We start from the raw sequence: 50919 nt of genomic DNA, 5'->3' as shown, positions 1-50919 counted from the left end.
ATGCTATGTATTGACAATATGAAAGTGCTTGAATTATACGCACATTCCGAATCGCTTGGAAAAGCGATATTTTTATTGCTCAAACATCTCAAATTCATCCATATTTGTATGATGGTTGGAGGTATTGCTATTGAAATTAATTCCCGTGACCTTACGTGACTTTCCGTATTTACAGCCTGTTGAGTGGACGTTCAAGAAAAAGGGGTATCGAGGGAAGGTTACATTTCGCCGTGATACCCAAACCTACGTTTTTGAGATTGAATCTCCAAAAAAGTATCGGTCCTTGGATGACGGGAAAGTATTTGGATCACTTGAGGAAGCGAGAAAAGCGGCAGAATCTAAAATTGACATGTTCGATACCGTATTTGGTCGGTTACTAGCTTTGAAGTAGGAGGCCCTGTTGCAAGGGCTTTTTGTTTTGTACACGTAATGTGAAAGGAGGCTTATTCGATGGGGATTTTGTTTGAAATCAACAGTAATGTTCAACGATTGCTTTCTGAGCGAGCCAGATTAAAGCGAGAGTTACGTACATGCCCTCCCGAACAAGTGGCCATTCTACGGGAAAAGTTAGATGAAATCAATAAGCAGTTACTCAACCTGAAGGAGAGCCTTCCATGCTAGGACGCACACATATGACTGTTGCGGTTGCTGCGTACTGCTCGTACAATCTACCGCATCAATGGGATGAATTGCCGCTATGGGTAATGGGACTAGGCACGGTCATTTTTACATCGTTACTTCCTGATATAACGGAGCCAAGAAGTCGAATGGGTGGGATGTTGATGCCCTTCATACCTTCCTGGCTCCGTCCCTTTGTTTTCTTGGTGGTAGGAGGGATGCTGGTTTATTACGGATGGGAAAAGTACGAACTGTTATTCATGGTCATTGGGGTTCTTCTGCTTTTACTGGTGCTTGTAAAAAACCGGGAAAGCCCCACACATGGCTTTGTGGGAATCGGAGTCGTTGTCGCATTTGCTTGGTTGTATCAACCTAACTTGTGGAAACCGGCCCTGATTGGGTACGGTTCTCATCTCGCCTTGGATTTCATTTCTGAAAAGATTGCGCTGTTTTCGCCGTTGAGCTCAAGACGCTTCGGTGTAACGTTTTTTCAGACTGGTTCAACCGCAGAGCGGCTGATAGTCCAATGGGGGGCGATTTTCTACACAGCTTGGATTACTATTCAGTCATATCTCTCTATCTAGGAGTGCTGCATTTGAATGCCTGGTATCCAAACGGTACCGGGCTTTTTTCTATTTGTGAGGGGCGCTGCAATCTATGCGTGAAAGGAGGAAGGATGTTTCCGCGCAGCTAGCCTCGACATTTTTTATTGTAGACAAAACGAAGGGAGAATTCGTATGAGCTGGACTGTCCGATCAGTCAAGATTCTGATGCTCGTTGCCATTTTGTTCTCGTCACTGTTTGTCCCAATTCATCAGGCTCAAGTAGCCTATGCAAAGGTAGACGGCAAACCACATTTTGATCCATTTGGACTGGCCGAAGGAAATCCCGAAACTGATTTTAGCCAGTTGATTAACAAAATTTTTAACTGGGTGATCGGGATATCACTGTCTGCGTCGGTCATTTCCGGTGGATTGTTGGCGTTTTTTCTTAACTTCATAGCCTTGGGGCAAAACGCCAGACAGACCGCAAAATCATGGGGATTTGGCATCATCATCGGATTGCTGTTGATTGCCAGCCTGGTTACCTTAGCCAAGGTCATCTACAACATGCTGCAGACGTAGTAAGGGCGGAGTGAGTACCATGCGTGCACGAGTACCGAAAGGGATAAAGAATGACATCCCGCTTTTCGTCTTGTCCAACACACAATGGATCATTTGTATTGTTTCATTTACCGGGTTGCTTGTCTCCATATCCATTGAATTTTACGAGATTGTCCCCTTGTTTCCCATAGCAGGGGGATATCTCATGTTTCGAAAAATCAAAGGGGAATCTCCGTGGATCGTGTGGTGGCGCCGGTTCTTATTTCGGTTGAGACCGAAAAGAGTGATTCGAAGGGAAAGGAGAGGATACATTGGACTCCAGAAAGAGCATTAGTTGGCCGGAGTATCTGGAACTGGAAGATGTTCAGGATGGACTTGTGATCCTTTCAGATGGCCGTTATCGAAAGTATTTGGAGATTTTCCCGATACCCTTAACGCATTGCTCGGAAAAAGAATTACGGAATGTCTACTTGGGGTGGCAGGATTTCTTACGGACATTGGAGATTGAGATTGCATTGTATATCCAAAGTCGCCAAGTTGACCTGGAAGAAGTGATGAAAAGACAAAGAGAAAATCGGATCAATTTTGTCCGTACCTATAACGCTTCCGGTTCAATGACGGAGGCGTTTTTGATGGAGCAAGAACACTTCAATCGGGAGTTACTTGCATCGAGGAACCTACCGGTTCGCCGTAATTTTCTTGTATTTCCGTTAGATGACCCAACTCGATCACCGGAAAAAGCCAACGACTTTCTCAACGATCGCATTGAAGAGTCTTTGGGTCGTATCCAACGATTTGTACGACGGTACAAACGTCTGGAAACTCCGGACGTATACGATATTCTTCACGCCTGGTGCAATAAGAAACAGTCCAAGTACATCTCGGGTAATGATCTCTACGAAAAAGGATTTCACAGCTTGTTTGTAAGAGGGGTGCCCGCGTTTGCTTAACCTGAAAACAAAGATCAAGTTGATCTGGTCGGCCAAGAAGGAGAAGGATGATGAATATCGTCCGATCCATGATTTTATTGAAGTGTTGGCTCCAAATTCTGCTGATCTCTCACCAGCTACGTACATTCAGGTAGGTGAGAGGTACATCCAATCGTTTTTTGTAGACGGATGGCCGTCTGAAATTGACTTTGGATATCTTCACCCGCTTGTGAGTTTCCCAGGGGATATTGACTTCATCCAATATATCGCCCCTGTTGATAAAGACAAGATTTTGTCTTGGCTAACGAACCGCATTGAAGGAATTGAATCCAAACTCATTGATCGCGCCAAGCAAGCGTCCAGCCGTGGCGTACTCTCCAAACAAGAGGAGCTGGCCATGCTCCAGCAATTGCGGTCTGATATTGATAACAATCGAGATCGCATTATCTACTTCGATAACTTCATCATTCTGGCTGCCAACAACAAGGAAGAGCTAGAAAAAAAGGCAGACCGCCTTATGTCAAAGTTTGGAGGGACCAAGGATTGCCTCAAGCCGGCTGATTATGAGCATGACCTGATGTTCAAAGCGGTCAGTCCTCTGGCCATCAAGAGAAAAGAAGCGTGGAAGGAGATGAATTTGGCAGCGGGGACCAACCTGTATCCCTTTACCGTATCGGATTGGCCGCATGAGGATGGCCCAATATTGGGACTAAATTATGACGTTGGTTCTCCTGTCCTTTTCGATGGGTTTAACAAGGAGCACGTGAATAACTTTGGAATCTCTTTGATCGGTGTTTCGGGAACAGGGAAGACCGCCATGCTTCAAAAGATCATTGCTGGGGAAGTTCCTTACGGCGTTTACCATGCAGTGATTGACCAGGAAGGAGACCTGAAAAAAACCATTGAAACCTTGGGAGGTGTCTACCTGCCGATTAGCCGTTACTCCGATTTGCGGTTTAACCCGGCAGACATCGAGGTAGAACAGCACAAAGAGCGTGGCTTGATTGTGGATCTACAGGGGAAAATCGAGGATATGGTCAACCTGTCAGCAGCGATGGCGGGGTTAACGGACAGTGCTGATCATAAGGTAATTGCAGCATATATGGACCGAGCGTGGCGCAGGGCGTATGAAAAGTGTGGGATTACGGAAGATCCACGAAGTTTGTATCATGATGCTTACTTTGATCCTCAGAATGGACAATTCGTCACCAAGCAAAAAAAGAAACCGCCGCAATTTGGGAACTTTTATCATGAGTTTTGTTCGCTCGCGGAAGGAATCAACGAATTACAAGGAACCGTACTTACCCTTGAACGCTTTACCGATAAGGGAACCCTTGGGATCTTTGACTGTCAAACTAATGTGGAACTCGGAAAGGCCCCTTGTGCGGGATTCGGTTTGAGGGATCTTCACAATTCGGAGTTATTACCGATTGCAAACATTGTGGTTCTTTCTTATCTGGAGAACCGCTTTTTGAAAAAGCGCGATCTGGACGATGGCTCGTTGTTCCGCGTCGATGCGGATGAGTGCCAAGAACTCTTCAAAAACCTGTATTCTGCCAAGGCACTGGAAACCTATTTCCGGCGGTTCCGCAAGAGAAAGGGAGGGCCGATTGCGGCAACCCAGAACTTCCAAAAGTTTTATGAGAATGAACACGGCAGAGCTGTCATTCAGAATAGCGACACGAAAATTATCTTTGCTCAACACGAAGGCGATCTGCAGAGATGTGCCGAGCTGTTCAAACTAACCGAAGGGGAACTGGAATTTTTGGGGATGGGATTAGCTCACCACGTGATCATTAAGCAGCCGAAATACAGTGTGCGTGTGGTGACGCAGTTTTCTCCCTGGGAACAAGAGATTTTCTTCCCAGAGCATGGGGGGTGAGCAAGCATTGTGGAGACGTGTCGTAATCCTCACCGTGGCCATCGTCATGCTTACCGGAGTTGGTCTGACAACATTCGGTGTGTATAAGGCGGATGCAGGTAAGGGTGGGGTTGTCGGAAGTTGGATAGGGAAACTGTTCAAAGACGGGTGGTTTGGAAAAATTACGGATAAGGCAGCGAAAGCGGGGGAAAAAGCGAAGAAAGTGTATGACAAGGCAAAATGGGGAGCGATCATCACCGGTATTGGTGTTTCAGCGTATGATATTGCCTTTAATGACGCCAACTTCCTGGGCAGCAGTGTTGGATTTGTCGTTCAGAGGGTAGCGGCATGGTTAGAACTATTGATTCCGCCGCCGGAGCGGCAAATCTTTAACTTTGAAATTGTGAAGAGCGAAGACGGTACGGAAGAGGTTCAATTTAAAGACAAGGATCGTTTTGCCTACTATCGGTTTGACGAAAATACGTGGCAGACCATTAAATACATCTACTACTACATGATGGGGATCTTTTGGGCGGGTGCTGTCATTATCGTTGGATATCAGGCAAACTACCTGATGTTCCCGAGCGGTGTTCAGGATCGCATTACTGCCCGAAGTATTATCTCCACCATGGTCCTTTCAGCATTGGCGATCCTGTTTATTCCCTTTCTCGTGGGGATCTATTCCGATATCGCCATGCTATTTGTTGCCCTGTTTGCCAATCTGGTTGATCCGGAAATTGTCGTGCAGGGATTATTGAATTACACCATTGATGACAAGTTAACAGAAGCCATGTTGAAATTGATCGCCCTGGCTCAGCACGGGATGATCTTTTTTATTTACTTCATGCAGAAGATTGTCATCATGGGGTTATTGGTGCTGTTCCCGATCATTGCGATGCTGCAAAACTTTCCGTCCAAACGTCATCTGTTTGGTTTGTGGAATCGGGAAATGCTGACCAACCTGTTCACGCAGCCGGTTCATGCCTTGCTGTACTGTTTTGCCTTCAATCTCATGCAGGATGCACCTGATGTGGAGAAGATTGCTTACTCGGCTGTCTTATTGCTTGCGATCATTCCATCAGGAGCTTTTGTACGGGAAGTTTTTCAGGGGGGCGGATTTGCCCATGAGGGAGCTGGTTGGTTACGGAAGATGGCCTATCTGACTCTTTCAGGTCTTGGAATTGCGGGTGTAATGAACACAGGAAAATTAGCCATGCAAAGCTTTCAAGGGATACGTGACGCTTATCAACAAAGCGGATTGGCTCAACCTGGAGAAAGCTTTACGCAATCCATTGGACATTTCTTGCGGCGTGGATTCCAGTTTAGTGCAGGGGCATTTGGAGGATTGGCTGGAATGGCAATGGCAGGTGCGCCCGGTATGATCGCAGGAACGAAAGTGGGTTCCAGACTTTCCGGATATGCGGCCAACCAACTCACCGCGGCAGCGTCGTCACCTGAAGTACGAAAGGGTCTCCACAGCGTAGCATCTCGGCTTCCGTTTTTGGACCGTGATTATCATCGCCAAAAGGCGGCAGCCTACCAGCAGATGATGGAATTACCACAGAAGTGGGCAGAGGTCCGTCAGCAAGAAGAGGAGGCGGCGTTTGCTCTCCGCCAAGCTGACAGCCAGATTAGCCCGGTTTTTGCAGCGAAGCAAGATCACCTGCAGGCCAAACGTAACCTCGACGCCGTGTATCAACAAATGGAGCCGGAAGAACGCGTAAAAGCGAGAAATCTGTTACAACAACATGAAGAGGCGTATCACCGTTCGCGGCCGCAGTTGATTTATGCAAACCAGACAATTCAGGATGCCAAGCGAACGTATGAGAGGGCGTTGGCCGATTACCAAGCCATCAAACCAAACACTCCGGAAAAGAACATGGCTCGCCAGCAGGTAGAACAAGCCTTCAAGCAGTTACAGCAAGCGAAACAGGCTGTGAATCCTGTGTATCGTAGTCAAGATGTTCAAACACTTACAAAAGCCGGTTATCGCCCGGGTTCTTCCCTTGCACAATATTTGGAAGCTGGCTATCAAGTGAACCAGGCTGCACAGAGAGTACAGCGAGCAGAATCTCATGCAGGTGCACGATACGAGGATCTGGAACGAACCTATCAAGGAGCAGCGGAAAACTATCAACAAGCTATGGCTAGAAGGATGAACGTAGAGGGGCAGAAAATGCATCTTGAAAAAGTTACCGGAAAGGTGATTCCTTTGCCGCCTTCCGGACCATCCGTTCCGGTGAGGAAGTACCGTATTGAACCGGTATTTACCCCGGCACCACAACAAGCCGCTTTCCGGGCCGTATCACAAGGGAGTCGTTCACCCCAAAGTTCATCAGGTACGGCATTTCGGCCGACCTTTCAACAAACGTTTAAACCCGTTGAACCCGCATGGTTCGCTGATCCGGTTACTGAAAAACAAGCCTACACACTAGAAAAATTGGGGGTTCCAGCAAACACAGTAAAGAACAAGGGGGAGGCACACTTGATTATCAGCAGTTTCAAAAAAGGTGAAGATGGATCGGAACTCCAAAGGAGATTCCGTAACCAATGATGGAACGATTGAAAAAGGTGGGCCTGCTCATGGCCCGCCTTCTTTTTCGTTATGTCAAACGAATGGCACTCTCTCTCATTTTGAGCATGATTCCACTGATTGTCATTGTGCTTCTCGTGATGTTAACCCTAGATTCGATGTTCAATCTTACAGGGGGAATGCTGAACTTCACCGGAAGAGATGACTTTGTTCCTAAAATCGGTTTGGAAATAAAAGCGGCGTACGAAAAGAAAGCAGACACATGGAAAGAAGGTTTGACAGAAGAAGAAATTGCCCAGGTCTACCAGTACGATCATCAGTTGTCATGGGGCATTCTGGCTGCGATCGACAAACTAGCCTACAACTTCGATGATCTTTCGCAAATGGAAAAGTATTTGAACCAAACCTACGAGCTGGTTAAGCCGGAATTTCGTTTTCGAAAGGCTTGTGACGGCCGAATTCTGCTTGATTTTGCTCATACCTATATCGGGACCTATCAGTATCATTACCAAACCGTTTATGAGAAGCAGCCGGACGGCACCCAAAAATGTCGTGAGGTGTTGGCCCACGTAGACACGGACTTTTCGTATGAAAAACTGAAACAGTCTCTTCGACACTATGGTTTGGAAGATAACCAGAATGTTGACATCGTTATTTTTCAAGCCTATGGGTTTGATCGGGACTTAAAAGATCCCCGTGTGAAGTACCTGCTGCCGCCGGAAATGCAACAAGTGATTGCCCGATCACCAATTGGTTCTGCCCCCAGAAATGAGCGGGGAGAAATCGACTTGTATGCTCTCCTGCCGGAACGAACGCCAAAAGAGTTTATTGAATCCATGCATGCAAAAGTTCAAGTCTACGACAATTCGTGGCGTATCAATAAAGGCAGGACACCGCTTGGTACACTTCCCCGAAGAGGAAGCGAATCACGATTCGGAACGATAGCGGTTGCAAAAGATAACCCGTACGGTCTTCAACTCGGCATGAAAGTATATATTCCGAGGTACGGTTACGCCATTGTGGAGGAATTCTCAGATAACATCAATGATGACATCCTAACGGATCGTTTCGTCGATAAGGTGGCCAAATTTTTATTTTTGTCCTATGATCTCCTCACTTCCTGGTTAGACGACATCACCAATCGAACCAAAAAAGAGGAAGTCGTTTATCTTTTCATGGGTGGAGAAGAGACAGATGAGGAGAGGTTGGTTAAGGCTCAAGCTTCCCTGAGTAGTGCGTACACGGTTTATTATCAATCGATCCCCATCTATATTCTCAACCCGGACTTTCAAATTGAGCCTCCAAACTTTGAAGTGAGGGGAAAGACATTTTGGGATGGCAGTACGTGGCCCATTACAAGTTGTTTTTGTTACCGAGAACTCTATGGTAAACGAGAATTCCACGATGGGGTCGACTGGGGCGTTCCCGAATATATTCCAGTCCTGGCGATTAACTCAGGGATCGTGCAGATTGCGAAACACTCGGACTCGGCCGGAAATTATGTAGCGTTAAAATTGGATACACAAGTTCACGAAAATAATCGTACGCAGGACATCGTTGTTCGTTATCTTCACTTAAGCAAGTACGTGGTATCTCCTGGACAGAGGGTACAGCAGGGGGAAGTGATTGGGTATGTTGGCAGTACAGGGAGAAGTACTGGTGCTCACCTACACATGGATGTCACCATTGGAGGAAAACGTCGAGACCCACTCAAGTGGATCGACTTCATAAAAGCAGACGGTCTTTTGGATGTTTACGGGGAACAACCCAGTTTCGAAGGGGGCGAGATTTCCAATCCGGATACAGAAAAGATGGAGTATGTGGGCGAATTTGAGATCACTGCGTACACGGCCGGCAAAGAGTCAACCGGAAAGGAGCCTGGAGACCCCGGGTATGGGATCACAGCTTCTGGGAAACCTGTGCGTCCCGATCATACGATCGCTGCCGATTGGACGGTAATTCCAGCAGGTAGCATTGTGAAGATCGAAGGATTGGAGCCCTACTACGTGGTCGAAGATGTGGGCAGTGACATCAAGGGAAATCGAATTGATATCTATATGCCCGAGCTAGAAGATGCCTTGCAATTTGGAAGACAAAAACGTCGGGTTTGGATCATGAAACACTAGGAGGGACGTATGAAAAAGTGGGGATGGTGTCTCATTATTGTTTGGTTGTTGGTTAGTTCGGTCGCTTATGCCGAACAAGGGCAGCAGCCCCAAAATGACGTGGCCAATCGCATTTTATCTGGATTGGAGGAAAGTCAAAAAGGGACGTTTATCATTAAGGAGTCGTCCTCTTTAGAAAATGATGCGTTCCTTGATTGGTTGGAGAAAAAAACAGAAGTGATTCGATCATGGTTAACAGAACTGTCTTTGAAACTATCCGTGAAGTTTCTCTTAATGGTGGGACCGTTTCTCATATTGGGATCGGTGCTGCTGTTTTTTTTAGGGCTAAAAAAAATACTGGCATGGATTTGGTCCTTTATAGCCTTTGTCGCACTAGGATTGTTCTTAACAATCCATGGCGTCCCATTATTACGCAAATTCATTGAATTCCTCCAGTGAGGTGATGGCCTTGAGAATTGTTTTTGCCACAGGGGACGAAGCGCTGGATGATTATGTGAGCAAGAAGGATGGCATTTTGGAAGTCGGCAGGGCATTGTATGCGGAACAGCTTGCCACCATGGTTCCTGCATTGAAACCAGACGTTGTATTGTTTACGGAAACCATTCCAATATCCCGTTTTGATCAAAAAGCGGGACATGTGGGGGCGGAGGCAAACATTCTTAAAATCATGGAGTCAATTGTCGAAGAAGGGATTCGTGTTGTCATGATCCTCAATGAACGCCCGCCAGGTCATCCTTTTTTGGAAAGACTGATTGGATTGGGAATCTATGATTTGATCATAGGGGATACCATCAAGGTGGATCAGGTAATTGCCGCTCTTCACCACCCTGGAACTCGGAAACAGGTGAAACACCTCCTTCGTCAGGAAGAGGAGCTTACTTCTGAGGATACCTACCGGGCAAAAGAGATTAAGCTAGTAACGACGGAAGAAGAAAAGCAGGAGGGTTCTCGGCAAATTAGTCAACGAGTCTATCGGATTGCCAAGTCCATGACGGACGTAAGTGAAAAGCTGCGAAAGAAATGGGAAACACGCGGGAAGGAAAACGCACCAGCTCCTGAAACTACAACAATGGTTCAGCAATCGGTCGTAGGGGTTCACAAGAAAGAACCCGAAACGACTCCGGAAAAGGTTATCGTGCTGTATTCACCTGAAGCGACTGGAAAAACATATGTCGGTGTGAATATGGCCATTGCCGCAGCCAAAAGATTGCGAGTTCCTGTTTTGTACAAGGATTGTACAACAACATGCAAGACGAAACTTTGGTTTAACGCACCAATGTTCCCGTTTACGCTATCCGACATCCCCCTTACAGTCGCAGGGAGGGATGCTAAACCTTCCGCAAAGGTTGGTGTACTAATTGTGGAAGCCGCCAAAAAGGATGATATCCCACCAGGGGCAGTTGTGTACGTAGTCGTAGACTCTGATTATGCCCGGCAAGTGATCATTAGTAAGTCGCTGGATGGAATCCAACCTGCCGGCTTGATTTGGAATATGGCCAATGAAAAAGCTTGTTACCCTCAAGACATGATTCCACTTCTCCATGTGTTGACGCTTCCCTATGATCGTAAGGCCTATTGGGACATTGTAAACGGCATCCCCCGAGCGTTTTCAGATGAGGCGCTATGCGATCGATTGGTAAAGATCATTCAAATGGACCCACTCCATCAGTACATGAGAAGTGGTATCGGATGAGGATGCACGACATGCGTGTATGGCAGAAACGGGACTATCGTTTGTTCTATGGGATGATGGCAACCGCTGTCATCTGTTTTCTTTCTCACTTTTATGTAGGGAAGTTTCTTTTGTACCTGGCAGCACCTCTGTATGTTGGCGCCATCGTTTTTGTTTTTTACGGGATTGGCAAACGCGACGCGCTCAAGAAAGGATACTATCGTGAAGCGAAGCGGATTGGCCTGGAGAGAACGTTTTTGATCCCCTATAACGAGTCCGACGACGAAATCTGGTTTGAACTTCATTTGATGGAACCAGTTGAAAAGCAAAAAAGTACACCTGTTCGGGTATTGAGGCAGTACACCCGTGATTTGCAACGGTTGTACGACTTCGCCAAAACGTATCCGAAAAAAAGGGTGGTATTCGTCGGAACGACCCATCAAACGTTAACGGTTGCAGCGATGAATGCAGCCAAACGGCTAGGTCTTGCTTACGAGGTAGCGCCAATCATACATGACAAATCAGCTCCGATGACAAAAAGAGAGTGGAGAGGTGTACTACGGAAGATGTATGGCGACGAACAAAAGATACGAGCACCGGCGAAAGGGGAGTGGCGCACGTTAATTGTTCGTGTTGAAAATCCATGAGACAACAAACGAAAGGAAGGTAATTATGCTCGCGACTCAAACAACACGCATTTTTTCTTCAGTTCCCCTAAAGAATCAAGACGCAACGGTTGTTTCACCCGATCAACTCCTGTCCCATGTGCAAGAAACTCCAAATGCCATCGTGTATCTCCTCTGGCCAGAAGATAAGGTTCTGCTGCCCCTTCTGAGGGATCATGCAACGGTGTATGTCCTTGGGAATCTCAAGAGCGAACAATATGTCGAAGAAATGAAGGAAGCATTGCGGAATGGTGCCCATGACTTTCTGGATCGTATGGATCACATTTCCACCGCTATACATGAAACAAATAAAACAGAAACGGATACGAAGCCTGTTGAACACGTCATTCGCTTGGTACCCAGGACAAGACCATCTTCTTCGGTTCCCCGGAGCAAAGAACAGTCAATGTTTTCGGAATCGATTGACCATGAAGAGCAGCAAAGGAAGGAAGAAAAACAAGAGTTCCATCCTCCGATAGACAAGCAACCCGAGACTGTATCCGTCAACTTTACACGTCTGGATGAACTTCACATCCGACCCATCGGGGGGCGACAGATGTTCGTGGTTACCTCTACAAAGGGGGGAATCGGAAAAACGACTGTTGCCATGAACGTGGCCCGGCTGTTGCATGATTATGCAAACGGTCGGGTCATTCTTGTTGACTTGATGCACCCACACGGCAATGTAGCAACTCGAATGCGGATCAAGACGGAAGTAAATCTGAAAACGTGGGAGCCGTACTTCGAAAACAACGCGCTTGTAACAGATCAAGTAATTCTCACCAAACTGGTGGTCAAGCATCCTAACGGCCTGTATGTGCTGCCAGGTGTGAATGTGGGACAATCTTGCTCTCCCGAATTTGTCGGCTACATTTTGACCCATCTCAGCCGGACTTTCGACTACGTGGTGATTGATATCGGGCCAGAGCGGCAAGACCTTCTCAGTGTGGCGATGTCGATGGCGAACAGAACCATGTTGGTCGTTGACTACGATTTGGCAACTATCAAGGATTCACAGGAATATCTGGATTTTTGGAGCAGACGGCAACAATCCCTGGAAAAAGTCAATGTGTTGGTCAATTTTGAGCCGATGAAAAAAGATCGGAATACCCTTACGAGGGAAAAGTGCAAAGCATACTTTAACGGGTTGTCCATCATCGGTTTTTTGCCGGAGGCGTCCGGCATGCGGGCCATTCACAATGAGGGTAAGGTGCTGGTACAAGAAGATAAATCCCATCCCTTTTCTGTTGCTCTTATCGGAGTGATAGAATCGCTCGTATCAGGATTCGTGGTGAAAGAAAAACGCGGATTTTTTGCAAGACTGTTTGGAGGGAAAAAATGATGAAAAAGAAAAAGTGGTTAGCAATTGTAGTGGCGCTTTCCCTAGTGGGAAGCGCCCACTCTTTTGCGTCCGCGGAAAAAAAGGCTACGATATCAATTCCGGAAGGGACGAGCGCTTATAAAATCGTGGACAAGGAGGGGAATTTTGTAGATTTGGAGTTTACGTACAAAGAGGATCAAATTACTGTGGTGGTTACGGTTCCTGAAACCAAAATCGATCCCAAAATCATAACGGTTCCTCTCAATAAAAGAGAAAAGACGGACGAAGACAGTACTGGAGAAAAGGATGATTCTACGTTTAGCGTACCGATGGATTCAGTAAACCATTGGGCCAGAAACGACATCCTGCTTATGAATCAACTTGGTTTACTGAAAGGCTATCCAGATGGAACTATTAAACCTGAAAGAACCATCACGAGAGCGGAATATGCTGCGCTCTTGGAGCGTGTGTTAAAAATGACATCATCAGTTCCTCAGCCAGTGGACACAGCGGTCTTTATGGACGTAAAGCCAAGTGACTGGTTTTTCGGTCCGGTTTCTTCTCTTGTAGTCCGAAAAAACATTAATCCGGTCATATATTCGGAAGGATTTTTCTTCCCTAATGAGGCGATCCCACGCGAAGAGATTGCCAACTGGACAGCCATAGATGTTCCAGAAACCTCTTTGCAGCAAGTTATGTTCAAAGACGAGAATGCCATAAAGTATCCAACAGACGTGAAGAAAGTGGCTGCTGCAGGGCTATTGAAGGGCTTTCCAGATGGAACCTTTCGCCCCTCCGGTAACACCACGCGGGCCGAAGCCGCTACCATAATAGTCCGTTTTCTGAAAATGAAAGGAATTATCTATGAACAAAACGAGCAGGAAATCTAGATAAAGGGGAGTGGGACAATGGAAATCAAATATTTGGAAGGAGAGGAAGACATTGAATAAGGCATCAAAAACTTTACTGGCGCTTTTATTTGTATTCGCACTTTTTACAAATAATAGCTATTTACAGAAGGTTTCTGCAGCTACACAATCAAGGACATTTCCAGAAAGCACCTCACAGTCACAGACAGCAACGTGGACGATACCAAACTTAAAGTCTGTAAATAGCGTTTCTGTGAATACAGGTACAGTAACATATACTATAAGTGGTGATACAATTACTTTTACATTAAAAAACGGTTCAATTTCGAGAAGTGTTCAAACAGGAGGATCACCTGCCGATAGCAAGTCAATCTCAAACTACAGTCCAGGGACCCGATACTTTTATACTAACCACAATAGTGCTTCCTCAGGTTCATGCTCATATACAACGGCCCCAAGCTCAATTAGTTATGGACCTGATAGTGGAGGTTATTCGGGTACTCTTTCCAAGACTGAGGGTATCCATAATTATGCTGGTACTTGCACGAAAGCAGACGGTTCCCAACAAACTCAATATTATGCTAACTACTCTTACTCGGGAACAGTAACGAAACCTGATACACGTACCTACACTTATTATTATCAATACACTGTTACTTTAAATTACACTGATAATTCAGTTCCAGTTATTAATATTACATCACCTGCGAATAATCAAACATTATCGGAAGTGTCTGGCCACAATAAGCTGTCAATTTCCGGTACTGTCCAAGATACTGACGTAGGTGATAGCCTCACGGTGAAATATCAAATTGACAGCAAAGCTGTACAGACTCTCCAGACTCTTACAGCGACCGGAAGTAGCCAGAACATCAATAATTACGATATTTTAGTTGATGGTTCAATTTCCGAGGGAAGCCACGTTGTGAAGGTGTGGGTTGAAGACGATAAAGGCGGAATTAGCAGTATTGGATCAAGAAATTTTGTGGTGGACAAAACCCCTCCAGCAGCACCAACTTTTTCGGAAGATCCAATCGGACAAGCAATCTCCAAAACAATCACGATTAACTTTCCGTCCGATGCAAATATAAAAGAGTACAAGATTGACAATGGAAACTGGACGACCTATACCACACCGCTCACGCTGACAAAAAATGCAAACATCTACGCAAGAGCTATCGATATAGCGGGTAACGAGAGTGTTGCCTCACATTTCGTTACGTCGATAGGCCCGCCCAATCCGATTGTGAATGTTTTAGAGCTGTCTGAAGACAGCGTAAGAGTAACAGACACCCAAACGTACCCTGAACTTGTAGAACGTCAGTTTAGCATTCTAAAAGGTGGTCAGATTATCCAAAGTTCAAGCTGGATTGACGAAGCAGAATATACCTTCAATGGGCTTGATCCTAACACTATATATGATGTTAAAGTCGATGTCAGATTCAAATGAGGAGTGTGGTTATTGTGAAAAAAGTACGTCAGATGGCAATTCTAACGCTGTTAGGTTGCTTTTCTTTTGCTCAACTTTCGTTCGCTGCAAGTGCGGTTTCTACGACGACTGTTAACGTGGTAACTTTGGCAAAGACTCCATCTAACTTGACATTGGACACGGAGGCAGCGACAGATACGTCGCTGCCTTTGCTTTGGGATGCGAATGGAAACCCTTCAAATACAGGGTATACTCTCGAAATGTCTGAGGATCAAACCGACTGGACGGTTGTGCAGGACAAGGGCATTGACGATATGGAAGAAACGGTTACAGGATTGGCGGGAAACAAGATGCACTACTTTCGGGTTTCCTCGTACAACCAGGATTCACCTCCGGGAACAAACGGGGAGTACCTGACCGGTCAATTCTTGACAAAACCTGCAAAACCGCCAGCACCAACTGGAAGTGTCGATGGCCAAACCATCACGGTCAACTGGGGGAACGAGCCTGGTACGACGACCAAACTGTTTGACGGCAAAGATCAGCAACTCACGATCGATGACGGAGACACAAACAAAACATTGGCCGACTTAACACCGGATACCGCATATGAGTTTTACATTGTTCATTCCAATACGACAGGCGATTCAGTGCCATCAGATAAAGTGAAGATCTGGACGGATGCCAAAGATCCAGCTAATTTGCGAGTGACTGACAGCACAGAAACGTCTTTGGCAATTGCGATTGATGCAAACGGGAATCCGTCTACGACTCAATACAAATATCGTATCACCACAATAGATGGTACGGCCATTGATGAAAGTGACTGGACTACAGACCTTACCTACAACTTTAGCTCTTTGTCGCCCGGAAGGTATAAGGTATACGCAAAAGCCCGAAATAACACACAAAACCCGAATGTGAAGGAAACGGCCGAGATCGAGCTGGTGACGGGCACTGTACCGGCTGCACCTTCAGTAGAGACTGTTCCGACAGAAGACTCGATCACAGTAACTCTTACACCGAATTCGGATTCGACGAATGTTGAGTTCCGAATTGTCCTGCAGGATGAAAACGGTCAAGAAGTCGCGGTTACCGACTGGGCTCAACAAGGTACGGGATGGGCCGCCTTCGAGCTGACGTACACTTTTACCGGTTTGCAGCCTAATCGAAATTACAAGGTGCTCGGAGAAGCGCGATACGCAGAGTAAGGGGGAACGAAGATGCAGCAGTCATGGAAAACAGTCGGGCTGGCGCTTGTCATCTTAACCGGCCAACCTGTTCAGGTAATGGTAGCGGCCAATCCGTCAGCTGTATCAGAGCACGAGGAATGGACCTTGGCAACTGTACCCACTTTGTCTGTAACAGGTGTATCTGGAAATACGCACACCGTTCAAATTGAAACGAATAACCCATTGGGAACGGAAATGAAAATTGAGAAGTCGGGAGACCCCGACTTCTCTGTTTTTGATGTCGTGCAGGATTGGACGCCGCACAATGACAGAGATACGTTTACGCTTGATCTGCAAGATGCGGAAACCGTGTACGTCCGTATCAAAGCACGAAATGGTAAAGGGATTGAGACTTTATACTCGGAGACCCTTACACTCATTCAGGCACCAGCCATGCCCACCTTGGCTTCTCAAGAAAGTACCGATCGGAAAGTCACTCTAATTGTAAACCCTGTGCAAGGGGCACATGTGTACAAGGTGAAACGCTCCGACTGGGATGAGCCCAAAGTGTTTACAGATTTAACATTTACAGATGATACAGTTTTACCAGGAAGACCGTACACGTACGAGTTTTGGGCCGAAAATAGTGTCATGAGCAACAAAAATACGATCACCATTTGGACCAAGCCGGCGCCGCCGATCTTGAAAGTCCAAAACGTGACCGCAACGAGCATTACGTTAAAAGTTAATCTCAATAGGAATCCGGATGATGTTTTGATCGAGGCTAAACGTGAAGGAGGAAACCCTGTCGTAAATGGAACTTTGATCGAAGAAACCGGACTTAAGGAGAATACGGAGTACACCTATGAAGTCCGGGTTGAGTCTTCCAATCACGAGTATTCCGAATGGGTTTCCAAAACATTCCGGACAGGAACGATGCCAGTCACTTCTGACCCCGATCAGGAATTTGACAAAGCTGCGGAGGACATCTTCTCCGAGGTTGTATACCAGGTGGACGCTGACGATAAAGGCGCATGGGTCGATGTCTCCGTGACAAACACCCGAGGAATGGATGTTCGTGGGACGATCAACGGGGTTACCCAACTCTTAAGTGCCACGCCCGTTCGATATGGAGACCTTGAGTGGAACAAGGAATACCTTCTAACGGTCGTGGTGAGCGACGGCACCAGAATGAGGGAAAAGCAGTATCCGATTAAAACTCCGGAGAAAGGGACAACAGAAGAAGAGGCATTCCGTAAAGAAGCAGCACAGTTTATCCAATCGATCAATCTGGTCGCCGATGGTCAGCTCAATTCCGGAAAAGCCTGGATCGACGTTGAGGTACCACAAACAAACTTCGCCGTGACAGCAACCATCGAAGGGTTTTCTCAAGAGATCACAAAAAAAGCACGCTTTGAAAATCTGGATGACAACACTGTCTATGTCGTTTCGTTCGAGGTACGTAACGGCAAATACTCGTATCGTGCACAACGGGAGATTACAACCCCAAACCGAACAGCTCCGGAGGTGGTAAACATCTCGAAGAGCGGAAACCATTTGCAGATTGAAGTTCTCACTCATTCAGAATTGAAGAATTGATCGACAGTAGCCCTCGTCGTAAGAATGACGAGGGCTTTTTACTTGGGGTAAACAAATTGCATATTTTCGTATAGGTGTAAATCAATATCCATTAAATATTTTCTTGATTTAATATACTCGACAAAATGAAAAACGTCACAAGGTTTGATAAAGGAGCAGGTAATGTGACAAAATTTAAGTAAGCTTGACAAAGTCGAAAGAAAAATTAAACCAACTCAATGATGTAGGAAGAATCTATATTTTGTGCAAAAAGCTTTAAAACACTAAATAAACCGCAAGATATTGTGGTTAGAAAACGTATGTTTGATAGAAATGATTGACCGGTTTTAAACATATCCCTTACAATTGTGTATAACAAAATAACCCAATGATTGGGGCTCACTGGGTTATTGGTGGCGGTAGAAAGGATAAGCCTACATAAAATGAGCAGGAAAATTTTCCGCCAATGGTCATTCATCTTCATTGTATATATTCTATATGACCATGAATATTCCTGCTCCCTGTTCATAAAAATTATGGGAGTGTGGCAAAAATGAAAAAATCTACTTACAGAGAAATTCTTCGTAATGATGCAAGATACCGATACAACTACAATCCGTTACGCGTAATTCTCAGCGAAAGCCTAATGATTGTTAAGGGTTACGTATCTGAGCAAGAAAAGCGAGAGATCCAAGCGATTTTGGATCAAGAATTAACTGAAGACTTTAAATTGGGTGGACATGCTGACTATGATCATCTTTTGGATCAGGTGAATGATTATCCTGACTTTGAGACACAACGGCAAGAGGATGTAAAACTCTGTTCGCTGTTTATAGACCTTCGCAACTTCACCAAACGGGCGCTGTTTATTGATGATCCTGGAGTTGAAACACTGGAAGAGATTGCAAGCCTAAAACAACAAGCGATTTCTACTTGGATTAAGCTTGCAAGGTTTTATCAGGGGCATATACACTCCATTACCGGTGACGGAATCATGGTACTATTGGGCGGGGAACAAGACTATGATAAGGACGAATGGACGGTAGGTGCACGTGCGTTTTTACTTGCTTTGCGAATCCTTGAAAGTGCGGATCATTTAAATGAACAACTCAAGCAAACACTAAAAGATAAGGGGAAAGAAGCTCATATACAAGCAGATAATCTATTAGACATCAAGGTTGGAATTGAGTATTCTCCAAAGACGTTAATGAACCCGCAAGGCGTGATTGTCAATGTAAACAATCAGAAAAAGCCAATCGGAGAAGTAAAGGCTACTTCATTTGAGATCGACTTTTCCGCTAAGCTGTTAGGCTATTATAATAAAGCAAAAGGAGAATTAGACGGCTCCCCTAAATATGGAAGAGTCCTCTTGTTTGGTGATAAATACAAAGAGTTAATGGATTTTAAGGAGGATGTAAAGGTTAATAAAATCGCAACATACGAGAAGACGATGTACAACGTTAAAAAATGTTACAACGCCCATTATATTGATTGTAAAGACTACAAAGATAAAGTCATTAACGTTGAAGATGTCGCAAGTATATGTAATGTGTATGACGCTTCAGAAGCGGCAAAAATGGCAAGTATTAGTATTATGCGGGGAGAAGAGAAGGTTCAACATGGATAAACAACGACAAATGGCAGAAGCTGAGTTATTACAACTCGGCTTCTCTTTTATCAACGAAAATACACTGTCTGGTCGGGTTCCACAAGACGGGGATGTTCATGGTGTATATATACAGGTCGAAATTTCGCTTACCGGTTTTCCGATTAAACAACCAGAGGTAAGGCTCAACTCCATTAATGACGATAGTGAACTGTATAAAAGTGTTCCAAAAACGTGGAGACACTTGGATGAATTTATTTTTTCATCCGACCCTAAAAGTACCAAATTTTATATCTGCTCCATGCATAACTGGAGCGCTAGGTCAGATCGTGGTGGAAAGTTTATTTATGAGCGAATATTAAGCTGGCTTCAGTCCAATGTAACTAACAATTGGAATGTGGATGAAGATCTACCAACCTGGAGAATCATCCCTCAGTTTAGCAATGCGATTATGTACCTTCCTGATTATTTTTTACAGGAGCTAAGGAAGGAAGAGGCGAAGACTTTTTTTTCGATGACAGCTTTTCATACACCATATGTTTTTACTTCTGGAGGAGAAGCATCTGGTAAAAAGGAAGGGAATTCCTATCCAATTAATGAGATTAGTTTTCAAAAACGAATATATTACTTTTTTCCAGAGTCTCCTAAAGAACATCCGTTTACCCATTTGATGAAAGCTAAATTGGGAGACGCATTCATCTCATCAAAGTTACTTCTTGTGCGATTACCTGGAAATTACTTATTTAAGACGCTCTATCAGCTTCTTAAAACTATTCAACAAAACACGGACCTAAATAAAATTTTGGAAAAGTCACAAAATATGCCGGTTATCGTTATGTATAGAGGAGATAAAGGTCGCGATGAGGCTGTGGCTTTTCTTGCCAGCAAAGAGTACATTGAAGGGAAAGAGGATTTTCAGATCCATTTAATGAAACTGGAGAGTATGCCCAAAAGACCAATGGCGATAGATATGACAGTTGGGCTACTTGGCGTAGGTTCCCTCGGAAGTCAGGTTGCAAGGCTTCTTTCGCAAAAAGAGACCAGGAGAGTTGTGATGAGTGACCCTGACGTACTTTCCATGGAGAACATCGGTCGTCATGAATTGTCTCCATTTTATCTCGGTCATTTAAAGTCTAGGGGCTTGGCATTTGAATTAAATACTAAAACCTTGAGTAACAATTTTTTTTACATGAATGAGGACGAAAAAGTTATTGGAATATCGGACATCCTGGTCATAACCGTTGGGGATCGGCAGGCATTTGACAAGCTTGCATTTCGTAAACTTCTCGGTCATTCAAAACCAATTATTTGGGCATGGTCTTCCCCCAATAATATCCTACAAGAAATTGTGATCACCACATCAGTGACAGGTTGCCTTAACTGTTATTATGCATTAACAGAAAGTGATAAAGAGCTAGCCACCTTTCAAAAAATTGCTTTGGAAGAGATAAAGGCAGCTACATCAATAGAATTTGATATCTGCGGGAATCCACATACGATCTCACAAATGGAGAAAATGGATTTTTTAGCTACCCAAATCGTATCAATCCTTTCTTATTACAGCAGACATGGGCGATTTCCATTTGACTTTGTCAACTATTATTGGGGAACAGATGAAATCATTCCAAGAGCAAAGGTCGGCTACGTACAATGTCATCCAGCCTGTACTTGTAAGGGGGATAGATAAATATAGATGGAACGAAAAGTGTATTTAAAATCTAATTCCTATGAAAAAATGAAACAATTAACAGCAGCCTATCCGGATGTAGAAAATGGTGGCTTACTTTTTGGGAGAATGAATCCTTCGTGGATAAAAATTCTTGATGTGTCCGACGCAGGTGAAAAAGCAATTCGCACAAAAACGGGTGTTGTTTTTGAAGCGAATTATTTGCAGCAATATACACAAGAGAGATTACGAGAGGATTTATTTGTCATAGGCACATGGCATTCACATCCAGCCCCTTTTGGTTTAGAGCCCTCATTTGTCGATAAAAAAACCATGACGCAGTTACTTCGTTTATTTTCGAAACCGTATCTTCCTGTTTACTTCATAGTTAAGTTGGAGGAAGGCGAGTTTTTGGCAAACGCTTATACCATTAACGATCAAAATACCATAATGAAAGAAGCTTACATTGTTTTATAAAAGAAAGCAGGAGGTTAAAATGGAAGAAAAGGATTTACATAAGTTTCGCTTTGATTTACTGACAAAAGCGATAGAAGATACACAACACACCGTTCGCTTCACGGACGGAAAAGCGGGGGCAGTTATTACTTTTTGGGGAATTGTCCTAACAAGCATATTGCGGACAAATGAAAGTTGGTATCCCTGGTTGAAAGCAGTTGATGGTTTTCTTGATCGCTTTTTTGTGTACAGTTGCATCTTCTTCCTGTTGTTTTTCTTTGTTAGAAGTATTTGGATTGCATTAAAAGTAATAACACCGAAGATAAATCCACTAGCCCAAATTGACTGTACGGGTTACGAACCTAAAGGGCTATTTTACCTTCATCAGTTGGATAACAGCATAACAGGTAAACATTTATTTCATGATCGTGCACTTCCTAAGTTAACGATGACTACAGCTGACTATATGGAAAAACTAAAGGATACTAAGGCAGAGGATATCTTATGTGAGCTTGCCATAGAGCTACAGAAGGTATCATTTATTCGAAATGTGAAAGTAGCTCGAGTAAACGATGCGATAAATTCCGTCAAGTTATTTTTGGTTGTATTCGGGGTTTTATTTTTATACGGTTTCTGTGATACATTTTTCAGATAACAAGCGGAGGTGGTTCCTATTCAATTGAACGTAGAACTGTTTATCGTCCTGTACATTTTTCATAAAATCGCCGATTACTTGTTTCAGACAGACGGACAAGCTAGGCTCAAATCGGAGAACTGGGGCTACCTTATTCGACATTGTGCAATTTATACCGCTACGGTTCTAGGTGCAGCATATCTATTCCTTGGATACTTTAGTTGGGGAGCCATTTTTCTGGTTTTTTTCAGTCACCTTGTCATTGATAAAAGGGATTTTCTTTATTGGTGGGCTATGTATGTAAAAGGTATTAAGCAGCCAGATCATCCATCGACTGGTAATGTAATGCTTGAACTCGACCAAGCATTTCATTATGTTGTCCTTTTTATCGTTAGTCTTACTTAGTTCAGTTTATGCGAGATTCTTTGCATTCATAAGGCAAAAACCCAAATACGTTCCTGACTTAATGACAGGGGCTTTATCTTTGAACAGGGTTGAAAGAAAAATGCTTGCTCCCATTCACAGGATATGGTAATATAAGTATTGACAATAAGTAAGCGCCTAAATTTTGATCTCCTATAAATTCTCAGGTACTTGCAACTCAAGACGATTACCACAGAAGGAAAGATCTCAGTAACAGGATTGGCTACATGAGGGCTTATTAGCTTCAAGGGGGATCTGCTTTTTTTCTCCAGTGATTTGTGGTATCCTAATAACAACACAGCGGTGGGACGTTGCCCGTCTTGAACAATAACCAAGGCGTGGCTCACATTGTGGGGGAGTAGGTTACCATGTTGCCAAGCCCAAGGGTGATCTACTGTCATTCTTCAGGGTTTTGTGGTATCTTAAAAACAACAGCATTTGTGCACACTAAAAAAGACCAACAGCGCGGCAACGCTGTCGGTCTTACACAATAGCCGCCCTCAAAGGCGTCGGCTCATATTCTGGGAAAGTAGATCACCATGCTGCCAAGCTCAAGGGTGATCTACTTTTTTCTTCCGATGTTCAGCAGTGTTACGACCAAAGCGATCAACGCAACAACAAATGTTCCAAACTGGATCATCAGATTCATTGCGTCGTGTGCTGACATCATGGATCTCACCCCCTTCCCTGATGGGGTAGAGAGTGAGCCGACCACCCTTGAGGAGCCGATTCTATTGTGCAAACCATTATACCATGGATTGGTAGATTCAGCCTCAGTCTCTCCGAGACTGGGGCTTTTGCTTTTTTATAGAAGTAATTTATGACAACTTTCAAAGGGGGGAGCGATTATGAAATAATGGGAATTGTTAGGGGGAAATCGAAAATTTAATTTTTCATGAGGTGATAATGTATGAAAAAGATTCGATTTGCTCAGTATCTCCTTGGAGCAGCTCTTATGACCGCTGCCATCAGTCCGGTCACTGTACTGGCAGACAGTAAGGATATCCAGGTGAAAGTGGACGACGTCTCTGTCCAGTTCCCAGATGCAAAGCCTTTCATCGATCCGTCTACCAGTCGGACAATGATCCCGATTCGTTTTGTTAGTGAGAAGCTGGGCGCCTCAGTCGAGTGGGATGGGGCGAAACAAACGGTTACTATGACCAAAGAAGGTAAGCAAATCTCGCTAAAAATTGGGGAAAAGAAAGCAATTGTAGCTGGAAAACAGATCACATTTGATGCAGCAGCGACTCTGCAAAACAATCGTACGTTCGTCCCGCTGCGCTTTGTCAGTGAAGCCTACGGCGCAAAAGTAGACTGGTTGGCAACTGAACGACTTGTACTGATCACCACAAACCTGCCTGATGGGACTGGAACTTCGGGTACAACAACACCGGGCGCCGGCCAACCGGGAACGACCAATCCAGGCGGCGGTAACACCTCGCCGACGACTGGTGGCACACAGGTAGGCTCGAAAGTTGGTGCAAAAGGGCAGTTTACTGTTGTAGCACCTGTTGATCCTGATTTTCTGCTTCCCAGACATTCTGAAACGGAGCCAGCAATAGATGCGTTCGTGGCAAGCTTGATGTACGAGGAAGGGAAGCTGTCAGGTGTTATTCCAAAACTGCCAAATGGATACTTAAAAGGTCTGATCTACACCGATAAACAAAATAAAAATCTGACTAAGGATCTTACGTATCTCAAAGAAGGTCAAGGCTTTACTATCCCAGTTGGAAAAGGCACACTTGGATTCGTAATTTATGAAGGCAACCTGGGCAAGAATGAAGTTTATGTGAGAGTCCCGGAACTGGAAGTGGAATGGGGGACCAAAAGATGATGAAGATGGGTATAAAGGTCCTGAGCTTCACACTTGCCTTGTCTATCGGGATCACAACTATGGTTTGTGCAGCAGTCACCTATCCTTATGGCGAATCTCCTTATGGAACTAAGAACATTCACCTTAAAGGGGATCTTTCGTACTCCGGTCTATCCGGAATACAAACCCGACCATCCACCGTACACCGACACGATCTGCGCGCCCGAAACGTCATAACCGGGGTATCGACACCACCTAGTGGATACCTTCAAACCGTTCAGTTCGACATCCAGCCATTACCTGGGGTGGAACCGGAGGACAAGTTCAAGGATAAGTCGGGTTACCACTTGGTCCCGTTCGAAGAAGAGATCATCAAGGACCTGGCTACTAAAGCAAACGGAAACGCTCAATGGGTGTGGGAACAAATCAATACGGAGCACCCGATAGTAAAAAAATATCAAGCTAACAATGCCCCCTATGTAAATATAGGGGCAATTTTTTACCTTTCTGGCGGAGGCGCGCCGGACATGAGAAGGGCTGAAGGTGATGGCATTACAGGGCCACTGTTCCGTACCACATATTTGACAACCCCTTGGCCCTCAATCCCGATCCTGGAACAAAACTCGAATGGAAGTCTGCACATCAAAGCGTTGGCTCACTCGATTTTTGATACTGCTATCACCGGCGTTGTCACCGTTAATGGAACGGCTACCAAGCAGCTCTTTTCGAAAAATACGCCGGTCAGCAATTACACGGTGACTTATGAGGGAAATGTCCCCTTATCGGAACTGCCTGGTCTAAAACAGGGTCAAAATCAAGTCACGCTCACAGTCAGTGACAAGTTTGGGAGAACCGCTTCCAAAACGCTTGTCATTCAAAATGGAATTACACAAGGCTGCCAACCGGTTCTTGTGAAGATGAGGGATGCGACGCAGAGAATTTACTTCCCGGATGTGTCAGATGGATCGACCATCAAATACGGAGGGCCGCTCGTATGGGGTATGCAGTATAATTCCGCGGTTTGTTCCGTACTTGAATCTGTTAACAAAAACAACGGCATTGGTGACAAACTGAATCAACCGATTCGGGTGTCGGACATTCATACCAGCATCTTTCTGAACCGATGGGAATTCAAGATCGGGAAGAGCAAAAATGGGGTCATCCTGGAAAATCACTCAAAAGATACGAAGCCATTGGTGGCCTATCTCATTGAGACAAAAGGAGAAAAGGTCTTGAAACGGTATGTGGTGAACAAAGGCCAATCGGTGGAGATCGTACTTCCCACTAAGAAGTACAAGGGGGAATATTCCATCCAATTCCCGTCCCCATTGGTTGACAGCGGCTTTTGGGCTAAGGCTACAGCAACTAGGGATGGAATGCCGGCCAGTTATACGTATCCAGACCAGGTAAGGGGAGCCATTCAAGCGATTGTTAATTTCAAGAAGTGAGAGGTGGGATACTTGAGGAACAGACAAAAAACCTTGCTCCCTTTGATCGTGATTGCGTTCCTGATGGTCACGGTTCTTCCCGCGTCCGGATTTTCAACGAGCAAGCCTCCTGTGATCTATTCGCTGACGATCAATGGACAAAATGCTCCGACCGTATACGCGGACGTTGGAGAAGTGAGTTATTCGATTTTGTTGGAAAGCTTTTCGGCGAACAAGAAGGCGTTAGTCTCCCTGGAGTACCGGAACACTGAAACCAATCAACTGACAACAGTATTTGAAGAACAATGGCTTGAAGAAAAGACAAACTCCGGAACCTTTGCACTTCAAAAGGGAACGTATGAGGTCACGCTTCATGCGAAAGACGAAGAAGGGAATGTGGCGCAACCATATACGGTTACGGTTATTGTAGGCAGCGACACAAACTTGAAACTGCTTGAGGTGAGTCCCAATCCGATCCTGATCAAACGAGATAAGGAGACAAGAGATGTCTCGGTCACCGTAGAAAATCAATCACCAAGTCCGAAAACAACGCAGGTAGCATGGAAATGGGAGGGGGATCAACAATGGCAGGAAGTCAAGGAAGTAACCTTGCCGGGGAGGTATGAGAACCTGGGGCGCCAAGCCATATCGTTTTCCATCACGTTTGACATGCAGGGGAAAAAGGAAAGAGCGATGGAATTCGAGGTGAATCCCGATCACAATCCGTTGGAAAAAGATTACGGGGATAATCACGCGAACACGCTCGTTCAGTTTGACTTCCCAGACTTAGAAATCGGGGAAGGTATATTGACCGCTAAGACAGCTAATGGAATCACAGTCGAATTTCCTGTGAAGCAAAAGGATTTGCCGGGACGTACCCAAACGTTGGTCACATCCATGGAGTACGGTTTGGGGGCAGAAGCAACAAAATTGGGCGAGATCTCGAATATCTCGCTTGGGGTTGGGGAAGAAAAATTCATTTCAGCTACGTTTCCACTACAAAATACCGTATATGCCCGGCTCAATCCACATGAGAATGCTCCTCCGATTGAGTTGTATGGATTCCATAACAACTTGGAAGTCACCACGCTTGATTTGTCGAAGAACATTAATCTGTACGTCAAATCAGTCAAAGGTGGGGTATATCGTCAGGGAGACAACGTTACGACAGTCGTACAGGTAGGGAATATTCCAGATAGTGTCATGCCCGAAGCGGTCGATCTCGTTCTGCGTTTCGATGGTAAGGAGGTGGGCCGGCAATCCGTTCATCTGAATCCGGGTGAAGAGCGGGAGGTTCCTTTCGAGTGGAAGACGCCTGTAACCGGGAAATTGGAAAGGATGACATACAAATTGGAAGCCGAGATTCATCCTCAGCCACGGAAATTTGACGAGATTACGTACGCGGACAATATCAAATCTGCGAATGTTGTTTTGCTGCCCGAAGAGGTGGTCGGGGCAGCTTGTCGCGGGGCAAAGGTCCAGACGACAGCGGTTTCGGGCACCTATGAGTACTATTGCAATTGTACACCCACTGGCTGCAGCATTTGCACAGGAAAGTATTATGAGTCCATCGTCGTTACACCGGAGTATCAAACGGCAACCGTGAAAGCAGGGATGGGTTTTGCCTACAAGCTGAAAACGGAGTACCACAACTCCAATCCGCACAATGGAACGAACCATGATTTTTCCAAGATCTTGGCGGAGTTCGATACTGAGGAGTACCAAGGAGATACTATCGTCCTGCCTTCAGTTGAGTTGGTGCCTAAGCACGATCCGCCGGTATCAGAAAACATCTGGCAATTTCCACGGGCCAAGATTGAACGGGGACAGAAGGACATAGAGGCCATCGAGTACCTTCACACGCTTGATCCTTTGGAAGTCGATGAAAGTCAGTACGTGGATGGGCAAAACAAGTATTACACCAGCTTTTATCAAAAGGATGGAACGTATCCTTTTGCGGTGAAGGGCGAAGGGGCAGGAGTAACCTTCATCACTCATACGGATATTAAGGGCAATACGACGGTAACACCTGTTTCTCCGCGTCTCGCCACATGTATTGACCAAGCATATAACATTCAAGGAAGCCCCCATGATGATTATATCTATCGACGGGTCGATCCAAACAATCCATATCCCCACAACATTCGGCCGGGATGGGATTGGCTGGGTCACGAAGGGTACTTCGATGAACTTGTTCCCTGGTACAACAGCAACGGAAAGGAAAATTCCAACGGGATAGAGGTTGAGGAATTCTCCGTTTATCCACAAGAGGCGCGGAGGTGATCACGTTGACAGGGATACCCAAGATGGTAGCCTTTTTTATTTGCTTGGCCTTTGTGATTGCGTACTTTAAAGACGTAACCATCGTCATATTTGGAAAAGAAGACTTTCGAAGTGCGGCGATTGCGGCGGCTCGGCAGGCCATTATCAAACATCAGGATTGGGCTGCTTTGCGAGTAGGAGATCCTCCTTATCTGATGCGGGAGGGATTGGAAGATACCATAAGTCGGGTACTCCAAAACAACCTGAATGTTGGACCGAAGGAGTTAAACGTGCGGATGAACGTACAAACGTCGCCCGCGCTTCTTTCCCTTGCTGTAGATGCTAACTATAGTAGTTCCCTTCTCAAACTGCTAAAGGAGAACAACATTCTTGTTAACGTTCCGGTTCAGACAACGGAGATCATCGAATCGAAGTATGACGTTAAAAATTACGAGTAAAAGGTGGTGAATGGGCGCACGGGCGCCTTTTTCTTATGCAAAGAAACGTGAGAATCATCATCCTGCTATTGCTTATCGCATTGGTTGGAGGGGGTGTTTACTTCGGGTATACAGAGTATGAGAAACGACAAAGTGCATTGGTTCCCGTATTGACCGTCTCGCAAGAGATTCCTCCCCGCACCATGATTACTCAAAAGATGTTTGACGACGGGGTGATCAAGGTGAGCATGCACCCAGCCAAGATCGTTCCGCCAAATGTGTTCCGAAAACCGGAAGACGTCCTGAATAAGTTTACAGCCACCAACTATACGGTGCCGCCGAACAGTTATTTGTACGTCGGAAAGGTATTGACGGCCGAGGAAATGAAAGATGGCGCGGCAATGCTCCTCAATGAAGGGGAGAAGATGATTGCGATCAACACAAATTTGCGCTCTTCCTTAGCGGCCCAGATTACGGAAGGGAGTTACATCGACCTGTGGCTGTCAGCGGTGGCCAAAGAGGATAAAAAGCCGGTGATCGGCCCGTTCCTGGAAAAAGTGAGGGTGATCGGGACGTATGCAACCAGTTCTCAAAAGTCGCGTCCAACGACAGATACCGTTACCAAAAACAGCAGCGATGAGCAGCAGCCGGTAACCATCGGGGCAAATGTCGTGCCGCAAACGATACTTCTCGCGGTCAATAATGAACAGATCGCATTGATCCAACTGGCTGAAAAACTCGGAACCATACAAGTAGTGGGAGTGAGTTACAAGGACTATGGCAAAACAACATCAGCTGCGGATAACGGGCTTTGGTCAGTCAAGAGGATGCGGGAATGGATGACGGCAGAATTGAGTAAAACGTTTCAAGTTCTCGAAACTACAAAGGGGGATGCCCAATGATTATCAACGCAAGCAGCTATGAGCAGATTACTCAGCTCGCACGCTCTTATGGAATCGTGTGCGAAGAACGGTATGATCTTGGAGATGCACAATCACCTGTCATTCTGTCAGATACAACCGACCCGACCGGTGAAGTGGCGAATACGTTGGCGAGCCAGGGGGTTCCTGTTCTTTATTTAGCGTACGATCCTCCCGTCAATTTGTCTCCCTCTATCTCCATTTTGAAGGGGAAGGAAGTAAGGTGGGAGCAAATTTACGCCTGGATTCAGTCCTCCCTGCAAAGGCAAGAGCAAAAACAGCACATTGCCCATTTGAACGTGAAACGAACGATCGGTTTTTTTGGAATCCAACCGGGGGTAGGAGCTGGTTCGATTGCCCGAGCCTTGTCTTTTTATTCGGCCATGAATGGGAAGAAAACGCTGTACATCGACTTGGACATTCGATTCCCCAAGGCACCGTATCTGATCGGGTATAAGGATTCGCGATACACGTTGGAAGGACTGCTCGAGGCCCTACAAAGCAAAGAGCGGCCCAATATGGAGCCCTACTTTTTGCATAAGTCCAAGATGGGGCAAGTCACCAAACATCTGGCGGAACACTTCAAGAAGCTGCCGGATTTGTTGTACGTCCTGTCTCCGTCGGCCGACCTTGGTTTTGAGTATTTTCCAACCTTGGGGACGGACCTCAACGAGATTACCGACTACATGAAAAAAATCGTGGAGGGAGCCAAACCATTCTTTGAAAACATCATTTTTTCCATGGGAAGCGATCCGGATGAGCCGCTACACTTGGCCATACTTAGAGCCTGCGATCAGCGCGTCTTTGTCACGGATACCAGTCCGTCTGCTGTGCGGTTGTTTCCGCAACGAATCAAACTGCTGGAGAACACCGGTGTTCCAGTGGACGGTGCCCAGGTAATTATCAACAAGCTTCCTGAAAAGATGAACATCGCCATATTTGAAGAGTTCCTACAACGTCGTGTCACCTATACAATTCCGTATGATCCGCAGATGATTACCGAGATTCACAAATTAAACTTGCTCGGTGGAAAGTCATTTGAGTCAGCCATTGGTGAAATAGCAGAGGGGTTATTGGGGCTAGAGAAGGAAGCGAAAAGACGGGAAGCCAGCTCGAAAAAGGCAGGACGCGGCAGCCTCCTTTCACAATTTTCCCTGTTTCGAGAAAAAACCGTGTGAGGTGGATCAACAATGCCAAATGAAACAATCTTGTTAAATAGAGGACGTGTAAACCTGCAACAACTGCAAAGCCAGCAGGCCGCTACGAAGACTGCTAGGCCAGAGGAAGAACAAAGTGTGGAACACACCAGTTCCGACTATGAATTGGTGCGAAATGAAGTTCGGAACTTTCTCATGAACGAACATAACAAACTCGTTCAGGATGCACTGTTCAATAAAAAACGTAAGCCGGAGGTAGAGCGGATCATCCGCAACTACCTGCAGATCGAACGAAAGTTTGTGGCCGGCATGAGCATCGATGATGTCGTCATCCGAATCTGGAAAGACATTTTTTCATTGGGGCCTTTGGATGATGCGTTAGAGGACAACTCCATCACGGAGATCATGATCAACGGGTACGATCAGCCGTGGGTAAAGCAGAACGGAAAAGACCGCCCTGCGGAGGATTTGATTCAATTTGACAATCAGAAGCACCTGGAGACCATCATCGTCACCAAAATCCTGAATTCTTGCGGGAAGTCTGTATCGGATAAAAATCCCATTGTGGATGCACGGATCGGTGAATGCCGAGTAAATGTGGTATGGCAACCCATCAGTCAAATGAAAGGGCCCATCTTGACCATCCGAAAGTTTCCTCCGATCACGTTGACAGAACAAGAATTTTTGGAAAAAGGAACAGCTTCGCCTGAGATGTTTGAGTTTATCAAACTGATTGTTCAAGGGGGATGCTCCATTTGCATGGGTGGGAGCACCGGTTCCGGTAAGACCACTACTTTTAAACTGATGGCAGGTTTTATTAAAAAAGGCGAACGGGTTATCGTTATCGAAGACACCGCAGAGATGCGATTGGAAAAGTTGTATCCCTATGAGGAAGGCTACCACTTTATTTCCGAGGAGTGTCGGATCATGGAAGATGAGTCGTTGGACGTTGTGATCCAAAAGTTGGTCGTTACCAGTTTGCGTCAGACTCCAAAGCGGTTGATCATTGGGGAAATTCGCAAAGAGAAGGACCTCCTGGCGGCGATTGAGGCTGCCTTGATTGGACACCCGTTATGGTTTACCATGCATGGCCTCAGTGCTTCGGAATTGGCAGAACGGATAAGTGTGCTTTTGGCACGGTTTATGACCAAACAGGACGCCAACCGGCTGTTATCCAAGTCACTTAACATTATCATGATGCAGAAGCACTTTGCCGAAGATGACCGCCGCCGCGTATTTGAAATTGTGGAGATTGTTGGCGTTGACCAAGATGGTGAATTGATCCTGAATCCGATCTTTGAGTTCGACTGGGAAAATAAAGAGTTCGTTCGCAGCAACCCCATCTCTGAACGCTTGGTCAAAATGTTCCAACATGCTGAAATTCCAAGAACGAGATACGAAAAGTATCTCCAACCCGTTGGTTGAGGTGGACATCGATGAGCATGGCGGTTTTGTTGGCCGTAGGAGCCGTGTTATTTTGTTTCCTTCTCTTGCTATGGTTGGAGTTCGGAAAAAGAGAGATGATTAAGTGGGTTGAATTAAACAAGCCAGCAAAAAGAGAGCGCACCAGTTTTTTTGCCGAGGGAGAACGACTGGGGGTTTCGGTCCAGAGACAAGTCATATGGTGGGGGTTTGCTATCGGAATCGGAGTTGGCTTATCTTTTCTTTTTCTCAACCCATTTATCACATTACTCGTATTGGTCGCCAATTACTTCTCAATGAAGATGTTTTATTTAAATAAAGAACGCCACATTCGGGATCTGGCGAAAGAGCAATTGGGACCGGCGCTTCAAAATTTAGGCGCCGCTTTTCGCATTCAAAAAAACTGGAAACGTGCGTTGGAAACCACGATTCCGAGTCTGGATGAACCGTTGAAAAGCGAGTTCATGCGTGTGTATCAGCTCCACAGCAGCGATGTTTTGATTGGGGACGCCTTACAGGAGATGATGGAACGCCTCAAAGTACCCGAAATGAACTTGTTTGTGAAGATGGCCGAGATTAGTCAATCAGTTGGCGACAGCGCAGCTGAAGGAGTACTGGTTGCGGGTGCCTACTTTCAAACCAAGCGATTGGCAAAAATGGAACTGGCCAATGCTATGCTAAGTGCCGTTCGAGAAAATCGTTGGCTGTCCTATTTGTTTATTGCTGCCGTGGCATTTTTTCGTTTTTTTCAGCCGGAAATATTTGCAGTGTACACAAAAAGTTTGGTTGGACAGTGTCTGTTGACTGTGTATCTGGGGATTGCTCTTTTTGTCCCTATCGTGAGTTATTTCATCATTCGAAAAGAGGTGTGATCGTTGATCTTCCTTGTATTTGGGGGAGGGCTGTTAGCCTTCCTCCTTTTTCTCATCCTGTTTTACCTGTTTCAACCTTCGTCAACTTATCGGGCATCGATCCTTTTGGAGGAAGTCAAACCTGATCAAACATGGCATCGGTCATTCGAATTTCTTTTTCCTCTGACCAACAAATACTTGCAGCGAACCAGAGCTGCGATTGAGCAAGAACTACTGGATGCTGATTCGAGGAAGACGCCCGAGCAGATTGTCATTGAACAGTTTGTGTATTTGGTCGGTGTGCTGTTACTGTTTCTCATCGTTTACGTGATCATGAAGGCTTGGTTCATTCTCGTCCTGGGTGTCTTTTTAGCCGTCTATTTTTTCTTCGAACCGAGGAGAGAATTGAAGAACAAAGCGAAGAATTTGCGGGAAGAGATACGGAAGGAAACACCCAACTTTGCATTGACGGTAAGACTGTTGCTCAAGGGGCAGAAAACCCCTGCGGATGCGCTGCGAATTGCATGCGAACACGGAACAGGTAGTGGGCTGAAAGCGTACGCGGAGGTACTCAAACAAGACTTGGAGTTTCTGTCACCGCAGGAGGCCGTCCAAAAGTTTGCCAGGAGTACAAAAGTGCCGGAATTGATTGAGTTCAGTGCAGCTCTTTCTCAATACATGACGGTAGGGCCTGGGAAAGATGGACAGGAAATCTTGGCGCAGATGGAATCGACGTTTCGGGAGTTGGACAAAAAACTCATGGAGCGCGAAAAGCAAGTTCGTCCCGCCAAGGTAAAGGCGATGAATATGATCATTGCCTTGGACGGTATCCTGTTTATTGCCACGCTGATGGCGTTGTATTTGGTCAGCATGCTGTCAAAAGGACCTGCCTTTTGAAAGGGGGGATTCGGTTGAGAGATCCCCCCTGAGGAGACGGTACAACCGACCAAAGAAGTCAAACCAAAAAAATATGTAGGAGAGGATTACTATGTGGAACAAAATGATTCAAAAAGGGAAAGGCTTGTTTAAACTGATCCGTAACGATCGTGGTACGGTATTGATGGAAAAGAAAATTCTGTTGGTCGTCATTGTCGTAGGCGTTTTTGGATTCAGTGGCCTTGGCTATACGTTCCTGAAAGACTATTGGAACCAAACGTCCACCAACATTAAAAACAATAGCCAAATTAACGAAGAAGTGAGCTGGTAAAAAGGGCGGACCGGGCAGAAATGCCCGGTTTTTCTATTTATGAAATGCATTTCGAAAGGAGAGGAAGCGAATGCAAAGGTTTTTCGGCCAGTGGTACCTTGATACATCAGGTACGGTTCTGATGGAAAAGAAAGTGATCTTGGTGGTTGCTGCTGTGATGATCTTCGGTATGGCCTCCATGGCCTTACCTTGGATCCACTCGTATTTTTCCGACTATACCGCCAGTGTACGAAATGCTGGGAAAGTACATGAATTTCGGAGCGTGATCCTCCAATGAAAACGCTCAGAAATCAAAGTGGGTTTATCAGTATTGAGTATTTGATCATCTTCTCCCTAATTTTCCCGTTCTTCATCCTCATGGGCGACTTTGTTCAATGGGGAGGAAAATGGCTGAATGCTCAGGTTTGTATCAACGACACGACTCAAAAAATGGGGGAACATGGGGGGCTGTTGGATGGCACGATCCCCTATTTGCAACAGCGGTTTGCTGATGCCGGACTGGACCCTGCTGAATGGGATTTGACAATTTCAGCTGGTCCATTGGCAAAAGGGGAGGAAGGCGTGATTGCCGTTTCGTCCACCTACACGTTCAAGTCTTTGAAGATCATCGGGATCACGGCTCAAGTTCCCTTACGGGCATCAGCCACGTTTACATCACAAATCTGGATGAGGTGAGGAAGTGATACTCATTGGGTTCTCTACCATTGTCCTGTTGATCGCCGCTTGGACGGATTGGAAATGGCGGATCATTCCGGATTGGTTGACCTATCCGTCTATGGTGGTTGCGATCCTGTACCATTCCGTTCATGACCAATTGGGGTATTCCGTATTCGGTGGTTTGTTTGTGTTCTTTATTCTAATGGTACTCTCATTGTTCGTGCAAGACGGCATTGGGGGAGGGGATATGAAACTCCTTACCTTTTTGGGATTTGCGCTTGGGTTCCCGCTCGTAAATTGGTTGATCTTATTGTCTTTTTTGTCGGGGCTCATCTTTTCCAAGGTGATGAATCAGGTTCATGTACCGTTTGCGCCGTTTATCGCGTTTTCATTCGTGATCCTGCTGCCGACGATTTCTATAGGGTAGCAAGGAAAAAGAAATGGAGGAGGGGCCAATGGATCTGCCGGTAATCCAGTACGCAAAGAAAATATGCGAACAAGAATTACGAAAAGCGTTGGCAGCGGGAAAGGAGGGAGGGATCGAGATATATTACCAACCATTTGTTCACGTTGGGACAGGTCAGGTTATTGGAGCGGAAGCTCTCACACGATGGGTACACCCATTGTTAGGGGATATTTCGCCTCGTATCTTTGTTCCACTGGCGGAAACCAATGGCCTGGTTACCGAATTGGACCGATTCGTTTTAACAGTTGCTTGCAAACAGGCGAGGAGGTGGCTAGATACTTATTGCCCAATACGAATCGCTATCAACATTTCCCCGCTTTCCTTCCAACATGCCGACTTTATTACGGTTATCTTGAATGTCTTGCTAGAAACACGGTTGCCACCAGAGTGTTTGGAGATTGAACTGACGGAGAACATTGCGATTCGACAAGAACATACCCTTTCGACATTCTCCAGGTTGAAAGGGCTTGGCATAAAGATCGCGATTGACGATTTTGGTACAGGATACTCTTCGCTAAATTACCTGCGCCTATTTCCAGTAGACACATTGAAAATCGACCAAGTATTTGTGTGAGATGTGGAAAGCAGCCAGCAGGAAGTCCCAATTACTTCAGCCATAATTCGTCTTGCTCATGAATTGAATCTGCAGATTGTTGCCGAGGGAGTCGAATCAGAGGAACAAAAAAACTATCTCTTGCGTAAAGACTGCCACGTCATGCAGGGGTTTTTGTTCAGCAAACCACTGCCGGCCGATCAGTTTGAGCGATTCTTACAGGCCAGTGTACATTCCGGATCACGGATAGGGAGGTGTTGACGATGACAGAAAACCGGTTGCTTGACAAACTGATGATCGGAGTTTCCGAAAAGTATAGCCTAACTCCCCAAGAATCGAAGGTGCTGTCCATGCTGCTGCAAGGATACTCCATCCCCCAAGTTGCCGTTCATTTGGAAGTTTCTCCTTATACTGCGGAAAAACACAGCCAAACCGTGCTGAGAAAGCTAAACATTATGTATAAGCGAGAGTTACCTTTTTGGCTTCTGAAAGAAATGGAGACAGCTAAAGGAATGGTGAATCTATGACCCGATTGTACGAGTCGAAGCACTATGCCTTGTTTTCTAGCCGACTGACTGAACCCATGAAAGACGTTCTTTGCATTATCGGAGAGAGCGGAGAGATCAATAAACAATCGATCATTGACACGAGCAGATACAGCAAAACAGTTGTTCACGCTTGTGTAGAAGCGTTGTATTTTTCAGGACTTCTGAAGTTAAGGACACCAAGACGTGAAACGCTCTACTCGCTCTCCGCGGAAGGACAAGCGTTTGTAGATTATTTGTTGCTGACTTCAAACGAGGGGGGTTACCATGAGCCTGATGAACAGTAAAGAATTGGAGTTCATGACAAACAGTGGCCTTATCCAAGATGTGTCCTTGCGATTTGGCGTGATAGGCGCCGGCCAAAAAGGGAACAAGGATGCGGATATCTTTGCCGGTTATCGCTTTGCGGATGGGACACAATGCTACCCAACGTTGGCAATCAACTTTGCCCAGGCGGATATGATTCACCTGAAAAATATCCCGGAAAAGGATCGCATTCACTTTGACGGAATGAAAGGAGCTGCCCGGACTCCTTCTCTTGTGGTCGAGTTGTTCGATCCGACGTTGAACCCCAAGGCGAATGAATTGAGAAGCCAGTTGGCTGTGGCCATGGAAAAGAAATTTGCAAATGTGGAGCATCTGATCATTTCGCTTGGCGCCGGGGGTGGGGTGGGAACCGGTTGGGGCTCTTTGACTCTGAATTTAATCAAAGAAGGATTCTTTCCGGTTCCGATCACCTTACTCATTTCGCTGCCGTTTGACGATCCGGATGAAATCGCAAACGCCTTGCTGCTGTTAAAGGAGATTCAAGATTTTCTCAAGGTACAGGAAGAGTTGTTTGAATCCTCTGACACCAAACCGTTAGCCAGCGTGATTTTAACCGACAACAAAAAGATTTACCATGATTTTGAATTGAAGAAGGGATCGCGGACACTCCAACATACGAACCTGTCCTGGAAGGACGAAGGGAATAATGCGGTCATTAGTACCATCCACGAAGCTAATCTCATCCCGGCCAACTTTGGGAGCGACAACGTAACCTACGACCCGTCCGACTTCATCAAGTTAATGCAGCTTTCCGGCAAGCTTCTTACGATAGCGAAAGCACGGTTGGAACCGGATTTTACCATCGAAAAACTGGAAGCCAAGATGAAAGCAAGCATCGAAAAGGGGTACTTTGCTTGCGGACACCAGTACCAAACGGCGACAATGTACGGCGGTTTTATTTTGCGGCCGTCCAACGCGGACTTTTTCAAGGATGTCATCACGGAACGAACGATCAAAAAAGTGATCAGTGACTACAATCCGATCACGCAGATGAGAGGCAAGTTTGGCGACCCGATCTGGAATGAAAATTATGCAGTCATCTACACCTTTTTTGCCGGGATGGGAATGCCAAGCCGATTCGCCGAGTTGGCGAAAGAACTTCAACAGATCAAGGAAAAACAAGAGCAGGTTCAACAAGAATCGGAAGTGGATGTTGATGTGTCTGCCGCTATCAAAAATGTGAAGCAGTCTACGTTCAACCCCTATCAGCCGAAAACGAACAAATTCGGAGGGGGTGGTTTTGGGGGAGGATTTCAGTCGGTGTTCAGTCGATCACAGTCGGCTGTCACCAAAGATGATGAGAATCAGGAGGGGAAGAAAGAGGAGCAGCCGAATCGCTTTGGCCAACGATCAGGAAACCGCTTTGATGCCCTTCGGAAAATTCGTCTTCATGAAAACCAGTAACAGCATCCAACAGCATCCCTATGGATACTGTCGGTATCCAATACCATGACGAAGGAGAGCCGAGAATACAGCATTTTGGAACGAACGGTACGTATGCCGATAGTATCCCAACGGATGGCGACGGTATCCTCTGTCCAATTTATTTATTGAGAAGGTGGTTTTATGTGGGAACGTACAGGGGTGGAACAGGCCTATGAACTTCTCCTGCAAGCGCAGTATCAGCTAAAGGAATGGATGAAAGAAAGGAATCCCGTGGAACATCCATGCTCCTTTCAACCGGTGTTGGAACCATTGGATGACCATTGCTTTCGGTTGGTCTATCCGGAATTGGCTCCCGTGTTCAGTCGATTGAAGAACCACGCACCGGGACTGCGAGAGCAGATCAAGCAGGAGTGGTTGGTAGGAACAGAAGAAGCCTTGCGAGCATTCTGGCAGCCGGACCGCAAGAAGGCTTGGGATGGTTTTAATACGAGGGATGGAGTGGGAAGTTACTACTTCCAGGAGCCCGTGGCGGTCTGGATTCGGAACCATTATCCCGCCAATCTTCTCATTGACCTGGACAACCACGTGTACAAGTGGATGATCGATGCGTTGGTAAACGCTTATTTCATCCCCGACGACAACAAAAGTCGGGTGTCTCTTTTGTTTGACTATGAACCAAACGCCGATCACCCCCTCACGGAAATGTACGTGCTGCCCAGACGAAAATTAATGGATTTCTTGGCGGTGTAAAACCCAAAAAACAGTGGTTGTATACGTATGGAATCAAAGCGCTCTTTCATATGGAATTAAAAAAATCTACAGAAATTTCCACATGACGTTAGCGGCTATCCTATGGAATCAATTTAGAATCCATACGATACAGAGGGTGAAAACAGGGGTTAGTTAGAATCATTTGATTCCCTATGTTTGAACGTTGCTATTTAAGGAAAGCAAAATTCAGATGCCGGGTGTTGTGAAGATTCTTTGGTTCCATATCTGCCTTTCGGGGGTTAACTACGGGGAAGGAGCAAAAAGACAGATTCCATATGAAAAAAGTGTCCTGATCCCATGTCGTTCTATGGGTTTTGGAGATTGGGGGTCGGGGTTGTGCAATCAAAGGGCAATTCCGGTGGGATTAGGGGCTAAGGCCGGAGGCTGAAGCCCCTAATCTGCCCAGGTGACCAGCAGCCGGGAGAGGTCAAAATGCTGGGGAAAAACGGTAATTTCACGGAGGTGGAAAGAGGGAATGTTGGCTATTCTGAAAGTTGATCGGTAAAAGAAATCGGGCGAGCAAGTGGGAGAGTGCTCCGCACTCGACGGTTGCGAGCCATACATCAACGATGAAGGGGGGAACGTTGGTGAGAACACCAGAAATCACGACAAATGACATTGCACTGTTTCGAATGATATGGGCGTATCGTGGTTGCACGTCAGATGTACTGCGGCAACGGATTTTTGACGGTCGAAGATACGGGTATACACGAATCGCAACGTTACAAGAGCGCGGATACATTGCCAAACGAGCAATCTACAACCGGGAGTGGCCGAGGGGATACTGTTGGTATCTACTGAAAAAAGGGCTGGAAGTGTTAGCTGACGTAGAGGGATGGAGCCTAGAACGGTTGGAGATCGAGATTCGCCGATGGGAAGAATGGCGGAATGACAGCAAAGTTGCGCAATGGAACCGCCTATGGATTATGAACGTAGCGGTAGCGTGCGAAAAAGCCGGATGGGGATGGATCCCGAAATATGAATTTGTCGGGTGGGGCCGCCAAGAACGAGAGCAATCTCGTATTGGCGGCATCCTTATTTGGGAAGAGCAAAAGTATGCCTTGTTCGTGATTGAACCGCAGGGAGGGAGATTGCCGATCTACCGGGCAAAAGAAGAATCCCGTCGGGTGCGAGGCGTTGTGGACGGCGTGATCGTTCTCAGTCGAAATGGGTGGTGCATGGAACAGTGGGGTCTTCCTGATTATTGGGAGTACGTTCTTCCCTACGATGAAGGAATGGCCATTTTGAGTCTCGGCGCCGGATGGGAAGCAGCCATGAGAACAGCAGGGGGGAACACCTGGAAAGCGGAGGGGTCATTATGACGGGTGAGGGTAGAGTATCGTTTCTCGTCATCGTCGTAGCAGGTTTTGTTCTCGCGAACACCCTCTCGATGACCTGGATTCCTCTTTTGCTTTGGTTGGGGATTTTGTGGATACTGGGGATAACTCTGTGGGTATGGAAAAAACAGGAGTCTTATTCCGGATGGTGGATGGGCGCGGCCTATTGGATTCTTATGGGATGGAAGGGGGATGAAGTACGTCACGTCTTGTACCAGGTGGCCTTGGAGTATTGGAACGGGGATGGGTCGATGAACTGGTTGTTGATCACATTAGCGGTGACCGTCTTATATGCCGTGGCCGGCATCAAGATGTGTCACCGCTTTACTGTTGCCCTTCCCCAATGGGTAACGTCGTCCATGGGGACGTTGACCCGCTCGGTGAAAAAGGCCATGGGACAAGATTGGGAGCTAATCGAATTCCAGTTGGGGGTTGATCGTACAAGCGAGATCACAAGCGAACCATTCCGTCCGGGCGGGGAATAAGGGAGGGGGGAGAACCATGCTCATTCGGGAAGAAGTGGAGTTTCGGAGGGTGGATGAGTTAAGGGAACATCCACTCAATCGGATGCTCAATTCCCCGTTGGGTTCCATAGAGGCCGCGCTGCTTGAGAACAGCATCGACGAAATGGGGATTCAGGAGCCCTTATGGGTAACGGGGGAAAACGTCATTATCCGGCCATGAACGATGGAAGATCGCGGCTCGGAAGGGCATGGAAAACGTACCTGTGCGTGTGATTGAATCGGCAACCGAAGAGGAGTTGCTGTATCTACTAGTTATGGCCAATGACGCTCGTCGCGGGGATGAGAAAGACCCGATGCGGAAAGCCCGTAAGATTAAGGTCTTGTACGACTATTGGGGAATCACAGTGGGGAGGCCAAAAAGTGGACAAGATGACCACAATAGAAAAACACGCCGAGACGTCGCAAACCTCGTGGGAGAGGGAGAGAGAACAGCAAGACGATTGCTCAGACTCTTGGACTTGATTCCAGAACTGCAAGAGCTGGTTTCCCGTGGCGTCATTGGCGTGGTGGCCGGGAATGAACTTGCTGCCTTGTCAGAAAAAGAACAGCGTCATCTGTACGAAGCCATTACCCGTTTCAATGTCAAAGAGGTACGATCGCAAGAAATCCAGGCGATACGAAGTGAGCTGGAATACATCCGGGAACGCCGGTCGCAGCAGGTAGAACAACGGGAAGAGCAATTGGATTGGTTGGACGTGGGAGAAGACGTCGTGGAGGAGATGAAGAAGTGGGAAGAAGATGTTTCCGATGAGGGGCAGGGGGAGGAGCTGACAGAAGAAAACGGAGAATGGCACACCGAACTGGAGAAGGACATCCCCAAGACCGCGATTGATGCAGTTGCCCCCACGTTGGAAGCATCCAGTGCCCGAAATTTGCGGCGCCGCTTGTTGATCAAAAAACTGGACAAGGCGGAGAAGTTGATAAATCGACTGGAACAAGACCTGCTCCCGTTTTTTGATAACCTGACGGACGCCGTGGTGCGGGAACGCGTCCATGATGTGGCAAGGCAGTTGATACGCGTATCCGAAAGACTGGACGGGGTGGTGTCGGGAAGGTGAGTCACCTGTTTGTAAACGGCCAGTTGATAACGGAAGATGTTTTCCGTTCCGGCACAGATTACGATCAAACCGTATTGAAACAATGGCATGAACAAAAGCTGCGGATACAATGCGCGTGTCAGGCATATTCCATACGAGCGGAGATGCATGTACGGAAAACGCCCTATGGCCGCTATACGTTGGTCAACAATCCTGAACACTCCGACAAACATTCCCCTGCTTGTCCTTACTACGGGGAGGTAGAACGGTCCAGTACGGGGGAGAGGCGCCCGGTCGAAAAGGTTGGAGATCGCTTGGTCGTCCATATCAAGTTGTTCCCGGAAACAGGGACACAAACAGGGAAAAGCCGAGAGACGGGGAATCGAACCGGGGGCCAAACGGAAGAACAAACGCATCGTCATCGCTTGTTTCCTTCATTCATCTTCGACTGGTACAAGCTGGCTGTCGAGCAGCTGCAGGGAAGGGGCAAGAAGATGACACCAGCCTCCGTGTTGTACCACATGTGGCATTGCATGTCCCATCACCGGATCTGGATAGGGACGGAAGATTTTTATTGGTTTGGGTACGTCCCTAACGAGCGGTTTCGGCTACCCAAACGGCGGAAGGTGGTTCTTGGGTGGCTGCGTGAGCGGGAAGAAGTGATCGGAGGAGAGCGGTGGGGGATTGAGGGCATGAGGTCGTGTTTGATCCGTGTCCTTGTTCCCGAAAACCATATTCCCCGCTACCGTGTGGATGGCAAACTGGTTGCGCTCCGCGTCAACTTCGACTATCACGAACCGCGTTCTATTGCTCCGGTTGTGGGGTGGTATATCACGGAAGAAGGTTGGTGGCTGCACAGCGGAGCAGAACGGGAATTGCTCATGCTGTTGCGGGAACGAAAGTACACCATCCTTCGTCCGATTGAGCCGTCAGAGGAATGGCTGGGGTATCAGCCGGATTTTGTTCTGCCGGAGCGAAGTCCTCCTGTGTATGTGGATGTGCTGGACGAACCGGATGAGTTCTTGGAAGATTGGTCACCTCAAAGGAGGAAAAAACAGGCGGAGATTTACCGAGCAGCGGCACGAAACCGGGTAATCCGCTATGTGCAGTGGCAGTCCGGTGATCCGGTAGAGTTTTAACAGGGGGGAGGGGAACAAGATGATTGTTACATATGGCGGCTTGGATGCGTTTTTGCACACCTTGGTTGTGGGACCAACGGGCAGTGGGAAAACGAGTTACTTGCTCTCTCCCATGGCCATGCAGGTCTTGGAGTCGTATAAGCGGGGAAACCGTGTCGGAATGCTGATTTTGGAGCCGAGTGGTGACTTTGTGGAGGATATTTACCAGGGGTGCCTTGCCTATGGAATCCCGGTACGACGCGTCGATCCAACGTGGCACGGGAGCGATGGTCTGAACCCGTTGCTGGGCGAACCTCAAGTCGTTGCGGAAATGACGAGGACCGTACTAAAAAGGCTTTTTGGCAAACAAGAAGCCTTTTTCGCATTGGTGCAGGAAATGGCCGCGCGAAATGCGGTTTTGCTGTTGAAGCGGCTGTACGGAGACGATGCCGATCTGCTGCATATTGTCCGCGCGCTCCGGAATCTCAAAACGCTGAAGGAACACATCACGGAGTATGAACGAAAACACAGGCGAGATGACCTTGTGGAGTTTTTTCAGGTTGAGGTTTTCGACAGTGAAAACTTCACCAAAATTTCTACCGGTCTTCGGATGCAGTTGGAAGACTTGGTGGGGAACGAGCTGGTGTTGAAACTGCTAACGAAAAAGAAAGAGGAAAGCGTCCGGTTTGAGGAGCATTTGGCTAACGGAGGCGTGGTTCTCATCAACTCCGCATTGGGAGAGTTGGGGAATCTCAGCAGCATTTTCGGTCAGTTTGCCATCATGACGTTTCAAAATGCCGTTTTCCGTCGGCCGGGGAACCAATGGACGAGACGCCCGCATTACACCTTCATCGATGAGCTGCCCGAATACCTCAATCCGGATTTTCGCCGGCTATTGACGTTGGGGCGAAAATATCGAAACGCGTGTACGATCGCCATCCAGAATATTTCCCAACTGAAGGTGGACGGATATCCCGGGTTGGAGGATACCATTATGACCAACTGCCGGAACAAATTGATTTTCGCCTGCGAACACGAAGCGGATGCGAAGAAGTTTAGTGCCTTATTTGGGACGGAAAAACGCGTCAATCAGACCAAAATGTACGACACCCATATGGGAATAAAGGCATTCACGGCGGACAAAGTGACGCAGACGGAAAAGGAAGTACCGCGGTTTACCCCGACACAACTCATGGAGTTGCCAGCCTATCACTTTGTCGCCAGGCTTGTGAAGAACGGGCAATTACAGGTACCCAAACTTGTGAAGGGGGAATTGGTTCGAATACCGGAAGGAAAGGAGGAAGAATCAAATCGGAAACCATTCGCATGGGTAGAGAAAGTGACGAGAAAACGGAAGGAAGAGATGATCGCGAGGGATTCCCCAACCGAATCACAGGAGACATTAGCAGCAGTCTCACAAGAGGAGGGAGATCAGCCGAGAAAGAAGATCACGATTGTGTTTCCGGAGCAGGCCAATCTTTCCGGGGAAGAGAAATGGTTTACGTTACGAAAAGCCAAACGAAAAACGGGATAATACGGCTTCCTCTCAAATGAAGTGGGGGTGTCCATTGGATGAAATGGCGATTTTGGACCCTGGTTTTGGTAGGAATCACGATAGTAGCGGGTTTAACCCTTCTGGAGGCATTCTCCTAGTGGGGGCTTCAAGATATTTGGTAAAGGTGGAGATTTGGCATGGCAAGTCAAGCGGCTGTCAACAAACAACAGATGGTGGCAACCCAGAAGCCAGCAACTCGAAAGAAGCGATCAGCAAAAGTCAGTGAGGAGGTACCGTTCGTTCCATTCCTCCGAGTGGACATAAAAACGGGAGCATTTATTCTGGACGAGCGAGAAGAAAGATATTGGAAGGTATGATCATAGCTACTCTCCCATAAGGATGAGGGCTATTTTTATTTTCTCACATTCATGTGAAAAAGGAGGAATTGTTCATGTTGGCAAACATTTTGGAGCGCAAAGGAGATCAGAAGAACTTTTGGGCGGAGCTGTTCGCAGCCAAACAAAATAACATGGCCATTCAGGCAAATGTTGTCGGCTTGGAGACACACAAATTAAACGGAGAATCCGTTCGCTGCTGGGTATTGGAAGTAGAGCCGACTGGTACTGTGAAAGGCATCGTTCCGCGAATGGAAACAGGCGTGGAAAAAACGTCCGAGATGAATGAATTCCTAGGACAGACCATTCCGGTCATGATCCTGCATATTGACCAGGATGCCGAACAAGTGCTGTGCAGTCGTACCCGTGCCATCGACCTGATGCAGGAAATTGCCTTGCGGCGGATGAAAGTAGGGGATCAATACACGGCAACGGTAACGAAAGTGTCGCAGAACCGCATCGTCGTGGAAACCTCCGGGTTCTCATTTTCGTTTACCAATTCCGACTTGAAATTGCCGTTTAAGAATTTGCGAGACGTGTATCAGGTAGGCCACACGCTCACCGTTGAAGTCAAGGAGATTATTAGGGATGGGCATGCGGCGCAGCAGAGTGAAGCGGCAGCCGGGGAAGATCAAGGCGAGAAAATGCCAGCTTCGTCCATTAGGCTCATCGTGGCCCCTGTTCTCCAGGACAAATGGGAATTGATTGGCACACGGTTCAACCTCCGAGGTGTGTACAAAGGCGTGATTAAACGGCAATTCGATGCTGGGTATTGGGTCGAACTCGTGCCTGGCTTGGATGTGTACTGCCTGCATCCGAAGCGGAGCCTGCACAAAGGCTTGCTCAAAGAGGGACAAGTGGTGTTCATCCAGCTGCAGCGGATCAACAACAAAGAGCGGCGGTTGAGCGGCGAAATTACCCGAGTGATCGGGTGAGAAAACATGTTCGGGAAATCATGGACATTCAACTGGGAACCTACGCAAACCTCATCTCTTGAAGTTCATTCACCGCTTCTGGAATGGATGAAAACCATCGGAATCATCACGGCCACTTCTGCAGACTGGTTTCATGCCACCAAGAGGGAAACGCGGGAAACGATCAAGCAGCTTCTGTCGGCTGGCATCATTATGCGGGGCCAAGCCCAATCCGAGGACAACCAAAAGCTGACTGTTTACGCCATCGAACCGGTTGCCGGCGAAGAGGCCGTAAAAAAACTGATCCTGGAGCGTGTCTTGGACCACTGGTTGGACTATGTGGAGCCCATTGACATTCAGACAAACCCAAGCGGGGGCACGATCCGGATTGGAGACGATCTGGTGGACATTCGGATTCTGTATGGGGATGTCCACCCTCCCGAACGGGAGCGGGTCTTATGGTTCGGAGGAAATTGGGATGCGTTTCGATCGGTTGTTCAGCCGGGACACTTTGCCGCAACCCTGGACGTATGGGAAAAGGGAATGGTGATGAAGTGGGAACACAATTGGACGCCCGTACCTCTCTCCCTCTTGACGAAGGGATAAAATCTTAGGTAAAATATGGGCAAATCAAGTCCAATATACGAATCATCAGAGGCTTTTTCCGTGGAGCGGATAGGGGTTCGTATACAATCAACCATGTTGAGCATGGGAGATTGCGAAGAAACGGGATACCTCATACCGTTGGGTAGTTGGCAATACCTGTTCCCTATGAGGTTAATGATCTGCGTTGAGCGCAGAACTTGATGGAATGTGTGAGGCTTTGACCCATGGTGCGCCTCTTCCAATCCTGCGAAGGGAAGCAGATTGGACAACATGGGCGGAAAAGATGTCGTGCTTGTCGTTTCCTGGCAGAGACAAGGCGACATGGTGGTTACGAGAGAGCTAGGCACGGACTCGTAACGGTCGCAAGCTGCAGACGTGTTGGGCATGACTGCGGAACTTGGCGAAAGAAATTTTCTCGACTGAAGCATAGGCGTAGTACGCTTTTTGCAGGATTGTTTCGTGCAAAAAGAGGTAATACGTCTTTTTGCGTTTTCAGGACATCTCCTCTGAGATACAATGGGTAGAAAGACGTTGTATCGAAGGAGGTGGGATACACATGCAAAAGGAGAGGGATGACATGGACACTCTTGAAAAAGAACTGGAAGAGTGCTGGAAAGAGGCTGCAAACACGGAGCCATTAAGCGATGAGGAACTGGATGCGATCATTAAAGACGTTCGCAGATCCATCCGCAAGGTGGTGGAACAATGAACGTGGTGATCGACACCAGCACAATCATTCGTGCGACGTTGGAACAAAATAGGATGGCTCAAAGGGCTCTTTCGTTGTCCATCCGGGAACATCAGGTACTACTGACGGATGAGATGGCGAAAGAGCTTGCTGCCGCAATTGTCATCGTCGCAGAAAAGAAAGGGCAAAACCCGAAACCACCATTGAGAGTAGCGGCGACTTATTTGCTTCGGGCCAAAAGGGTACGCTCAACCACCGTGTATTCCTGGTGCTACGATCCGGATGACTCCATGTTTATTGAGTGCGCAATTGATGGTGGTGCACAAGCGGTCGTCTCCAATGACCGGAGTTTAACGACACTTCATGATTACGTCACCGATGAAGAGGGGAAAAGACTCATCCAAAAGATTGAGTTTTTGACCCCGGAGGAGTTTGTAAGTAAATACAGCCTGACATGATTTTTTCATCAGGCACAGGAAACCAAGACTTTTCAACCGCTAAGGTTAGGAAGTCTTTTTTATTTTTGTCCCTCGTGCGGGCGCAACAATAGCACGGGCCGAGAAATCGGCGGAAAGGAGAAGAAATGAATCGAGTCGTCTTGATTGGTCGTCTGACGAAAGATCCGGAGATGCGCTACACGACAAACGGGATCGCTGTTACGACGTTTACGTTGGCTGTGAATCGCCCGTTTGCCAATCAAGAAGGAGAAAGGCAAGCGGATTTTATCAACATCGTCACCTGGCAGAAACTTGCCGATCTGTGCGCAACCTACTTACGCAAGGGCCGACAAGTTGGGGTGGAAGGAAGGCTGCAAACCCGGTCATACGAAAACCAGGAAGGACGAAAGGTATACGTGACGGAGGTTGTGGCGGACCGTGCTTATTTCCTTGAGAAAGCAGAGGAGACTCGTACGGGTAATCAGCAACCAAGCCATGATCCTTTTGCCCCTGGAGATCCATTTGCCGATCCGTTTGCTGGCTCAGGAAAACCAATCAATATTACGGATGACGATTTGCCGTTCTAGGGAATGGGTCATCGCAGGACAAAAAAGACTTCTCTCTGATGGATCGAGAGAAGTCTTTTTGTATACACAAAATCCCTCGTGCGGGAGAAAACAATAGCACGTTGGCCGAGAGGCGAAGAAAGGAGATTCCATGAATAACCAACTGACGGTCATCGATGGACAGGAAACTCGCTTGATGGAGGGCTACAGTTACCAAGAGATGCACGCTGTCTTGCAGGAGATGAAACAAAAACTCAATCTGACGCAGCAATTCTTCAAGGAAGTCATGATTGAGGGGCAAGATTACGGCGTTCTGGAAGGTACTGCGAAACCAACGCTATTGAAAGCGGGTGCCGAAAAACTATGCGAACTGTATGGGTTCTCACCGATCGTAAAAATGATCGAAGAAACGGCGGAAAGAGATACCGGCTACTATCGGGCTCGGGTAACGATTAGCCTGATCCATCGTCGCAGTGGGGTAACCATTGCTGATGGTGTTGGGGAAGCCAATACCATGGAAAGTCAATATCGCTGGCGTTGGGTCTTCGAAAACGAGTTGCCGAGGGGGATTGATAAAAACTCCTTGGTACAGAAGAGTTTTCCGAAAAAGAACGGAAACGGAACCTATATCAAATACCGGATCGAAAATGAGGATCTCCACTCATTATGGAACACCGTTTTGAAGATGGCCAAGAAGCGCGGTCTAATTGACGCTGTGCTTTCTGCAACCCGTTCTTCAGGTATCTTTACCCAGGATGTTGAGGACTTGAAAGATTGGGCGGAAGCGGCTCCATCGGATGAACCCAACCAACGACGTGAGAATGGAACGCCCGGTCACAACAGGAACGAAAGCAGAAGGACGTCAAACCGGCTGCAAGGACAAGAAGGGAAGCATTCGCCACAACATCAATCTGGTGCTCACAAGGAACACGCTGCCATCACTCCGTCCGATACGCCCCGTTGGATTACGGGCACCGTAACGGATGTGCAAGGAACAGCCATCAACGACACACCTTGCTTTATTTTGTTCCTGCATAACGGCAGCAAAGTCCTGATTCCGGAAGATCATCCGGTGGCCCAACAAGACTTAAACAACTTGATGGGGGGACAATTGTTAAAGTTCCTTACTCGCACGATGGGAGATTTTGAGGCAATTGCTGGCCGCAGCGGACAAGAGATTCAGGAGGTGCGCAGTGCATGAGCATTTTTCCTGACATCTTTGGCGTAGCGAATGGTTTCCATCTCTTGGCACAGCAAAAGGCTGCGCCGAGAGGTGAGATTCGCATCCATTGCCCGTTTTGCGCAGAGATTGTCGGTACAGCAGATCGCGGGTTCCATCTTTACCTGAATCCGGTCAAGAATACGTATCACTGCTTTCGCTGCCAGGAAAAAGGGGGTGTAGCCAAATTCATCGGTCTTCTGGAGGGAAAAGGCGAACAAGAAGTGATCGATGAATACAAGGCCAAACATGAAGCCGCCCGAAGGAAAAAGCGGAAGAAAAAGACATGGGAAGATCATCCTGCAATGAAGCTTTCCGCACACCAATGGAAACTGATGGGCTTTCTCGGGAAGATCGACGGGAAAATGTTTCACACCAACCCGAATTATGCACGCGCTGTTCTTCAGTGGGCATGGCGGGAGTGGCAACTATTCACGTCTGAGAAATCGAAGGAAGCGTTCCATGTCCTTCTAATTGGCAAATACCTGGCGAATGAAAAAGCCGCGGAGAATTTCGTCAGGAAAACCGAGAGAGATACTGGCATTGAAAGTCTTTGGGAGCGCGCCGTGCAGATGCATCAGCTCCCCAAGGATTTGTGGGCGGAATGGGCCAAACGAGCGGATGTCATCGTTCGCGAACTTGTAGAAGCAATTCGGAACGAAGAGAAAGCGGCGGATTTGGAAGGGACCATTCAGCGAGAGTTGCAAAACATGAAGGAGAGAACGGCGTGACCTGGAAATGGAGTTATAGCCGACTCTTCAAATATGACTCCTGCCCCCACGCGTACTATTTCCGGTACGTGTTGGGGATGCCGGAGAAGGAAACGGAAGCAATGGCGATCGGGAAGCAATTCCACGAAGTCATTGCTTCTTCTGTTTTACGGCAGCCTCCGCCGACGGGAATTCCGAAAGACGTGCAGGAGTTGGCGATAAAGGCGTATCGACTGTTGCAGACCCACATTTTCAAAGGGGAAATTGTCGCGGTCGAGCGTGAAATCATCACTCCCATTACGGAAACGGATCTGTTCCATGTGGTGATTGATCTCATTGTCCAATACGATATGTTTTCCCTCTCAATTTACGACTGGAAAACATCCTGGGCAGTTTATGAGGTCATGCAAAAGCCCAAACAACTGCTTCTCTATGCTTGGAGCGCATGGCAATCCGGCCTTTACGCTTCGGAGGTCGCTTATCTGTTTCCGAGAAAGAATGAAATCAAAACAGCACAGGTAACGCCTGAAGCGATTGCAGAAACCCTCGATTGGGCCAAGACGCAGATTCATCAGGCGAGAAACGCTTATCAGGAACTAAAAAAAGGGACGCCACCGGAGGTAGCATTCCCGCCCAAATTGGGAAGTGGCTGCACCACCTGCAGCTTTATCCGTGAATGTCCCATGACGAAAAAATACCACGTTCATTGAGGAGGAATGAATGATGAATTTCATGAACAATGCAGGAGAAAATTTCAAGCGGATTTTGGACGAACTGAACCGTCAAGCGCAGCAAAAGGAAGATTTCGTTGTACCGGCCAATCAGATTCGGATGCGTGACGATGGAAACTTTACGTTCCAGACACTCTTTACGAATGAGGCCACCAGCCCGGCAACCGAATGGGCGGAAAACCAGATGTATCAAAAACTGGAGCTGCCGGCTCGCTTCATGCGCCGCTGCCCAAGTGATTTGAGGGCAACGAACTTTAACTACTTCGCAGAGCGGCTGCCA

Annotated in this window: 55 protein-coding genes and 1 pseudogene; 54 read left to right on the top strand and 2 right to left on the bottom strand. The window is 46.9% G+C overall.

What is annotated here, in order from left to right; genetic code table 11:
• The first annotated feature begins 450 nt into the window (after positions 1 to 450).
• The 20 genes from ACTHO6_RS18225 (at position 451) to ACTHO6_RS18130 (ending at position 22643) form a co-directional block, all read left to right on the top strand.
• Positions 451 to 621, top strand: coding sequence for a hypothetical protein (locus tag ACTHO6_RS18225; RefSeq protein ID WP_440243125.1), 171 nt, complete (start codon positions 451 to 453; stop codon positions 619 to 621).
• Positions 615 to 1202 carry a metal-dependent hydrolase gene (locus ACTHO6_RS18220; RefSeq protein ID WP_238501344.1) on the top strand — a complete coding sequence of 196 codons (588 nt, stop codon included), beginning with the start codon at positions 615 to 617 and terminating at the stop codon, positions 1200 to 1202. The genes ACTHO6_RS18225 and ACTHO6_RS18220 overlap by 7 nt, the downstream gene beginning before the upstream one ends.
• A 153-nt stretch (positions 1203 to 1355) precedes the next feature.
• Positions 1356 to 1742, top strand: a complete 387-nt coding sequence (locus ACTHO6_RS18215; protein ID WP_238501346.1) for a hypothetical protein — start codon at positions 1356 to 1358, stop codon at positions 1740 to 1742.
• A gap of 290 nt (positions 1743 to 2032) precedes the next feature.
• Positions 2033 to 2671 (top strand): hypothetical protein, encoded by a 639-nt coding sequence (locus ACTHO6_RS18210; protein ID WP_238501348.1) that lies wholly within the window; start codon positions 2033 to 2035, stop codon positions 2669 to 2671.
• Complete coding sequence (locus ACTHO6_RS18205; RefSeq protein WP_238501350.1) at positions 2664 to 4532, top strand: VirB4 family type IV secretion system protein; 1869 nt, start codon at positions 2664 to 2666, stop codon at positions 4530 to 4532. The genes ACTHO6_RS18210 and ACTHO6_RS18205 overlap by 8 nt, the downstream gene beginning before the upstream one ends.
• A gap of 7 nt (positions 4533 to 4539) precedes the next feature.
• Entirely contained in the window at positions 4540 to 7065 is a 2526-nt protein-coding gene (locus ACTHO6_RS18200; protein WP_238501352.1) for a hypothetical protein, read from the top strand.
• Positions 7062 to 9170 (top strand): peptidoglycan DD-metalloendopeptidase family protein, encoded by a 2109-nt coding sequence (locus ACTHO6_RS18195; protein WP_238501353.1) that lies wholly within the window; start codon positions 7062 to 7064, stop codon positions 9168 to 9170. Before ACTHO6_RS18200 ends, ACTHO6_RS18195 begins: the two co-directional genes overlap by 4 nt.
• A 9-nt stretch (positions 9171 to 9179) precedes the next feature.
• Entirely contained in the window at positions 9180 to 9608 is a 429-nt protein-coding gene (locus ACTHO6_RS18190; RefSeq protein ID WP_238501354.1) for a hypothetical protein, read from the top strand.
• A 10-nt stretch (positions 9609 to 9618) separates the two neighbouring features.
• A complete protein-coding gene (locus ACTHO6_RS18185; RefSeq protein ID WP_238501356.1) occupies positions 9619 to 10863 on the top strand; it encodes a hypothetical protein in 1245 nt (414 codons plus the stop codon).
• A gap of 2 nt (positions 10864 to 10865) precedes the next feature.
• Positions 10866 to 11489: a hypothetical protein gene (locus ACTHO6_RS18180; RefSeq protein ID WP_440243124.1), complete on the top strand. Its 624-nt coding sequence runs from the start codon at positions 10866 to 10868 to the stop codon at positions 11487 to 11489.
• A 25-nt stretch (positions 11490 to 11514) separates the two neighbouring features.
• A complete protein-coding gene (locus ACTHO6_RS18175; RefSeq protein WP_238501359.1) occupies positions 11515 to 12849 on the top strand; it encodes an AAA family ATPase in 1335 nt (444 codons plus the stop codon).
• The gene (locus ACTHO6_RS18170; protein ID WP_440243123.1) at positions 12846 to 13718 is read left to right on the top strand and encodes an S-layer homology domain-containing protein; all 873 of its coding nucleotides are present in this window, start codon (positions 12846 to 12848) and stop codon (positions 13716 to 13718) included. Before ACTHO6_RS18175 ends, ACTHO6_RS18170 begins: the two co-directional genes overlap by 4 nt.
• Before the next feature lie 52 nt (positions 13719 to 13770).
• Complete coding sequence (locus ACTHO6_RS18165) at positions 13771 to 15147, top strand: hypothetical protein (RefSeq protein WP_310764589.1); 1377 nt, start codon at positions 13771 to 13773, stop codon at positions 15145 to 15147.
• A 14-nt stretch (positions 15148 to 15161) separates the two neighbouring features.
• Complete coding sequence (locus ACTHO6_RS18160) at positions 15162 to 16337, top strand: triple tyrosine motif-containing protein (protein WP_238504159.1); 1176 nt, start codon at positions 15162 to 15164, stop codon at positions 16335 to 16337.
• Between the two features lie 12 nt (positions 16338 to 16349).
• Positions 16350 to 17897, top strand: a complete 1548-nt coding sequence (locus ACTHO6_RS18155) for a fibronectin type III domain-containing protein (RefSeq protein ID WP_238504158.1) — start codon at positions 16350 to 16352, stop codon at positions 17895 to 17897.
• Positions 17898 to 18429: 532 nt separating this feature from the next.
• Positions 18430 to 19503: a hypothetical protein gene (locus ACTHO6_RS18150; RefSeq protein ID WP_238504156.1), complete on the top strand. Its 1074-nt coding sequence runs from the start codon at positions 18430 to 18432 to the stop codon at positions 19501 to 19503.
• Positions 19496 to 21169 (top strand): hypothetical protein, encoded by a 1674-nt coding sequence (locus tag ACTHO6_RS18145; protein ID WP_238504155.1) that lies wholly within the window; start codon positions 19496 to 19498, stop codon positions 21167 to 21169. The genes ACTHO6_RS18150 and ACTHO6_RS18145 overlap by 8 nt, the downstream gene beginning before the upstream one ends.
• 6 nt (positions 21170 to 21175) lie before the next feature.
• Positions 21176 to 21625 carry a Mov34/MPN/PAD-1 family protein gene (locus ACTHO6_RS18140; RefSeq protein WP_238504154.1) on the top strand — a complete coding sequence of 150 codons (450 nt, stop codon included), beginning with the start codon at positions 21176 to 21178 and terminating at the stop codon, positions 21623 to 21625.
• Positions 21626 to 21644: 19 nt separating this feature from the next.
• Positions 21645 to 22259 (top strand): hypothetical protein, encoded by a 615-nt coding sequence (locus tag ACTHO6_RS18135; RefSeq protein WP_238504153.1) that lies wholly within the window; start codon positions 21645 to 21647, stop codon positions 22257 to 22259.
• A gap of 24 nt (positions 22260 to 22283) precedes the next feature.
• Entirely contained in the window at positions 22284 to 22643 is a 360-nt protein-coding gene (locus ACTHO6_RS18130) for a DUF3307 domain-containing protein (RefSeq protein ID WP_238504152.1), read from the top strand.
• A gap of 580 nt (positions 22644 to 23223) precedes the next feature.
• On the opposite strand, the gene ACTHO6_RS18125 is transcribed toward ACTHO6_RS18130, so the two are convergent.
• A complete protein-coding gene (locus ACTHO6_RS18125) occupies positions 23224 to 23331 on the bottom strand; it encodes a putative holin-like toxin (protein ID WP_035296997.1) in 108 nt (35 codons plus the stop codon).
• A gap of 240 nt (positions 23332 to 23571) precedes the next feature.
• Between ACTHO6_RS18125 and ACTHO6_RS18120 the strand changes: the two genes are divergently transcribed.
• The 31 genes and pseudogenes from ACTHO6_RS18120 to ACTHO6_RS17970 all read left to right on the top strand — a co-directional run bounded on the left by ACTHO6_RS18120 (position 23572) and on the right by ACTHO6_RS17970 (position 49180).
• Positions 23572 to 24495, top strand: coding sequence for a stalk domain-containing protein (locus tag ACTHO6_RS18120; RefSeq protein ID WP_238504151.1), 924 nt, complete (start codon positions 23572 to 23574; stop codon positions 24493 to 24495).
• A complete protein-coding gene (locus ACTHO6_RS18115) occupies positions 24492 to 25922 on the top strand; it encodes a hypothetical protein (protein ID WP_238504150.1) in 1431 nt (476 codons plus the stop codon). The genes ACTHO6_RS18120 and ACTHO6_RS18115 overlap by 4 nt, the downstream gene beginning before the upstream one ends.
• Positions 25923 to 25934: 12 nt before the next feature.
• Complete coding sequence (locus ACTHO6_RS18110; RefSeq protein WP_238504149.1) at positions 25935 to 28184, top strand: hypothetical protein; 2250 nt, start codon at positions 25935 to 25937, stop codon at positions 28182 to 28184.
• Positions 28181 to 28621, top strand: a complete 441-nt coding sequence (locus ACTHO6_RS18105; protein ID WP_238504148.1) for a hypothetical protein — start codon at positions 28181 to 28183, stop codon at positions 28619 to 28621. The genes ACTHO6_RS18110 and ACTHO6_RS18105 overlap by 4 nt, the downstream gene beginning before the upstream one ends.
• 35 nt (positions 28622 to 28656) lie before the next feature.
• Positions 28657 to 29502, top strand: coding sequence for an RcpC/CpaB family pilus assembly protein (locus tag ACTHO6_RS18100; protein ID WP_238504147.1), 846 nt, complete (start codon positions 28657 to 28659; stop codon positions 29500 to 29502).
• Positions 29503 to 29813: 311 nt separating this feature from the next.
• Positions 29814 to 30698 (top strand): AAA family ATPase, encoded by an 885-nt coding sequence (locus tag ACTHO6_RS18095; RefSeq protein WP_440243122.1) that lies wholly within the window; start codon positions 29814 to 29816, stop codon positions 30696 to 30698.
• Positions 30699 to 30710: 12 nt separating this feature from the next.
• On the top strand, positions 30711 to 32102 hold the full coding sequence (locus ACTHO6_RS18090) for a CpaF family protein (protein WP_238504145.1): 1392 nt from the start codon (positions 30711 to 30713) through the stop codon (positions 32100 to 32102).
• A gap of 11 nt (positions 32103 to 32113) precedes the next feature.
• Positions 32114 to 32971 (top strand): type II secretion system F family protein, encoded by an 858-nt coding sequence (locus ACTHO6_RS18085; protein WP_238504143.1) that lies wholly within the window; start codon positions 32114 to 32116, stop codon positions 32969 to 32971.
• 3 nt (positions 32972 to 32974) lie between these two features.
• Positions 32975 to 33847, top strand: coding sequence for a hypothetical protein (locus ACTHO6_RS18080; protein ID WP_238504141.1), 873 nt, complete (start codon positions 32975 to 32977; stop codon positions 33845 to 33847).
• Positions 33848 to 33938: 91 nt separating this feature from the next.
• The gene (locus tag ACTHO6_RS18075; protein WP_035294754.1) at positions 33939 to 34157 is read left to right on the top strand and encodes a hypothetical protein; all 219 of its coding nucleotides are present in this window, start codon (positions 33939 to 33941) and stop codon (positions 34155 to 34157) included.
• 70 nt (positions 34158 to 34227) lie between these two features.
• A complete protein-coding gene (locus ACTHO6_RS18070) occupies positions 34228 to 34434 on the top strand; it encodes a hypothetical protein (protein WP_238504140.1) in 207 nt (68 codons plus the stop codon).
• Complete coding sequence (locus tag ACTHO6_RS18065) at positions 34431 to 34832, top strand: hypothetical protein (protein WP_238504139.1); 402 nt, start codon at positions 34431 to 34433, stop codon at positions 34830 to 34832. The genes ACTHO6_RS18070 and ACTHO6_RS18065 overlap by 4 nt, the downstream gene beginning before the upstream one ends.
• A gap of 4 nt (positions 34833 to 34836) precedes the next feature.
• The gene (locus ACTHO6_RS18060) at positions 34837 to 35241 is read left to right on the top strand and encodes a prepilin peptidase (protein ID WP_238504138.1); all 405 of its coding nucleotides are present in this window, start codon (positions 34837 to 34839) and stop codon (positions 35239 to 35241) included.
• Positions 35242 to 35254: 13 nt separating this feature from the next.
• Positions 35255 to 36094: pseudogene (locus tag ACTHO6_RS18055) on the top strand (putative bifunctional diguanylate cyclase/phosphodiesterase).
• Positions 36095 to 36096: 2 nt separating this feature from the next.
• On the top strand, positions 36097 to 36360 hold the full coding sequence (locus ACTHO6_RS18050; RefSeq protein WP_238504137.1) for a helix-turn-helix transcriptional regulator: 264 nt from the start codon (positions 36097 to 36099) through the stop codon (positions 36358 to 36360).
• Positions 36357 to 36665, top strand: a complete 309-nt coding sequence (locus ACTHO6_RS18045; RefSeq protein WP_238504136.1) for a hypothetical protein — start codon at positions 36357 to 36359, stop codon at positions 36663 to 36665. Before ACTHO6_RS18050 ends, ACTHO6_RS18045 begins: the two co-directional genes overlap by 4 nt.
• On the top strand, positions 36646 to 38109 hold the full coding sequence (locus ACTHO6_RS18040) for a cell division protein FtsZ (RefSeq protein WP_238504135.1): 1464 nt from the start codon (positions 36646 to 36648) through the stop codon (positions 38107 to 38109). Before ACTHO6_RS18045 ends, ACTHO6_RS18040 begins: the two co-directional genes overlap by 20 nt.
• A 162-nt stretch (positions 38110 to 38271) precedes the next feature.
• The gene (locus tag ACTHO6_RS18035; protein WP_238504134.1) at positions 38272 to 38841 is read left to right on the top strand and encodes a hypothetical protein; all 570 of its coding nucleotides are present in this window, start codon (positions 38272 to 38274) and stop codon (positions 38839 to 38841) included.
• 608 nt (positions 38842 to 39449) lie between these two features.
• A complete protein-coding gene (locus tag ACTHO6_RS18030) occupies positions 39450 to 40184 on the top strand; it encodes a hypothetical protein (protein ID WP_238504133.1) in 735 nt (244 codons plus the stop codon).
• Positions 40181 to 40684, top strand: coding sequence for a hypothetical protein (locus ACTHO6_RS18025; protein ID WP_238504132.1), 504 nt, complete (start codon positions 40181 to 40183; stop codon positions 40682 to 40684). Before ACTHO6_RS18030 ends, ACTHO6_RS18025 begins: the two co-directional genes overlap by 4 nt.
• Positions 40685 to 40700: 16 nt before the next feature.
• Positions 40701 to 40883 (top strand): hypothetical protein, encoded by a 183-nt coding sequence (locus tag ACTHO6_RS18020; protein ID WP_440243120.1) that lies wholly within the window; start codon positions 40701 to 40703, stop codon positions 40881 to 40883.
• A 280-nt stretch (positions 40884 to 41163) separates the two neighbouring features.
• Positions 41164 to 41781, top strand: coding sequence for a hypothetical protein (locus ACTHO6_RS18015; protein ID WP_440243119.1), 618 nt, complete (start codon positions 41164 to 41166; stop codon positions 41779 to 41781).
• Entirely contained in the window at positions 41778 to 42899 is a 1122-nt protein-coding gene (locus tag ACTHO6_RS18010; protein WP_440243118.1) for a DUF1173 family protein, read from the top strand. The genes ACTHO6_RS18015 and ACTHO6_RS18010 overlap by 4 nt, the downstream gene beginning before the upstream one ends.
• A gap of 19 nt (positions 42900 to 42918) precedes the next feature.
• Positions 42919 to 44412: a type IV secretory system conjugative DNA transfer family protein gene (locus ACTHO6_RS18005; RefSeq protein ID WP_274388671.1), complete on the top strand. Its 1494-nt coding sequence runs from the start codon at positions 42919 to 42921 to the stop codon at positions 44410 to 44412.
• 34 nt (positions 44413 to 44446) lie between these two features.
• The gene (locus ACTHO6_RS18000; RefSeq protein ID WP_238504235.1) at positions 44447 to 44659 is read left to right on the top strand and encodes a hypothetical protein; all 213 of its coding nucleotides are present in this window, start codon (positions 44447 to 44449) and stop codon (positions 44657 to 44659) included.
• Between the two features lie 165 nt (positions 44660 to 44824).
• A complete protein-coding gene (locus ACTHO6_RS17995; protein ID WP_238504236.1) occupies positions 44825 to 45703 on the top strand; it encodes a hypothetical protein in 879 nt (292 codons plus the stop codon).
• A gap of 87 nt (positions 45704 to 45790) precedes the next feature.
• Entirely contained in the window at positions 45791 to 46288 is a 498-nt protein-coding gene (locus ACTHO6_RS17990; protein WP_440243117.1) for a hypothetical protein, read from the top strand.
• A 577-nt stretch (positions 46289 to 46865) separates the two neighbouring features.
• Positions 46866 to 46997 carry a hypothetical protein gene (locus ACTHO6_RS17985; protein ID WP_269320155.1) on the top strand — a complete coding sequence of 44 codons (132 nt, stop codon included), beginning with the start codon at positions 46866 to 46868 and terminating at the stop codon, positions 46995 to 46997.
• The gene (locus tag ACTHO6_RS17980; protein ID WP_238504238.1) at positions 46994 to 47434 is read left to right on the top strand and encodes a PIN domain-containing protein; all 441 of its coding nucleotides are present in this window, start codon (positions 46994 to 46996) and stop codon (positions 47432 to 47434) included. The genes ACTHO6_RS17985 and ACTHO6_RS17980 overlap by 4 nt, the downstream gene beginning before the upstream one ends.
• A gap of 125 nt (positions 47435 to 47559) precedes the next feature.
• Positions 47560 to 48000 carry a single-stranded DNA-binding protein gene (gene ssb, locus ACTHO6_RS17975; RefSeq protein ID WP_035298771.1) on the top strand — a complete coding sequence of 147 codons (441 nt, stop codon included), beginning with the start codon at positions 47560 to 47562 and terminating at the stop codon, positions 47998 to 48000.
• 130 nt (positions 48001 to 48130) lie between these two features.
• Positions 48131 to 49180, top strand: a complete 1050-nt coding sequence (locus ACTHO6_RS17970) for a hypothetical protein (RefSeq protein ID WP_310764562.1) — start codon at positions 48131 to 48133, stop codon at positions 49178 to 49180.
• Here ACTHO6_RS17970 and ACTHO6_RS17965 read toward each other — a convergent pair.
• Positions 49159 to 49449: a hypothetical protein gene (locus tag ACTHO6_RS17965; protein WP_440243116.1), complete on the bottom strand. Its 291-nt coding sequence runs from the start codon at positions 49447 to 49449 to the stop codon at positions 49159 to 49161. The genes ACTHO6_RS17970 and ACTHO6_RS17965 overlap by 22 nt on opposite strands.
• On the opposite strand from ACTHO6_RS17965, the gene ACTHO6_RS17960 reads away from it, so the two are divergent.
• The 3 genes from ACTHO6_RS17960 to ACTHO6_RS17950 all read left to right on the top strand — a co-directional run.
• Positions 49423 to 49929, top strand: coding sequence for a hypothetical protein (locus ACTHO6_RS17960; protein WP_440243115.1), 507 nt, complete (start codon positions 49423 to 49425; stop codon positions 49927 to 49929). The two genes, ACTHO6_RS17965 and ACTHO6_RS17960, sit on opposite strands and share 27 nt — an antisense overlap.
• A complete protein-coding gene (locus tag ACTHO6_RS17955; protein WP_238504241.1) occupies positions 49926 to 50618 on the top strand; it encodes a PD-(D/E)XK nuclease family protein in 693 nt (230 codons plus the stop codon). The genes ACTHO6_RS17960 and ACTHO6_RS17955 overlap by 4 nt, the downstream gene beginning before the upstream one ends.
• A 13-nt stretch (positions 50619 to 50631) precedes the next feature.
• Positions 50632 to 50919 (top strand): hypothetical protein (locus ACTHO6_RS17950; protein WP_440243114.1); only part of this gene is annotated, 288 nt, incomplete at its 3' end.

Origin of the sequence: Brevibacillus sp. SAFN-007a, assembly GCF_051967035.1 — a bacterium.
Lineage (GTDB): Bacteria > Bacillota > Bacilli > Brevibacillales > Brevibacillaceae > Brevibacillus.
The sequence above is the reverse complement of the archived record's forward strand: the minus strand, read 5'-3'. Positions and strand labels throughout refer to the sequence as shown.

Excerpts from the sequence above, each read along its gene's own strand:
- ACTHO6_RS17970 (WP_310764562.1), top strand. The coding sequence starts at position 48,131 with ATGAATAACCAACTGACGGTCATCGATGGACAGGAAACTCGCTTGATG.
- ACTHO6_RS18075 (WP_035294754.1), top strand. The coding sequence starts at position 33,939 with ATGTGGAACAAAATGATTCAAAAAGGGAAAGGCTTGTTTAAACTGATC.
- ACTHO6_RS18225 (WP_440243125.1), top strand. The coding sequence starts at position 451 with ATGGGGATTTTGTTTGAAATCAACAGTAATGTTCAACGATTGCTTTCT.
- ACTHO6_RS18135 (WP_238504153.1), top strand. The coding sequence starts at position 21,645 with ATGGAAGAAAAGGATTTACATAAGTTTCGCTTTGATTTACTGACAAAA.
- ACTHO6_RS18170 (WP_440243123.1), top strand. The coding sequence starts at position 12,846 with ATGATGAAAAAGAAAAAGTGGTTAGCAATTGTAGTGGCGCTTTCCCTA.
- ACTHO6_RS18190 (WP_238501354.1), top strand. The coding sequence starts at position 9,180 with ATGAAAAAGTGGGGATGGTGTCTCATTATTGTTTGGTTGTTGGTTAGT.
- ACTHO6_RS18085 (WP_238504143.1), top strand. The coding sequence starts at position 32,114 with ATGAGCATGGCGGTTTTGTTGGCCGTAGGAGCCGTGTTATTTTGTTTC.
- ACTHO6_RS17965 (WP_440243116.1), bottom strand. The coding sequence starts at position 49,449 with ATGTTTGGCCTTGTATTCATCGATCACTTCTTGTTCGCCTTTTCCCTC.
- ACTHO6_RS18175 (WP_238501359.1), top strand. The coding sequence starts at position 11,515 with ATGCTCGCGACTCAAACAACACGCATTTTTTCTTCAGTTCCCCTAAAG.
- ACTHO6_RS18050 (WP_238504137.1), top strand. The coding sequence starts at position 36,097 with ATGACAGAAAACCGGTTGCTTGACAAACTGATGATCGGAGTTTCCGAA.
- ACTHO6_RS18145 (WP_238504155.1), top strand. The coding sequence starts at position 19,496 with ATGGATAAACAACGACAAATGGCAGAAGCTGAGTTATTACAACTCGGC.
- ACTHO6_RS18025 (WP_238504132.1), top strand. The coding sequence starts at position 40,181 with ATGACGGGTGAGGGTAGAGTATCGTTTCTCGTCATCGTCGTAGCAGGT.
- ACTHO6_RS18090 (WP_238504145.1), top strand. The coding sequence starts at position 30,711 with ATGCCAAATGAAACAATCTTGTTAAATAGAGGACGTGTAAACCTGCAA.
- ACTHO6_RS18140 (WP_238504154.1), top strand. The coding sequence starts at position 21,176 with ATGGAACGAAAAGTGTATTTAAAATCTAATTCCTATGAAAAAATGAAA.
- ACTHO6_RS18120 (WP_238504151.1), top strand. The coding sequence starts at position 23,572 with ATGAAAAAGATTCGATTTGCTCAGTATCTCCTTGGAGCAGCTCTTATG.
- ACTHO6_RS18065 (WP_238504139.1), top strand. The coding sequence starts at position 34,431 with ATGAAAACGCTCAGAAATCAAAGTGGGTTTATCAGTATTGAGTATTTG.
- ACTHO6_RS17985 (WP_269320155.1), top strand. The coding sequence starts at position 46,866 with ATGGACACTCTTGAAAAAGAACTGGAAGAGTGCTGGAAAGAGGCTGCA.
- ACTHO6_RS18125 (WP_035296997.1), bottom strand. The coding sequence starts at position 23,331 with ATGATGTCAGCACACGACGCAATGAATCTGATGATCCAGTTTGGAACA.
- ACTHO6_RS18115 (WP_238504150.1), top strand. The coding sequence starts at position 24,492 with ATGATGAAGATGGGTATAAAGGTCCTGAGCTTCACACTTGCCTTGTCT.
- ACTHO6_RS18215 (WP_238501346.1), top strand. The coding sequence starts at position 1,356 with ATGAGCTGGACTGTCCGATCAGTCAAGATTCTGATGCTCGTTGCCATT.
- ACTHO6_RS18005 (WP_274388671.1), top strand. The coding sequence starts at position 42,919 with ATGATTGTTACATATGGCGGCTTGGATGCGTTTTTGCACACCTTGGTT.
- ACTHO6_RS18040 (WP_238504135.1), top strand. The coding sequence starts at position 36,646 with ATGAGCCTGATGAACAGTAAAGAATTGGAGTTCATGACAAACAGTGGC.
- ACTHO6_RS18150 (WP_238504156.1), top strand. The coding sequence starts at position 18,430 with ATGAAAAAATCTACTTACAGAGAAATTCTTCGTAATGATGCAAGATAC.
- ACTHO6_RS17980 (WP_238504238.1), top strand. The coding sequence starts at position 46,994 with ATGAACGTGGTGATCGACACCAGCACAATCATTCGTGCGACGTTGGAA.
- ACTHO6_RS18155 (WP_238504158.1), top strand. The coding sequence starts at position 16,350 with ATGCAGCAGTCATGGAAAACAGTCGGGCTGGCGCTTGTCATCTTAACC.
- ACTHO6_RS17990 (WP_440243117.1), top strand. The coding sequence starts at position 45,791 with ATGAAAACCATCGGAATCATCACGGCCACTTCTGCAGACTGGTTTCAT.
- ACTHO6_RS18220 (WP_238501344.1), top strand. The coding sequence starts at position 615 with ATGCTAGGACGCACACATATGACTGTTGCGGTTGCTGCGTACTGCTCG.
- ACTHO6_RS18045 (WP_238504136.1), top strand. The coding sequence starts at position 36,357 with ATGACCCGATTGTACGAGTCGAAGCACTATGCCTTGTTTTCTAGCCGA.
- ACTHO6_RS18070 (WP_238504140.1), top strand. The coding sequence starts at position 34,228 with ATGCAAAGGTTTTTCGGCCAGTGGTACCTTGATACATCAGGTACGGTT.
- ACTHO6_RS18100 (WP_238504147.1), top strand. The coding sequence starts at position 28,657 with ATGCAAAGAAACGTGAGAATCATCATCCTGCTATTGCTTATCGCATTG.
- ACTHO6_RS17995 (WP_238504236.1), top strand. The coding sequence starts at position 44,825 with ATGTTGGCAAACATTTTGGAGCGCAAAGGAGATCAGAAGAACTTTTGG.
- ACTHO6_RS18195 (WP_238501353.1), top strand. The coding sequence starts at position 7,062 with ATGATGGAACGATTGAAAAAGGTGGGCCTGCTCATGGCCCGCCTTCTT.
- ACTHO6_RS18180 (WP_440243124.1), top strand. The coding sequence starts at position 10,866 with ATGCACGACATGCGTGTATGGCAGAAACGGGACTATCGTTTGTTCTAT.
- ACTHO6_RS18020 (WP_440243120.1), top strand. The coding sequence starts at position 40,701 with ATGCTCATTCGGGAAGAAGTGGAGTTTCGGAGGGTGGATGAGTTAAGG.
- ssb (WP_035298771.1), top strand. The coding sequence starts at position 47,560 with ATGAATCGAGTCGTCTTGATTGGTCGTCTGACGAAAGATCCGGAGATG.
- ACTHO6_RS18035 (WP_238504134.1), top strand. The coding sequence starts at position 38,272 with ATGTGGGAACGTACAGGGGTGGAACAGGCCTATGAACTTCTCCTGCAA.